This is a genomic window from Streptomyces sp. NPDC051219 (assembly GCF_040682335.1).
In the GTDB taxonomy this organism is placed as follows: domain Bacteria; phylum Actinomycetota; class Actinomycetes; order Streptomycetales; family Streptomycetaceae; genus Streptomyces.
The window spans coordinates 1-44,723 of record NZ_JBFBAS010000044.1 but is presented as its reverse complement, the minus strand read 5'-3'; the positions used below and the strand labels follow the sequence as shown (position 1 = coordinate 44,723).

Here is a 44,723-nt window from a genome sequence, read left to right as displayed (position 1 = left end):
CGCATACGCAAGGCCGTCCGGGCCCGCGGCCACTTCCCGAACGAGGCTGCCGCCATGAAGTGCGTCTACATGGCGCTGATGAGCTTGGACCCGACGGGCAAGGGCCGCAAGCGGTGGACCATGCGCTGGAAGGCGCCGCTGAACGCCTTCCAGATCGCCTTCGAGGGCCGCCTCACCCCGAGCAACAGCTGACCACTCAACAACCAAGATCAGCCGTTAAGTTGACACACCCGCAGGGCGCCACCAGATGCATCGCAGGCCGATTCACCCGCGGGCTCGGCGCGAACCCGGTCCGGCCCTGCAGGGTTCGCAGGTCCCGGAGCCGACTTGACCCCCGGCTTCGGGACCGACTACGGGTTTCATGTGCGCGTAGCCTGGCGCTGCGGGTGGCATATCCCCTCCGTGGGTGAACCGGTGAGCCGCGTCAGTGCTCCTCGGCCGCCGGCTCCAGAACGAACACCGGGATCTCACGGTCCGTCTTCTTCTGGTACTCGGCATAGTCCGGGAACGCCTCGACGGCTCGAGCCCACCACACGGCCTTCTCGTCCCCGGTCACCTCGCGTGCCAGCATGTCCTGGCGCACCGGGCCGTCCTGAAGCTCCACCCGAGGGTCGGCCACCACGTTGTGGTACCAGACCGGGTGCTTGGGTGCTCCTCCCAAGGAGGCGACCACGGCGTAGGAGCCGTCGTGCTCCACCCGCATGAGCGGGGACTTGCGAATCTTGCCGCTCTTCGCGCCCAGGGTGGTCAGGATGACGACAGGCAGGTCCCGCCGCTTCGCGTCCTCCGAACCGACCAGGCTGCTCAGCGTCGTTCCTTCCCTACCACCGGAGCTTTCGTACAGCTCCACCTGGTCACGTACCAACTGCATCGTGCTCGGCTCGTACTCGCCTTTGAGCGGCATGTTGCCCATCTCCATGCTGTCGAAGAGTCTTCGTTCCACGCAACGCACAAGGCGGACGCGATCATTCCCGGTGCGATCAACCGGGCGTGACCGGCGGGCTCCCCTCGCCCCGATCACACGTTCGCGCGCGTCCGGGGCGGCGTCACCGGCCGGCGCCCAGACGCGTTCGCGGACGTGGGAGCGCGCGCCGCAGATCGCGTTGAGCCAGTGATTCCCGCTGGAGGCGAACGTGGCGATCAGCCGGGAGACGGTCGGGTCGGAGGCCACCCGGCCCGACCAGGTCCGGCTCGGCCCGCAGCATCGCCACGTCGGCCAGCCAGTCCCCGCCCAGTGCCAGCACCACCGCGACATCCAGCAGGACCCTTGCCAGGATCGTGCACCGTCTGCGGCTTGCGTCGCCACGAGCCCAACGCGGGCGATACGCCGTGTCCAGGCCGGACTTGCGGACTGTCTCCACCAGCGGGACGGCCCCGGCCTGAGCGAGCACCCCACGGCCACCGCCCTCGGCACGCACAAACGGGTACGACCCGAGACGCTTCTTCACCTGGGAAATGCTTCCTTCCTTGCAGCCAGAAGGACCCTCGACATGTCCCATCGATGCAGGTCAGGAGCGCTTTCCACTTTTTGATCAAACTTCGGATACCGACGCCGGTGAAAAGCCCGAGGCCAGCCTGAACTGCCGCTCACCCACGACATCCATCGGCCCGCCACACCATGACGGGCCTTCCTCGTACCGGCGGGAATCCCGAGAAGGGCCGCACGCCCCAGAAGTCGGGGAAGACTGGTGAGCCGGCGAAACTCACCAGCCCTGTCAGGGAGTCGGCAATCCAGCCTCGACCAGGCTCAGCAATCGTGCATCCGGACCAGCTCTTCGAAGCGGACGGCCCCGCGGGCCGGCGAAGAGCCTTAGAGGTTGTCTCACGTGGCAAGTTTCGCGAGCTTCTTGTAGCAGGTCAGGGCGGCGGCCATGGCCAGGCCTCGGCTCTGCCTGTCGTTGCGGACCACGTACGGGATCTTGAGACCACGAGCAGCCCATGGCAGGCTCATGCCGCATGATCGATGAATTCGCGAAAAACAACCTGCACGAGAGACTGCGGCGGGACCGCAAGGCGCTGCTCTGGAAACTCGACGGCTTGTCCGAATACGACGCCCGCCGACCTTTGACAGCGACCGGGACCAACCTCCTCGGCCTGGTCAAACACGTGGCCACCGTCGAGGCCAGGTACTTCGGCGAGGTCTTCGACCGCCCTTCCCCGGAACCGCTGCCCCGGTGGCAGGACTCCAACGGCAGCGATCTGTGGGCGACCGAGGACGAGACCCGCGATCAGATCATCGGGTTCTACCGGCGCACGTGGGAACACTCGGACGCGACGATCAACGAGCTTCCCCTCGACGCCCCCGGCCACGTGCCGTGGTGGCCGGAGCCTTATGCCGACACCAACCTGTTCGCCATCATGGTCCATGTCCTCGGCGAGTCCATCCGGCATGCCGGGCACGCCGATATCCTGCGCGAGGGCCTCGACGGCCGGACCGGGTTGCGCGCCGAACTCGAGAAGCAGATCGACGAGGAAGCCCGTGCAGCCTACTGCGCGAAGATCGAGCAGGCCGCCAGGTCGGCCGCACCAATCAAGGCTTAGAAGTTGTCTCACGTGACTTGATGTTCGTGCGGCATGATGCCGGTCGTGGGTGCTGATCTGTCGAAGTGTCTGGTTCCTGATGAACTCTGGGAGCTGGCCGCCCCGTTGCTGCCGTCGTTCGCTGCTCGTCCGCAAGGTGGTGGGACCGCTCCGTGTGACGAGCGGGCCGTGTTCACGGCAGTGGTGTACGCGCTGACCAGCGGCTGTACCTGGCGGCATTTGCCGCCGACGTTCGGCACGTCGCCCGCCACCGCGGATCGCCGCTTCACGGTATGGACCGAGGCCGGCCTGTGGCGTCGGCTGCACCGGGCGGTGCTGGACGAACTCGGGGCCCGGGGCGAGGTGGACTGGACCCCGGCGATCGTCGACGCAGCCTCCGTTCGCGCCAAAAGGGGGGATCGCTGACCGGGCCGAACCCGGTCGATCGCGGCAAGAAGGGCAGCAAGCTGCACGTGCTGTCCGATGCCCAGGGCATCCCGCTCGCCGTCGCCGTGTCCGGCGCGAACATGCACGACAGCCTCGCCCTCAAGCCGCTCGAAAGGCCCGGCATCGCCGCCGATCATGAGTCGGTGCGATCCGGTGCCGTCGGGAGAGACGCCGACGTCCTTGGCAAGGGCACGGCGCCTGTACAGCGCCAGCTTGACGGGACTCGACCCAGCAGCGAACTCGACGTACATGCGGCCAAGGCTCTTCGCCACGGCAAGGCCTTGGTCGAGGTAGAACCGCTTGCTCGCGGCCACGTCCGCGACTCCGAGCAGGAGCACGATCTCGTCGACCCGCCGGGTTGCCGGGCCGGTGTCCTTCTTCGCCGAGGTCGCGACCTTCCAGATCGTCCCGTCCGGGGCTCGTACGACACCGCCGTAGCCCCAGAGCGACTTCGCGGCAGGCTTCAGCGGCGCGGCACCGGCCTCCAGGGCGGCGCCGATGAGGCTGTTGGCGGTGGCCGGCTGGGACACCGTGAGCGTCAGCGTGAACCCACGGAAGCCGGTCGTCGGTGCCTTGGAGGCCCGCAGGCGTATCTGCGTGTCCAAAACGAAGGCGGCGGTGTAGAAGCGGTTGGCGGCCGTGGGGTCGGCCACGTCGAGGGTGACGGATTCGATGAATGCCATGGCCAGCGCTTCTTGATTCCTGACCGGTCTTGTCACCTGTTTGCCATACACGGCGGGCATCCCCGCCGCAGCGCCCGTTGCGCGGCGCCGGTAGTCACTGGGCGGCATGCCGACCAGCTCGGTGAAGCGGGTGCTGAAGGCGCCCAGCGATGAGCAGTCGACCGCGAAGCAGACCTCGGTGATGCTGAGGTCGCCACTACGCAGCACGCCGTCGCGCGCTCGATGCGATGCGTCATCAGGTACGCGCGGCGACTCGCCGTAGGCCAGCCGGAACTGGCGGCTGAGGTGCCCGGCGGTCCCCGGTCCAGTCCAGACCGACCGCACATGGTGTCCAGCACCTTGACTGATGTCATGTACGTACCAGAGGATCTGGCGCAAAACCATTCACCGGCGGAAGGCACCAGGTCTGATATGTCCATGCGCCGCATCGTCAGCATTGCCGCCTCAACGGCCCTCGCAGCTCCGCTCGTCACGCTCGCCGCAACACCCGCGCAGGCACTGACCTGCGACGGCGCTCACGTCGGGGTATACGTCGCCGTCCGTAGTATCGGGCCGGTCTACACGCCCACCGACGGGGGCTCGACCAGCATCAAGCTGGAGCTGAAGAACGAGCGCATCAGCGACTGGTCTCACGCACTGATTTCGCAGGGGTACCTTTCGGGCGCGTCCATGCGTGTCTGGGTCGAGCGGTCCTCAAACAATTCGACGTGGAGCGCCTGTTCAAAGACGACGGGTTCCAAGTCTCTGGAGGCCAAAAACCTCAACTACTACATGCGCGCCTGCATGGACTACCTGTACAACAACACGCGGTACGGCTTCTGCACGAGCAGCTACTTCGACAAGGACTAGCAGCGCCGGGCGCCAGCTGCTGCGGCCCCGCCCACCGCGGGCGGGGCAGCTGTGCCGGCGCGTCCACAAGCGTGTGGAGCAGCCCGGCCGACTGCAGCAGCGACGCGAGTCGCAGTTCCAGCCGTGGTTCGAGATACAGGGTGGAACCTCTCATTCCGCTGCTTCTCCTTGCTAGGGACGCAGACTGTTTCGCGTCGGCGGTAAGACCTATCGATCAGGGGCCCGGTGACGCCCGTACCGGCCAGAAGGTGCGGATCTGAGCCTCCGGCAAGTGGTGCGACGGGCCCTAGGCGCCGGACGCCCGGGCGGTCACGGCGTCACCAGCGGCAACGTCGCGGTGGGGTGCCGGGCCCTCGGGACTCCGGGTGAGGCCGGTCCTCGACTCCCATGGTGCCGGGGACGCGTTCGTCAGCGGCTTCCTGCATGGGCCGGCAGCCGGCCGGCCGGACCTTGAGGAGCGCGCCCGTCTGGGCGCGCGGGCCGGCACCCACGCCTGCCGACCGAGCCCCACACGGACCTGATCGGCCCCGGCGACCGGCTATCACTGAGGTCTGATCGGCTCAGGTCTGGCGCAGCGGTTCGTAGGTCTCCTGGCCGAGCCCGAACGTCCAGGCCACGCCTTCCTTCGCGGTCCGTGTCGTGGGCGGCACGCGCAGCCAGTACGTACGGTGCGTGCCGTCCGGCTCGGGGGTGGAGTTGACCACCTCGACCATCACCACGTCCTCGTCGCCCTGGAGCGCGATCCGCCAGAGGATGCCCGTCTCGTCGCGGTGCACCGGCTGGGCGTCCGACTCGCTGAGATAGCGGTCGTAGCCGTAGAACTCCAGCATCACGCGGCGCAGCTCCGCGTTCTCCTCGGCCCGTATGCGCGCGGGGGTCAGTGATGCCAGCTCGTCGAGGAATGCGGCGGGTACCGGCATACCCCGCCAGGCGTACAGCGCGAAGCCGTCCGGAAAGGCCAGAGCCGGGCCGTCGCCACGGTCGAGGCGTCCGGCCTCGTCGCGGTGCAGCTCCACCGGCCGCTCGCTGATGACCACCGCGTTTTTGTACGGCCACCACCATCCGGCGGTCCTGGCCACCTGCGCCAGCCCTGCGAGCCGCTCGCCACGGCCGTCGAATGCCGCGAGCCAGGCCGCGTCGTGCTGGCCGAGCACCGCGTCGAGGAGGAGCAACCGCACGTCGGACTCGTCCTCCGGGTGCTCCACAAGCTCCGCGACGATTCCGGCACGTATCCGCTCGGCCAGTTCCCTGGTGGTGTCCCACAATTGCGCGCCGGTCGCCGACCATAGAGCGGACCAGCCCTGGGGTCCCAACTCGTCGTGCAGACGACGTCGTTCATCGGCCCACGGCCGGGTGCGGACCTCGTCGCGCACCGAAGGTCCCGCCCCGTTGAGCTTTTCGACGGCCTCGACCGCCGCCTTGGGCGACGCGGCCCAGACGATCGTCTTCGGCGCTTCGAGACCCGCCGTGCGGTAGGCGAGCCGCACTCCTTCTTCCGCGGCCGCCCGGTCCGCCGCTCCCGTCGCCGCCGCGACAGCCCGCCATGTCATTACGTTCTGCATCAGAAGTCCCTGTCCCCTGTTCCCTGTCCCGCCCTGCACTCCTGGCACTGCGCTGTCCATTCGTACTCTGCCGCGCCCCGCCACGAGCGAGGCTCAGTCGGCGACGATACGGACCGAGCCGGGCACGTACTCCCGCTGGCGCACCACGCGGTACCAGCCCTTCGGCAGCGGTATCGCCGCGTGCTCCTCGTGCACCACCCGCCCGCCGTCGGGCAGGTGAAGCAGCATCGGGTCGAGAGGGCCCGCCTCACGCACCAGCCTGCCGGGCCCCTGCACCGCGTGCGCATGCCCGGTGACTTCGCCCAGTGCGAGCACCAACCGTCCCCGCCCGTCGCGCGGTTCACCGTGTGCGTCCACGAGGTGCGCCGGCACCGCCGACTCCCCCAACGGCATGATCAGAACGTCCCCTTGCCGGTACATGGCTGACTCCCCTCGTTGGCGCACACGCTGTGCCGACCACGTGGAAAACGCTACGGCCCGGGTCTGACAATCGGCCCCGACCTGGGACGACGGGGGCCCGCTCGCAGCATTGTCAGTGCGGCTTGGTAAACCTTTCGCACGTCAGTCGACCGCTCAGCGTCAGGAGATCAGGGCCATGTCCCACGTGGACCATCTGCAGGATTTGCTCGGCCTCCCGGCCGTCGACTTCCACCCCACCCCCTCGCCATTGCCCGCCGCGGACGCCGCCGCGTGGCGCATCTCCGTGAACCCGTACGACGACGACCCGCCCTGGGACGAGGTGTTCGACGAGTTCCTGAAAACCGTCGACCCCGGGAAGGTACGCGCACTGATCATCGGCCAGTGGGGCGAGGCGTACGACAACGATTCGAGCTTCCCCATTAACCTCGTCATCGCCGCCGCCGACCGGCTGACTGCCCTGGAGGCCGTCTTCGTCGGCGACATGACCTCCGAGGAGAACGAGATCTCCTGGATCGAGCAGTCCAATGTCACGGGCCTGCTCAGCGCGTTCCCCCGCCTGCTGGAGCTCGGCGTGCGCGGCGGCAGCCAGCTCCGCTTCCCGCCGGTGCACCACCCGCGGCTGCGCTCGCTCGTCTTCGAGTCCGGCGGCCTCCCGGCGGAGGTGGTGCGCGGCGTCATCGAGAGCGAACTCCCTTCCCTGAACCACCTCGACCTGTGGCTCGGCGTCGCGGAGTACGGCGGCGACACTGAACTCACCGACCTCGCACCGCTGCTGTCCGGTTCCCGCTTCCCGGGGCTTCGCCATCTCGGCCTGCGCAACAGCGAGATACAGAACGAGATCGCGGCCGCGGTCGCGTCGGCCCCCGTCGTCGCCCGACTGCGCACCCTCGACCTGTCTAACGGAACCCTCGGCGACGAGGGTGCGGCCGCGCTGCTCGAAGGGCAGCCGCTCACCCATCTCGAATGCCTCGACCTGCACCACCACTTCCTCTCCGAGGAGATGGAACGCCGGGTCGCCGACGCGCTGGAGCCGCACGGGGTGCGTGTTGACGTATCGGAGCGCGAGGAGCCGTGGGACGGCCGTGGCGCCGAGGGCCGCTATACGGCAGTGGCGGAGTGAGTTGTCCATGACCGGGATCGACCACCCCGAGACGTTCCACGGACTTCCCGTCCACACGCTCCCCGATCCCGACGACGAGCACGCTCCGCCGCTCCCGTCGGCGGACTCCGTGGCCTGGCGCCTGGACTGTCTGTGGAACGAGAACAATCCGTTCCCCGAGCTGTGGGGCCGTTTCCTCTCCTCGGTCGACTCCACGCAGGTCCGTGCGCTGATACTCGGCCCGTGGTGGCACGACGAATACTCGCCTCTGCGTCCCGTCCTCGACCTGATCATCGCGGACGCGGACCGCTTCCCCGCGCTGCGTGCCCTGTTCCTCGCCGACGTCACGAGCGAGGAGTGCGAGGTGTCCTGGCTGGAGATGACCGACGTCACCCCCTGCCTCCAAGCGTTCCCCCGGCTCGAAGAGCTGACGGTGCGCGGCTGTGGCGACGCCATCTCGGGACAGGACGTCCTGTCCCTGCGACCGGTCCGCCACGATGCGCTGAAGGTGCTGCGCTTCGAATCGGGTGGCCTGCCGGGTTCCGTCGTCAGGGCCCTCGGCGCCTCCACACTGCCCGCCCTGGAGCGCCTCGAACTCTGGCTCGGCGTCACGCATTACGGAGGCGACGCGACGGTCGCCGACCTGGCGCCGCTGTTGTCCGGCGGCGCCTTCCCCCACCTGAGCCATCTGGGGGTGCAGAACAGCGAGATCCAGGACGAGATCGCTGTCGCAGTCGCCTCGGCCCCCGTCGTCGCGCAGCTGGACTCGCTGGCGCTGTCGATGGGAACCCTCAGCGACACCGGCGCCGAAGCCCTGCTAGGCGGCCAGCCGCTGACTCACCTCCGGGAGCTGGACCTCCACCATCACTACATGCAGGAGGCGATGCAGCAGCGCCTGCGGAAGGAGCTCGAGCCACAGGGCGTACGGCTGAACCTGGACCAAGCCGACTACTGGGACCCCGAGAACGACGAGCCCCGCTATGTCGCCGTCGACGAGTAGCGCGGCGGGGCCGCGATTCGCGGTCGTCGGCAACCCCGCCAACCGCCGCGTCGCGCTCTTCCAGAGGGCCGTGGCCGCCGCCGGCCTGCCCGCCGCGCGCGTCGTGCCCTGGCTGGAGGTGCTCCGCCAAGGGGTTTCCTTCCAGCCGGGCGAGATTGTACGGATCGACTCGCCCGGGGAAGACGCCGACGTCGAGCGGCTGTTGCGCGGCGTCGGCGACGCCACCCGGGTGGAGGGCTCGGCCCACTGGTACGAGCGGTTCACCGCGGCCGTACGGGAGGTGGGGCAGGCGGCCGAGGGCTGCACACTGCTCGACGACCCCGACGAGCTGGCGGTGCTGTTCGACAAGCGGCTGTGCCATGCCGCACTGCACCGCACAGGTGTTCCCGTGCCGCCCTCGCCCACATCGGGGGCCCCGGTCCTGCCCGTGCAAGGCTGGTCGGACGTACGCGAACTGCTGCGCGCGCACCGGATGCCGCGCGCTTTCGTCAAGCTCGCGCACGGTTCGTCCGCCTCCGGTGTGCTGGCCGTCGAGACGGCGGGATCCGGGCGGGTACGGGCCACCACGTCGGTGGAGCGCGACAGCCAAGGACGGCTCTTCAACTCCCTTCGGGTACGCCGCTGTACGACCGAAGGTGAGGTCGCCGCGATCGTCGACGCTCTGGCGCCCGACGGCCTGCACGTCGAGCGCTGGCTCCCCAAGGCCTCCCAGCGGGGCCGGGCCACCGACCTGCGGGTGGTGGTCGTCGCCGGCCGGGCGACCCATGCCGTCGTACGGACCAGCCGCTCCCCCATGACCAACCTCCACCTCGGCGGAGCCCGCGGGGACCTCGACGAGGCCCGAGCCGCCGTCGAGGCGGCGGGCGGCAGCTGGGCGGGCGCCCTTGACGTGTGTGAGCGGGCCGCGGCCTGCTTCCCGCGCACGCTCTGCGTGGGCGTCGATCTGCTGCCGGCGGTCGGCTGGCGCCGCTTCGCGGTCGGCGAGGTCAACGCGTTCGGCGACCTGCTGCCGAACCTCACCGGCCTGCCCGGTAGCGGCGCCGAGGGCCTGGACACCTACGCGGCGCAGGTCGCCGCCGTACAGCGCACGACAAGGAACCACGATGCAATCGCCTGACATGAACGAGCCGGACGCGAACGAGTTGGAGTCCAGCAAGAACGAGTTGGACCCCAACACGCCGGACATGACCCAGATCGTGGGCAGCCACGATCTGCTGCTCGTCACCCTCGACACCCTGCGCCACGACGTCGCCGCCGAGCTGGCCGCCGCCGGACGCATTCCGAACCTGGTCCGCCATCTTCCGGGCGGTGTCTGGGAGAAGCGGCACGCGCCCGGCAGCTTCACCTACGCCTCGCACCAGGCGATCTTCGCAGGCTTCCTGCCCACACCCGCTGCGCCAGGCCCCCACCCCCGCCTCTTCGCCGCACGCTTCGCGGGCAGCGAGACCACCGCCGAGCGCACTTTCGTCTTCGATACCCCCGACCTGGTCTCCGGCCTCGCGGACGCCGGTTACCGCACCGTGTGCATCGGCGGCGTCGGCTTCTTCAACCACCAGGGCCCTCTCGGCTCGGTACTGCCCGGGATGTTCCAGGAGAGCCACTGGGAGCCGGAGTTCGGTGTGGCGTCCCCCCTCTCCTTCGAGAAGCAGGTGGCCCGGGCCGAGGAGGTCGTCGCCGGACTCCCCGCCGGGCAGCGGCTGTTCCTGTTCGTCAATGTCTCCGCGCTGCACCAGCCCAACTGGTTCCATCTGCGCGGCGCCACCGGCGAGGCCGGCGACTCCCACGCGACCCATGCTGCCGCCCTGGAGTACGTCGACCGGCACATCGGCCGCCTCTTCGCCACCGCGAGCAGCCGCCGCCCCTGCTTCGCGATCATCTGCTCCGACCACGGCACGGCATACGGCGACGACGGGTACACCGGTCACCGTCTCGGCCACGAGGCCGTGTGGACCGTGCCGTACGCCCAGTTCACCCTCGATCAAGGGGCTCTCCGATGAACACCGCGGTCCGCCCCTACCAGAGTTACGTATACGCCTACCCGCACAAAACGGCGTACCGCGAGCTGAAAGACCGGCCCGCACTGCGCGAACTCTGGGCGGGTGAGCCCAAAAACGCCCTCTCCCTCTACCTCCACATACCGTTCTGCGAGGTCCGCTGCGGGTTCTGCAACCTCTTCACCCGTATCGGTGCCCCCGACGAGCTGACCGGCCGGTATCTCGCCGCGCTCGACCGCCAGGCCACCGCCGTACGCGACGCCCTCGACGAAGCCGCAGACGGAGGCGGGACCCGCTTCGTCGCCGCCGCTTTCGGCGGCGGCACCCCCACCTTCCTCACCGCCGACGAGCTGGACCGGCTCTGCGACATCGCCGAGAAGCGGATGGGCGCGGACCTGCGTGCGGTACCGCTCTCCGTCGAGGCGTCCCCCGCCACCGCGACGGCCGACCGGCTCGCTGTGCTGGCCGGCCGCGGTACGACCCGCCTGAGCCTCGGGATCCAGAGCTTCGTCGACGCCGAGGCCCGCGCGGCCGTACGCCCACAGCGCCGCGCCGACGTCGAGGCGGCCCTCGCCCGCATCCGTGACGCGCGTATCCCCGTCCTCAACATCGACCTGATCTACGGCATAGAGGGCCAGACCGCAGACACCTGGCGCGTATCCCTCGACGCCGCGCTCGCCTGGCGGCCCGAGGAGCTCTACCTCTACCCCTTGTACATACGCCCGCTGACCGGCCTCGGCAGGATCGGTGCCGAAGCCGACGCCGCCTGGGACAGCCGGCGACTGCAGCTGTACCGCCAGGGCCGGGACCACCTCGTCGAGCACGGCTACGAGCAGGTGTCGATGCGGATGTTCCGCCGCAAGGACGCGCCGAAGCAGGCATCCGACGACTACGCCTGCCAAACCGACGGCATGATCGGCCTCGGCTGCGGAGCCCGCTCGTACACCTCTGCGCTCCACTACTCCTTCGACTACGCCGTCGACATGCGAGAAATCCGGTCGATCATTGACGACTACACCGCCACCGACGACTTCTCTCGTGCCGAGGTCGGCCGGTACGTCGACGCCGACGAGGCACGACGCCGCCATCTGCTCCAGTCGCTCCTCCAGGCCGAAGGCATGCCACTGGCCGACTATGCCGACCGCTTCGGCACCCCACCGGCCGACGACTTCCCGGCGGAGCTCGACCGTTTCGCCGCCCGCGGCTGGCTCGACGACACGGCAGGCCCCGGCCTTCTGCGCCTTTCCCCAGAAGGCCTCGCGCACTCCGACGCGCTCGGCCCCGAGCTCTTCTCCGACTCCGTACGGGCCGCCATGGCCGCGTACGAAATGAAGTGAGCTGCCATGGACCTGACGATTCTCTACCGCGGGCCGCTCGCCTCCTGCGACTACGACTGTCCGTACTGCCCCTTCGCCAAGCGCCGCGACAGCACTGACCAGTTGCGCACCGACCGAGCCGCGCTCGAGCGCTTCACCGCATGGGCGGCCGCACAGACCGGCGACCGCCTTTCGGTGCTCTTCACCCCCTGGGGCGAAGGCCTGGTCCGCTCCTGGTACCGCCGGGCGCTCGCCGAGCTCTCCCATGTGCCGCACATCGCACGCGTCGCCATCCAGACGAACCTCAGTTGCCGCACCGACTGGCTGACGGAAACCGACCTCGCCACGCTCGCACTGTGGTGCACCTACCATCCGGGCCAGACGCCGTACGACCGCTTCCTCGGCAAGTGCCGCGAGCTGACCGCGATGGGCGCGCGCTTCAGCGTCGGTGTCGTCGGCTTCCCCGAACACCTCGGGGAGGCGCGACGGCTGCGCGCCGGCCTCCCCGACGAGGTGTATCTATGGGTCAACGCGGCCGAGGGCCGCACCTATACGGACGAGGAGGCCGGCCACTGGACGGCTCTGGACCCCCTCTTCCCGTACAGCCGCCACCCGCATCGCTCGGCCGGACTGCCCTGCCGTACGGGCCAATCGGTGATCTCGGTGGACGGCGAAGGCACGGTACGCCGCTGCCACTTCGTGCCCGCCGAACTCGGCAACCTCTACGACGGCTCCTACCGGCAGGCGCTGAGCCCGCGCGCCTGCCCCCTCGCCGCCTGCGACTGCCACATCGGCTATGTCCATCTGGAGACGCTGCCGTTGTACGACGTCTTCGCGGGCGGCGTCCTGGAACGCATACCCGCCGGGTTCTTGTTGGCCGGGTCGCGGTCCGGCCGCGTGACCTGATCGAGCAGAAAGCTGCTGAGAAGGGCCGGGAGATCATCGCCCTTGAGGTGATGCCCGATCACGTGCACCTGTTTGTCAAGCACGAACCGAAGGCGTCCGCCTCGTATGTGGCGCACCAGTTCAAGGGCTTCACCTCCCGCGTGATGCGCGAGGAGGAAGCAGAAGGAAAAGGCCGAGCGTGCACCGCGCGTATAAGTTCCTCCTCCGCCCCACCGTCCGCCAGGCCCAGGCCCTGGGCGAGATGCTTCGGGATCACTGCTCGCTCTGCAACGGGGCGTTGCACGAACGCCGGGATGCCTACCGGCACGCCTCGAAAACCTCGATCAAGTGGGCAGCAGTCCGCCCAGCTGGGGGAGATCCGGGCGTACGATCCGCAGTGTCAGGGCCGGTGGTCGTTCTCCCCCCAGCAGGCGACGCTGCGCCGTTTGGACAAGGCGTTCGCGGCGTTCTTCCGCCGGGTGAAGGCTGGTGAGAAGCCGGCTGTCCCCGCTTCCGTGGGGTGAACTGGTTCGACACGGTGAAGTTTTAAAAGGACGGGGACGGATGCCGCTGGGACTCCACCCCGCACGACCTGGTCACCCGCGCCCGTCTCCAAGGTGTCGGCCACGTCCGCGTACACCAACACCGCGCACCACCCAAGAGAAGTTCGCGTGCACCCAGTGCGGACACCATGCCAACGCCGACCAGGTCGGTGCACTCAACGTCGCAATCAGGGCCGGGCTGGTCCTCCCGACGTGGCCTGGCCACCGACAGGAGAAGCCCTCCGGATTCAGCGGAGGGAGGAGTCACAGGAGCCGATCTTGTGAGTGCTCAGCTCTTTTCCGGCTCCAGACGCAGCGAGATCGAGTTGATGCAGTACCGCTGGTCGGTCGGGGTCGGGTAGCCCTCGCCCTCGAAGACGTGGCCCAGGTGCGATCCGCATCGCGCGCACCGAACCTCGGTGCTGGTGGGGGTTTCCGGGATGAGTTCGACCGCGTCGGTGTCCTTCGGGTCGTAGAAGGACGGCCAGCCGCAGTGTGACTCGAACTTGGTGTCGGAACGGAAGAGCTCGGCACCGCAGGCCCGGCACGAGTACGTGCCGACCGTCTTGGTGTTCGTGTACTCACCGACGAAGGGGGCCTCGGTCGCTGCCTGGCGCAGCACCGCGTATTCGCCCGGGGTCAGCTCCGCACGCCACTGCTCGTCCGGCTTTTCGACGTCGTAAGCCATGAAACGCGCCTCCTCAGATCGACAGGCGGGCCAGGATGTCCGGACCTAGGTCTGACCTAGGTCCATGACATCGCCCGCGGAATGGAAAGAACGAGTTCGCTGGGCTTCGCCCATTCCCGCGATCACCTGACGGCCGCCTTGTCGCTCACAGCCATGACCGGCTGCCAGAAGCTCAACAGCTGTCAGGCGTACCAGTTGATGCCGGGCCGATCCGGTTCGTGGACGACGGTGGGCCACATCGCCGGATCTTGAGGCCATCGCATCAGGTGGGCCGTAGACGGCAAGCTGGGAATGGACACGGTGCTCCGGGTCACCCGCGCCGAGCACCTGGTCGTGCCCGATGACGGCATGCCCGGGGCGTATCCCCCGGCGCCGTCCCCTGGGCAGCGCGACGGCCCCAGTGGCACGGAGGCTGACAGGGAACACCCCGAGGGGCGGCCGGTTCGTCCGGCCGCCTCCTCGGAAGGTCGAACCGTCGCCTGGCGCTTCCGGAGCGGAGCTCAGGACTCCTCGCGCATGGGCAGCCGCCAGTTCTGACGGGGGAAGTGGCAGGTGTAGCCGTCCGGGTAGCGGCGTAGGTAGTCCTGGTGCTCCGGCTCCGCCTCCCAGAACTCGTCGGCGGGAACCACCTCGGTTACCACCTTCCCCGGCCACAGGCCCGACGCATCCACGTCGGCGATGGTGTCCTCCGCGACCCGCCGCTGCTCCTCGTCGAAGTAGAAGACGGCGGACCGGTAGCTGGCGCCCATGTCGTTGCCCTGCCGGTTCTTCGTGCTCGGGTCGTGAATCTGGAAGAAGTACTCCAGGATCGTTCGGTAGTCGGTCACGTCACCGTCGAAGACGATCTCGATCGCCTCGGCGTGGTTGCCGTGGTTGCGGTACGTGGGGTGGGGGATCTCGCCGCCGCTGTACCCGACTCGGGTGCTCAGCACACCAGGGAGGGACCGGAGCAGCTCCTGCATGCCCCAGAAGCACCCGCCCGCCAGCCACGCCTTCTGCTCGTTCATGTTCACAGTCCGTTTCGTCGAGGTTGTTCCATTGAAGACAGGTCTCGCATCTGGTGGCTCATGCCGGGAGCGGGGCCTGTAGCGGGTGAGGCTGGCCCGACCAGCCCGCCCGCGGGATCAGACGGCGATCGCGTTGATCGCCCCGGGAATGTTGCTGCAGGCCGCCTTGGAGTACGGGGCGAGCTGGGTGGACTCGGCCTGGTCGACACCGCCGCTCTCGATTCCAGATGCGCATTCGGCGGCGACGAGCAGACGACACTCGGTGAACAGAATGCTCAGCCGGCGGCGGGGCTGCTCGGGGTTGGTGGCCATAACCGGACCCACCGAGCTTTTTCGTCAGTGCCAGGGCGTCGCGGTTGGACCAGGCCGCCATTTACGGCCGTCACCGAAGTCCCCTGGGGAAATGGATGCGATACCAGCCCCAGGGACGACGCAATAGTGGCAGCTTATGGAGTCACCTGTCAAGGGGGTGACAACTTCGCGGTAGATCGGCCGACGGACACTGTACGGCGCCGTTCGCCGCCCGGGAGGTGCCTACGCCTGCGGCCTCGCCATCGGTACCGCCCTCTTGGGAACGGAGGTCCCGGAGGCCGGCGGATTCGTACGTCGACGGGCGAGGAGCTGCGTGGACAGCGGTGGGTAACCGTTGGAGATGCGCGGGGCTACGGGCGCTGATTCCCTGAGGGCGCGAGCGCACTTCCCCACCCAGGGGCTGGATGGCTTCGGAGCGGGTGGGGAGGGTTTCCGGCAGTGGGGAGCCGCCCGGTGTTCTATTACGTGCTCAAGTACGTTCTTCTGGGGCCGCTGCTGCGGCTGCTGTTCCGGCCGCGGACGGACGGGCTCGAGCACGTTCCGGCGGAGGGCGCGGCGATCGTCGCCGGGAATCACCTGTCGTTCGCGGACCCCCTCCTCATGCCCGCGGTCCTGAAACGGCGCATCACGTTCCTGGCCAAGGCGGAGTACTTCACGGCACCGGGCCTCACAGGCCGGCTGACCGCGTCGTTCCTGCGCAGTGCCGGGCAGATTCCGGTGGACAGGTCCGGCAGGGCCGCGGGGCAGGCGGCGCTCCGAGAGGGGCTGGGGGTGCTGACGAAGGGAGAGCTGCTCGCGATCTACCCGGAGGGCACGCGCTCCCCCGACGGCCGGCTGTACAAGGGCAAAGTCGGGGTCGCGATGATGGCACTGGCCGCACAGGTGCCGGTGATTCCGTGCGCGATGGTGGGAACGTTCGAGATCCGGCCTCCGGGCCGGGTCCTGCCCAGGACCCGGCCGGTCGTAATCCGTTTCGGGGAACCGCTGGACTTCTCGCGCTTCACAGGGATGGAGCACCACAGGACGGTCCTGCGGGCCGTCACCGACGAGATCATGTACGCGATCCTGGGGCTGTCGGGCCAGGAGTACGTGGACCGGTACGCGGCTGACGTGAAGGCCGGACCTCCCGCAACACCATCTACAGCTACGTGCCCGAACTGAAGGGCGGCTCGCATTCGCCGAGACGGCCCGCGCGAGCGACGGACGCGGGTAAGGAAGCACCCACCCCGTCGTTCTCTCCGCGCGAGCGGAGGTGCAGGGTGACCAGCGTGCCCTTCGGTCACGGCTTCGGAGCGGTGGGGGTGGGTTTCGAAGTCGCGGGCGAGGCGGCGGTGGCGCATGAGCCGGCCGGCGCCGCGGGATGACCTTGAAGCCCTTCCGGGTGGGGTCGCGTCGTCCTACCTCGACGTCGATGCTGAGGCCGGCGCCGTGGTGCGGTAGCCAGTGTCGGCCGGTGCAGCAGGTGGTCCGCCTCATGCAGGCCGTCGCTCCTCCTGCCTGCTGTCGCGGGCCCCCTCGCCTCGCGGCGACACATACGCGCCAGAGACGGCCCCACCGGCTTGTCAGAACGCGTTGCGCAGTCGCAGCCGCAGCGGGTTGCCGTCCGGATGGGATCGGGCATGTGAGGGGGCAGTGGGTCCGAGTGGGTGTCCTCGCGGTGCAGCCTTTCGCGCAGCCGGGACAGCGGGCTGCGGCTGAGGGGCGCCGGGGTCCGTCCAGCGTTCCCGGAAGACGGCCTAGATATCGCCGACCGCCGGGCCCCGGATCGCGAGCTGGATGTCGTGCCAGGGCGGATGCGGTCCGTATGCGTCGGCGATGGGCTGGGCGCGTTCGTCGCCGCAGTGGTCGATGTCGTCGTTGCGGCTGCGGGACAGGTCGATGCCACCGATGTACGCGGCGTCGAGCGCGGGCGCCCGGGATGGCGCAGGACGACGCGCTTTGGTGGTGCGAGCCGCCGGGACAAACTCGCATGTCCAGCAGGTACTCGCCGCCCCCGCCCGGACCTCCTTACCAAGGTGGCGGTTCTCCTCCTCGCTGTCGCGTAGCACGGGGCCGATCTCGGTCCCGGGGCCCACGAGCCGCTCGTCGGGATCGCCGCGCCAGTCGGTGAACAGCAGCAGGTCTCCGGCCCGCAGAGCGCGGACGGCGGCCAGCAGCTCGGCGAAGTACGTCGCGCCGTGGACCAATGGGCGCGCTTCGTTGCCGACCGACCATGCCGTCCCGTCGGGGCGTCGACGGTCCAGGCGGGTGACGGGATTGCCCCGCTCACTGGCCGTCAGCAGCCAGTCGGTGGGTTCCACGGAACGGCACCTCCGACCTGCGCCCCCAGGGCCCCACGTGTGCTTCCAGCGGTCTGTTTCGTACCATTCTCGGGCCGACGACCCCGTGGATCGACATCTGCGCCAACCCGCGGGAGGCCGTCGTGACCACCGTAATGCCCCCGCTGGCTCCGACCGGCAGACTACGCCTGGCGCGGTGCGTCCCGGACGACGACCGGCCGTTGAGGCGGGTCGCGGGACGCTTCCGGGCCAGCCACACCACCGCCGCCCGCTGGGGAGGGCCACTACCGGCTCTGGGGGCCGAGTACATGCACGACCGGTCCAGCCGCCTGCACCGCTCACCACGGCGTTTCACCGGACCACAACGAGCAACGGTCGTGCAGCTACGGGCGAGAGCACCGCATCGGCCCCCTGCGGCCGGCCGCACCGGCGTCGCCGCTTCCACCGCCCACCCGGTCCTGACCCGTCAACGCCTGCCGCCCTGGCCGGCACCGACCGGGCCACCGGCGAGCCGGTCCGCCGCTACGAACGCAGCCCTGGCCCGGCGAACTCGTCCACACCGAGTTCAAGAAACTCGGCCGCATGTCCTAAGGAGGCCGACAAAGGGTCCTGGGCCGCGCCGCCGGCAGCCCGAATGGACCAGGGCCCCGGACCGACGCCGTACCCCGGATGTCCCGCATCAGTTTGAGCCGTGGACGGACACGGTATGGACAGCTCCACCGCTCACACGCAGAGGACAGTTCCCATGGACCTGAAGATCGAAGTGATCGTGCTGCCCGTATCCGACACCGACCAGGCCAAGGCCTTCTACGAGAAGCTGGGATTCCGCCTGGACCTCGACACAGGGGCCGGTGGCAACTTCCGGGCCGTGCACTTCACTCCGCCCGGCTCCGGGTGCTCAATCATGTTCGGCGAGGGGATGACCGCCGCCGACCCCGGCTCGGTGCAGGGCCTGTACCTCATCGTCTCCGACATCGAGGCGGCTCGCGCGGAGCTGGCCGACCGGGGCATCGACGTGAGCGACGTCTTCCACGACGCCGGAGGAGTGCTGTTCCACGGTCACGAGGGCGGAGACGTCACCCACCGGCTGGAGGGCCAGGAGCGCCTGGCCGGCCGGCACCCCGAGGGCGCCACCTACTCCTCCTACGCCACCTTCAGCGACCCGGACGGCAACGGCTGGGTCCTGCAGGAGATCACAGAGCGGTTCCCCGGCCGCTGAGGGCACGTCACCCGGCAACCACGGCCCCGCTGCACGCGAATGGCCGGAGCCCCTTTGCTCGGGGTGCCGCAGCGCCATCTCGCCCCAGGCATGAAGGGGTACCCCACGATCTGGGCACCGGCGGCGGTCATGGCCCTGTGGTCCCAGCTCGGACAACAGGGAGCAAGTAACCCGTCGGTAGGTTCTCGGGTTCATCGACGGCGGCGGGCTGCTGGGGCACGCTCGGCGACATGCTGGGCTACCGCGTCGACGCCGGGCCGCGCGTAGCGCTCCAGGGAACGCACCGAGGCGTGGCGGGAGTGCGCGTCCACCCCCTCCAGGTCGTCGAAGTCCTCTGGGCCGGCGAGGGGGGTTGGCCAGCAACCGGGTTCGCCGGAGCACGGTGTGCAGCATGTCGTCGGTGATGACCGGGGCCGGCCGCCGTGCTTGCCCTTGCGGGCCGCGGTGTCGTGCCCTTCGAGCGTCGACTCGCGGATGTTATCCCGTTCGGTCTCCGCCATGGCCGCGAAGAACGCGAACAGCAGGCGGCCGGGACCGCTGGGGTCGTACATCCCCGGCAGGGTCCCGGCGAGCATCTCCAGGACCAGGCCGTGCGCGGTGAGGTGGTCGGCGAGCGCAGTGAGTTCGGCGGCGTCGCGGCCGAGCCGCTTCATCTCGTAGACAGTGAAGATGACGCGGCGAGAAGACCGAGGCGCCTTCCCCGAAGCCAAGACGATGGCGGATGCCATCATCACCTCGCAGACCGCCGAGATCACCAAGATGAAGGACCTGCTCGGCAAGAGCTGACCTGCTCCGGCAGCGGGGTGCGGCGGGCCTATCCGGCCCGCCGCAACCCGCTGCTTTTTCATGTCCCCTCACCCAACGAGGAATACCCCTGGGGGGTAATACGGTTGTGGTGTGGGTCACGGGAACGGGGCCACACTGGGACGGGATTGGGGATGACGGTCATGGACCACAGCGCACACCACACCAGCACCGCTTACGACCACGCCGCACATCAGGCGCACGCGGGCCGCGGCGGCCACGCGCACGCGGGTGCGTCCTGGGGGACGGCGGCGAAGGCGACGCTGCACTGCCTGACCGGATGCGCGATCGGCGAGATCCTCGGCATGGTCATCGGCACCGCCCTGCTGTGGGGCAACGTCGAGACGATGATCCTGGCGATCACCCTCGCATTCGTCTTCGGCTACTCCTTCACCCTGTTCGCCGTCCGGCGGGCCGGCCTGGACTTCAAATCCGCGGTCAAGGTGGCGGTGGCCGCGGACACCGTGTCCATCGCGGTGATGGAGCTCGTCGACAACGGCATCATCGCCCTGACCCCGGGGGCGATGAACGCCCACCTGTCCGACGCCCTGTTCTGGACCGCGCTGCTGGGCGGGTTCGCCGTCGCCTTCGTGATCACCACGCCGGTCAACAAGTGGATGATCGGCCGCGGCAAGGGCCACGCCGTCGTCCACGCCTACCACTGACCACCACCGCTCAACACCGCGCCCGGCCGCACCCTGGAAGGTGCAGCCGGGCGCCTTCGTGTCCAGGGGCGTTAGCTGGAGGTGTACCGGGGGCTCGCGAGGCCGCTCCTGCGAGCAGGCGTGCAACGAACTCTTCGGCGCGCTCGGCTGACCGCACCCAGCGCGACGGGCTCGGGGAACGGGTTCATCGAGGCAGCACGCGCTCTGCTCGCGCTGGCGGCGGCGCCCGTAGCGGGTCACCCCGCGAGGCTAGAACACCGACAGGGCGGCTGACGTCAGCAGAACCAGGAGCGCGGCGGCCGCGTCCGCGAGTTCACCTTCCTCTACACCCACGCCTACACCCACGCCGCCGGAGCCGACAGCGCCTTCGCGCACGTCACCGGCGGCGCCGCCGCCGTGCCGCACTGGTGGCCGCTGAGGCAGACCGCGCTCAACACCACGACGACGAGCCGATGGGCCCGGCGACGACAGCCGACACTCGCACCCGGCCGAAGCATGCGCCTCCGGACACCCGCAGCAGGGCATCGGCCTGCCGGGCCCGCACCTGGTTTGCCTCGGCGAGCGGACTCCCGCCTTCGTCGGCTGACCCGGGAGGACGGCCATCGTCGGCCACAGGCTGGGCGACTCGCCCCGCTGGTGATCGTGGCAGCAGATGCGCAGGTGTGCGCCGGGATCATGCCGACACGGCGGCACGATGGTCGCCGCGGTCCAGGTGGGTCCGCAGCCGGGACCTGCCCTGCATCTCCCGCGCCGGGTTGCCGCCCCACGGCGCCTGCGCGGGAACTTCCTCGCCCTTCATAAGGAACGAGTCAGCGGCAAGCTGTGCGTGGTCGCCGATCGTGGTGCCGTAGTGGACGAACGCACCGACGCCGAGGGTCACGCCCGCGCCGACGGTGGCGCGGTCGCACTTGAAGGCCCCGTCCTCCTGCGAGTGACACTGGATGATGGTCCCGGCGTTGAAGGTGCAGCCGTCGCCGATGGCGACGAGGGTCCGCTCGACCAGTGAGAGGCCGTCGTCGAAGACCCTGCGGCCGATCCTGACGCCCAGCAGCCGCCAGACCACGCTTTTGAATGGGGTGCCGTTGAAGAGCTGCATGTATCGGTGGGTCGTCAGTTTCCAGAAGCGTTCGTGACGCCAGAAGGACGACTCGTAGATCGAGCAGTACAGCGGTTTCACCGGCTGCAAACTTGTGACGACCCGTTCCACCAGCGCGTAGAAGACGACGGTGAACACCAGGGTGGGCAGGCTGGCCAGCGCGATCGCCGGCACTCCGGTGGTGGGGTAGAGGTGGACGGCGGCCATGGCGATGAGGGCGACGACGAAGAAGTGGAACCATCGCATCAGCAGGTACAGGGTCGCGGTGAGCGCGTTGTGCTTGTTCTTGGCGGCCAGGCGGCGGCGCAGTTCGTCGCCTTCGGCAAGGTGGGCGAACTTGTTGTCACGCATCACCGTGCGCGGGATCTCGAAGCTGGGCGAGCCCAGCAGGCCGACGCCCTCGCGGACGGGTCCGTCTATGGGGACCATGACCTTCGTCGCGAGCAGGCAGTTGTCGCCGGTGCGGCCGCGTGAGGGGTAGGCGATGTTGTTGCCGAGGAAGTTGCTCGGCCCGATCGAGGCTGGGGAGAGGCGGAAGGACGTGCTGGAGTAGTCGGCGTTGATGATCGACAGCCCGTCGGCGACCATCGTTCCGCTGCCGACCTGGCTCAGGTAGGGGGTGTCGTGCTTGATCTGCGAGCCGAAGTTGGACCCGGTCTGCTCGATACGGCACAGGTCATATCCGAGGCAGCGCAGGTAGTGGACAATCGCGGAGCTGTCCCCGAAGAGCAGGACGAAGAACCTGACATTACTCATCCGCACCAGTGCCCGCTGAAGGCCGTGGTGGAAGCCGTACAGCGGGTAGACCAACCCCGGCCTGATCGCCCGGCTCAGTATCCGGGGCACCGCATTCACCGCCACCAGACCCATCAGCAGGCCGCCGAAGAAGCCCACCGATGAGGCGATCAGCGCATCGGCGTAGAACCCAGGACTCGTGAAGGCCAGCTCCGGCTCCGGATTCAGCAGCCCCTCCAGCTGCGGCACCGCGGTGAACAGAATGCTCACACCGGCCAGTGTCAGCGGCAGGTACACACCAAGCACGACCAGAAGCTGCGCAACGGTGTAGAGGCACTTGCGCAGGGTGCCGCACGCGGTGGGCTCAACAGCCCGGAAGTCGGTCTCCGTCGGCTGCGCCGGTGAACCGTGCCACGACTCACCGGCCGGGACGGCTTGCCCCGATTGCAGGGACGAGGCGTGCCCGAGCTGGGCCCCGTCGCCCATCGACGTGTCGATGTCGAGGACCGTCTGCTCGCAGACGGTCACGTTCCGCCCAAGGGTGACCGGCCCCGTCTCGATCACCCCGGCATGCGCCCGGTAGCAGGAAAAGAACACGTCCTTGCGGACGACCGTGCCTTCCTCGATGGTGAGCAGGTCGGTGCACACCGGCACGTTCCGGGAGAGGACCGCGACGTCGCGGCCGATGCTCGCACCCAGTGCCCTCAGATACAGCACATACAGCGGCGTACCGGTGAACAGGCGCATTGGACTGGTTCGGATCAGGGTTTTCACGCACCAGAAACGTACGTAGCCAAGACTCCACACCGGGATTCGGCGGGGAGCGAAGCGGCCGATGAGCGTCCACTTGACCACGACAGGAAGGGCGCACAGGCCCACGAAGCTCATGCCGGCGAACAGCGCCGACCGCAGGTATTGGTCAGCTACACCTGAACCGCCCTGGAGCCATTCGTAACCGTGTGTTATCACCAGGGCACCAAGGAAGGACATGCCGAGGAAGATCAGCAGCTGGAGCCCCCCGCACAGAACGTACTGCCGCGTGCGGGCCGCCGCCGGAGCCTCCGCCCCGGTCGCCTCGTCGGCCTCCTCCTCGACCGAGCTACCGGCTATCTCTACGGACGACGGCTCGGCAAGCATCCCGGGCTCCGTCGGGACATGCGAGCGGGACGGATCGGTCTGTGAAATGTCGAGTGCGGCCACCAGGCCCCGGATCGTGGAGTTGCGGTAGATGTCCTTGATCGACACCGACGGCAGATCCTCCCGCTTGCGCACCCGGGCACAGAACTGCGCCATCACGAGGGAGTCGGCGCCCAGGTCGGAGAAGAAGTTGCTGTCGACCGAAACCTGCTCGGTACGCATGACACCCGCCAGCACCTCGGCCAACAGCATCTCGATGTCGGCTGACGCGCCGGTCGGCGACTCAACCACCAGACCGGACGGCGCGTCGGCCTGCGCCCGGGAGGGGCCGGTGTCCGGGAGCGCGGCGGCCAGGCTCCGGATCGTGGAATGCTGGTAGATGTCCTTCATCGACACCGTCGGCAGGCCGTCCCGCTTGCGCACCCGGGCACAGAACTGCGCCATCACGAGGGAGTCGGCGCCCAGGTCGGAGAAGAAGTTGCTGTCGACCGAAACCTGCTCGGTACGCATGACACCCGCCAGCACCTCGGCCAACAGCATCTCGGTACTGGCCGCTGCCGCACCCGTGGCCGTCGTGGTGTCCTCGACGGACGGCGTGCCGGCCGGAGCGGCCGTTGAGCCCTCAACCCTATTGCCGATCACAACAGTTGCCCCTGGACGTTCCGGTCGGCACCGACCCGTGCGGCCCGAGCTCCGGGGACCCGTACCCGAGCAGCCGCGACACTCCGCGCGAAAGTCACAAGGTCACGAGCTCTGGTCTGGTCAGAAATCCACGAAAACATGTGTCGTCACCTGCAGTTAGTGCAGTCCACTGTCGGTTTTCCATCGGAATGGTCCGGGCCCGGCCGCGCATGCAGGGCAGTAACCCCGCCGCGTTTATTCGGCGCCCAACGCTCTTCCCTGCAGGCGGCCCGATCGGACGAGCTCGTCCCGCTACTTGAATTCGGGAAGAACGTCAGGCCGGCTGACCGGTCGAGAGCACGCGCGGCCAACCTGCCAAAATGGCCAGGTCGCGTGCGAGATCGGTCCGCGGCTGCCAGCGCGGACGGAATGGCCGGAACTGAGCCGTGTCCCATTGGCACCACACTTCAGGAAAGATGCTGGTTTCAACCATCCGGCAGGTGTCCAAACCATCCCCGCCGACTGGCGGGGGGCCTCCCGCAGGCCGGGGAACGTGGACCAAGTCCCCAGCATGCCGAGGGCGACATCCTTGCTCTGGATATAGAAGGTGAGGCGAATGATGCCCCGGTTCGGGCCCTTCTCAACCTTGAATTTCACGCGCTGGGATCCAGCCGGCTTGTCTCCCCGATGACCTCGTCGATGAGGTCCTCAATCGGGTCGGTTTACGCGCTTCCCGTGGACCGCCTCTTTTCGCAGCAACATCGACCCCACCGCCTCCTTCCAGCCCGGCACCGCCGCGCTCCGGGAACCGGCAGGGCGGACGACCATGACTACCCGGTAGCGTCGCCGACTTCCAGACCGCAGGAAGAGATGAGGTCGGTGGAGTCTTGATGGGTGAGTCGAGCGGTGGGGCATCGCCCACTGGCCGCGCGTGACCATCAGAGGCCAGAGGCCGCAGCCCCCTCACCGGCGAATCGTGCCGCGGCCACGCCAAGCACCTTCGGGAGCCCCTGCAGCGCCGGGTGACTCGCGCCCCCTCGAGGTCGCTGGGGCGACGACCGCGAAATGTCGCCCCATCCGCACCAGCCGTATGGGATGTCCCTCATCTGGAACACCGAGTCCGGTGAGTGCAGCTTCACAGTCACCGCCTCGCACACAGCACCCGCGAACGATGATCCCGCCGACCCGATCAGCGTGGGTGCGTATCCTTGGGACACCAACGGCGCCAATGACGTCGTGAACCCGGAAGGCTTCGGCCATGACAGCTCTGCCGGGCAATTGGACATCGGCGTGCACGCCGTGAACAGCCTCATGAGGTACTTCCCGGTCGACGACACGATCAAGGTCAAAGCGACGAAGACCTCGATCACAGTGAGCCGGTCGGGAGACCAGCACCCTGACATGAAAGTGGTCCAGTACCGTCCGTCCCCAACCAGATTTGGGAGAACTTTCACGAGTGGCGTGAAAGACCGGGAGTCATCACTATGCGAATCGCGGTTGCAGGTGCGACTGGGAACATCGGGTCCTTTACCGTTGCCGCCCTGGCGCGAGCCGGACACGATGTCGTGCGAATTAGCCGCTCGCTCGGTGTGGACCGGCTCGATGCCGCATTGACCGGTGTCGAAGCGGTTGTCGACGCCACGAATTACACGACAACCGACCGCGATGAGGCGGTGGTGTACTTCGGCACCAGCACGCAGAACATGCTTTCCGCCGAACAGCAAGCCGGTGTCCGTCACCATGTGGTGCTTTCGATCGTCGGGGTAGATCGCATCGAAGGCAACGCACACTATGCCGGCAAGCGAGAGCAGGAGCGCCTGGTTGCCGAGGGCCCGGTGCCATGGACCATCGTTCGAGCCACCCAGTTCCACGACTTCGCCTTGACAGTGACGCGGTGGAGCGAGCAGGACGGCGTCGCCAAGATCCCGCCGCTACTCGTACAGCCGATCGCGCCCGAGGACGTAGGTGATGTCCTCGCCGAGATCGCCACCGGCGCACCGCAGGGGCGGTACCGCGATGTCGCCGGCCCGGAACCACAGGATCTGGTGGACATGGCCCGGCGCACCAATGATGCGTGCGGCCATAGAGTCAAGCTCGTGCCGACGTGGTCGTCGCTGCTTGGCCCCGACATGGCCGGCGACGTCCTCCTGCCCGGCGACGGCGCCCGTATCGCGCCGACCACCTTCGATGAGTGGCTCGCAAAGCAGCGATAAAACCGCCGAAGAGTCCTACCCGCTGCTCCAGGTCAGTCAGGGCCTCGGCGTAGTCGCGTGACGTCTGTTTCGTGATCATGTGAGTCCGAGGAGGGCGAGCGGTCGGTCGCGGGCATTGTGCCGGAGGCCGGCGGCGATGCTGCTCTTCCCGGCGAGGCGAAGGGCGCCGATGGCGAGGTTGCGCCAGGTCGCCATGGCGCGGGGCGCGGATCCGGTTCGCAGCTGGGAGGCGTCCTCGGCGAACGTCACGTCTCGGACGTGGTGCAGGGCTTCGATCTTCCAGTGGCTGCGGATCAGCCGGGCGAGCTCGGCGGGTGTGGCCTGTTCCGCAGTGAGGCTGGTGACCGCGTAGACGGTCTTGATGCTGACCTTGCCGGTCTTGCGGTCCGCTCGGCGGCGCTTGAGCTGGACGGCCTGGCGGGCGCCGGGAAAGAGCAAGCTGTTCACCGTGCACACCTTGATGCGGCGGATCTCGCCGCGGCCGTGGCCGGTGTCGTGGGTGCGGCCCTGCAGCGGGATCTGCTTCCAGGGAAGGGACTTGAGCTGCTTGTGGAGCTTCTTCTGGTTCCTTTTCACGATCACGATGTAGTGCGCGCCTCGGCCGAGCAGGTAGCTGGCGTGCTCGCGCTGGGTGTGCATGGCGTCGCTGGTCACGACCATGCCCGCCAGGTCAGCGAGGGTCTCCAGCAGAGGCTGGAAGCAGGTGACTTCGTTGGTCTTCTCGCCTACGTCGAGTTGGGCCAGGACCAGGCCGGAGAGGTGGTCGCAGGCGGCGAGCAGATGGATCTTGCGGCCCGTGGCCCTGGCCGCTCCGCGCAGGGTCTTGCCGTCGACCGCTACTGCGTGCAGCTGACCGTCGGCCCCAGCGCGCCGGTCGGCCAGCCAGCGGCCCACCGCCCGGTCCAGCGCGTCGCCGTCGATGCGGCCCAGCAGCTGCCGCACCCTCGCCTCCGCTGGCAGGCACCGCTTCGGGGACAGCGGATCGGGCCGTACGCCAAGGCGCTCCAGGACGGACGGCGGGGCGTCGGTGATCCACTCACCCACCGCCAGCAGGGAGGTCGCTCCGGCCAGAACCGCGCACGCGGTCAGCGCGAGCACGACGACCAGAGCGTGCCGTACGCCGCGCGGATCGCGAGGGTCGGGCACCTCGGCCAGTCGCTCCAGCAGGCCCGGGATCTCCTCGGGCACGGCCCCGGGATGATCGCGGAGTTGGTCAAAGGCAGGCGGGATCGGCGATGATGCGTCGGCAGGCACGGTCTTCCACTCGGATCACGGGGCGTCGAGAACTCCATGATCTTGGAAGGGCACGTCATCCGCCTGCGGCGTCCTCGGCCTCCCAGCGCAGCAGGTCGCCCGGCTGGCACTTGAGCACCTCGCAGAGCGCGGCGAGCGTCGCGAAGCGCACCGCCTTGGCGCGGCCGTTCTTGAGTACCGCCAGGTTGGCGGGCGTGATCCCTACGCGGTCCGCGAGCTCGCCCACGGACATCTTCCGCCTGGCCAGCATTACGTCGATGTCGACGGCGATCGGCATCAGATTACCTCGTCCAACTCGGCCTGGATCTGCGCCGCTTCGACGTCGCGCGCGACGGCCTGGGCGAGCAGCATCCGCAGCACAAGCACGATGAGCGCGACCCCCAGAATGGCCACGCCAACCCCGCCCATGATGACGGTGACGCCCGGGTCGTCCCGCTGGCCCGGCGCATTGATGGCCGTGACCGCGAACCACACGAGGGCAGCCGCCACGATCGCGCCGATCACGCCGTCCACGTACCGGAAGGCGGCGTGGGAGAACACGGTTCCGCGTCGCACCATCGCCACCAGCCGCCATACGCAGACCAGGGCGACCTGGACCGACGCCATGCCCAGGATCGTGATCACGCGCAGCGGGGTCAGCGGGAGCGACCCGTCCTCCGGGTCGGTGGCCAACGCCCACACCATCAATGCCTGTACGAACACGGTGCCGGCGAGCACCACCACGAGCACGACCCGCAGCGCACGCACTGTCAGCTTTCCCATGACCCATCCTTCCATCGAGTTGCGATGGTAATCTATCGAATTTCGATAGATGAAACAAGGACTGGGACGGAGGGTGGGCGGCAGTTTCGCACCGTGACGGGACGCCGCCGCCTCCCATGGCATGGTGGTTGCGCGAACCGTCTTGATCTTGTCGAAGTCGGCCTCACTTGAACACAAATCGGACGCCACCCGACTACGCCGAAGCCCTGCCAAGTCAGTGTGTCTCGAATGTGAGCGCGGCGAAGCGCGCCCGCAGCCATTCCTCGTCCAGTGGCGCGAGTGCAGTGGCGATGGCGTGGACCTGGGCCGGATCCTTGAGGGAGACGATGCAGTCGTCGCCTTCGTGGAGGAGCAGCCCTCCCCGGATCGCGTGGGACAGCGGGAAGGCGCCGCCGGTGAAGGTGAGCGTCCCGTCGGTGCACCGAACCACACGTCCGACGCTCAGGCGACGCCGGACACCCTCCCCCACCAGGCCATGCGGTCTGGCCCGCAAGCGTCCGGAGGGACACGCTCACACGGACCGGACCCGGCTGCCCAGCGCATCCCACCGGCACCAGGGCATGACGACGATCAGCACGCCCACCACCAGCCGACACAGGTCGCGAGGGCAGCACTGGGCGCGGGCTTCCCGCGGCAGGCGGTGGACAGCCGGCCCGGTGATGGCAGTGGCCCCGGATGTCCCCGGCGTGGGGGCACCCGGTGCCACATCTGCGCGAGGCCACGGTCAGCGCGGGCACGGCGTCTTTCGCCAGGAGGCGGGTACATGCTCCAGTCGCCTGGAGAATCCGCGAGGAACATAACCCGGTCGTTCTCAGTCAACTTGCCCAGCGAGACCGACCGGTAGAGACGCGGCCACGGGGCGGTGCTCCCGTCGGCCGAACGGTGGCCGCCGAGATCACGGAGGTTATGCAGCCGTTCGAACGAACGTGTCCATGCCCAACGCCCGCCTGTATGGCGCGCCGGGGTTACGGCGTAACTCGGTTCAGGTCGCGCGGGAAGTTGCTGGCGAGCCGGACGTTGGGCAGGTCCAGCAGCCGGCCGAGGAAGCGTTCCAGGCCGAAGGCGAAGCCGCCGTGTGGCGGCATCCCGTGCGCCATCGCGTCGAGGTAGCCCGCGTAGGGGGCAAGGTCGGTCTGCCCCCGGGCCGCCAGCGCCGCGACATAGTCACTGTGCCGGTGCATTCGTTGCGAGCCGCTGAGCAGCTCCAGACCGCGGAAGATGAGGTCGAAGCCCCGCGAGAACCCCGGACGCGCCAGATCTGGGTGGGTGTAGAAGGCCCGGTGCGCTGTGGGGAAGCCGGTGACGAAGACGAAGTCGCTGCCGTGCTCGCGCAGCGCCCACCCACCCAACCAGCGCTCGTGCGCCGGGGCGAGATCCGGCTCGGAGGTGATGTCCTCGCCCGTGGCCTTGGTGTACATCTCGCGCACGTCGGTGAAGTGCACGATGGGAATCTCAGCCGGCAACGCGGGCATCTTGGCCTCGAGCATCTGCATCGACTGCGCGGCAAGGGACTCCACGCCTTCGAGCATGCCGGCCACCGCGCCCTGGCAGGCGGCCATGACCTCGTACTCGTCGCTGATGAATCCCATCTCGGCGTCGAGTGAGGTGTACTCGGCCAAATGGCGCACTGTGTCGTGCGGTTCGGCCCGGAACACCGGTCCGACCTCGAAGACCCGCTCCAGGACACCGACCATGATCTGCTTGTAGAACTGGGGCGACTGGGCCAGGAACGCCCGGCGGCCGAAGTAGTCCAGCCCGAAGACGGTGGCGCCGCTCTCAGTCGCCGTACCCACGATCTTCGGAGTGTGGATCTCGACGAAGGACTGCTCGGTCAGCGCGGTCCGGAATCCCGCCACGGCTGCCGCCCCGATCTTGATCACCGCGGAACGGCGCGGATGGCGCAGCGCGAAGGGGGCATGGTCCAGCAGCGTGGGCAAAGTCGCGCTCAGCTGCGGCCGGAACAGGTCGAACGGTGCCGCCACCGCGGGCTCGGTCAGCGCTTCGATCTGCGGCTCGGTGAGCTCGATGCCGCCGGGGGCGCTCGGGTTGGCGGTCACCGTCGCCACCACCGAGACGGTGGTCTCCTCCGGCAGGGATTCTAGGAGCTCCCGCTGCTGGGGTTCGGTGATCACGATCTGGGCCAGCCCGTCCCGGTCGCGCAGGATCAGAAAGGCCACCGACTTGAGCAGTCTGCGCCGGTGAATCCAGCCAGCCGCCCGCACCGTCTGCCCGAGGTGGCCGTGGAGTTGGGAGGAAAGGATGCGTTGCATGGTGGGTACCTCCTACGGGGATCACAACGCGTGTCCCAGAGAGGTGCGGGCGAGCGGGATCCTCGCGGTACCACCACACCTTCACCCAGCCGCAGCAGGGCCTCATCGCCCTTGACGTGGGCACGGACCGAAGTCCGTTGTGACGGCGGGGTTCTACTGAGCGGTCGGCACCACAGCCGCAGTGCCTTGGCCTGCCGTTCTTCCCCGCAGCTCGTGGAGGGTCTTCATGCCCCGGCCGGAGTCCGCCTTCGCAGCTGCTGGCGGCTCTCTCCAACTCCGGTGGTCGTGGCACTACTTGGCTCCGTCACCGCTGTTGTACCCGACGTTACCACCCTGCCGACCGCCACGGTCTCCACGCCACGCGAGAGGGGCGTTCGGACTTCCCGTCTCCGTGCAACATCGGCCGTATCGATGAAGGTGGTCCAGCCGCCAGCGCCTCGTGGTTGATCTGCGCGCACCGGCGTCGCCACTGACTGCGGGCTCCGAGTTGAGCGTCATCGTGCCGATGCAGAGCCTGCTCACCGTCACGCCGGTGCGGCCGAGGGTCCGATATGGCACAGGCAGGCTCCAACCTCACCTATGCAGGTGCTGGTCGGTGCGTTCAGGCGCAGCCGCCAGCCGGGAAAGCAGATCTCGGGTGGCCTGGACAGTGTCGGCGAGTTCCTGCGCGCGACGTGCCTCGATCTCCAGGACAGGCACGAGCGCCGGTCGCCGACGCAGGCAGAGCCTGAGTGCGTCGATGACGTCGGCGTCGACGATCTCGCCGTTAACGCCGAGACCGTAGCGACCCTCGCTGCGGAAACTGAGCTGGAGATGGGACACTGCCGCCAGCTGCCGCGGTTGCAGGAAGTCCGCGGGGCGAAAGCCGGCCTTCCACGCCGACTTGACGTCGACCACGAGTCCCAGCGCGCAGCCGAATTCGACGAGATGGTGATCGACGTCGTCGGGCGTGCTCACCAGGCCGTAGCTGACGTTCTCCAGGCAGTACCGCACTCCGTACGTCTCGGCCAGGCCGATCAGCTGCCTGGTGGTGCGCACGTAGTTGGAATCGAACGCCGAGCCCTCGGTCACCAGGTGACGCGGCGGCCCGTGGGACACGTATGCCGGTGCGCCCAGCAGCCTGGCTGCGTGCAGATACCGCTCGAACTGCTGGGTCGCCCAACGGCGTTGCCGAAGGTAGGGCGTGAAGAGCAGATTCTCGAAGCCGAACACGTACGGGTGCAGAGAGGTGACGGTGAGCCCGAGGCCGGCGCACCGGGCACCCAGATCCTGGAGGAATCGCTCGTCGAGCTCCGCCTCGCACTGCAGATAGATCTCGACGTCCCGCACGCCCATCGCGTGCAGCAGGTCGACGGACTCCTCGGTCACGACGTCGAAGTGGTACGTGCAGCCGGTCGAGGCCCCCAGGCGCAAGCCGTCGTCGTGCTGATCAGGCACGGGGACCCGCTCCCTGCATCCGGTCGATCCCGGCCTGGATCGTCGCCGCGGACTTGGCGAACGTGAACCGCACGAGCGTGTCACCGTCCCGCTGGTGGAAGTAGACGTCAGCGGGAATGCCCACGACGCCCAGCCGGACGGGGCTCGTCCGGCAGAACTCACGCGCATCGCGATACCCCAGCGGCGCGCAGTCGGCGAGTACGAAGTACCCCCCTTCCGGTGCCGATGCGGTGAAGCCGCACCTGCGCAGACCGCCCAGCAGGAGATCCCGTCGCCGCTGGTAGTCGGCAGCCAATGCGGCGAAGTAGTCCGGCCCCAGTCTCAACCCCTCGGCCACCGCGGTCTGGAACGGGGCGCCGAAGGCGAACGAGAGGTACTGCTTCACCTCGTGCACCCGATCGACCATCCGGGCAGGGCCGCTCACCCACCCGACTTTCCACCCGGTCACGGAAAACGACTTGCCGGCCGAGGAGACCGTGAGCGTCCGCGGCGCCATCCCGGGCCGGGAGGCGACACACCGGTGGCGGTGCCCGTCGAACACGATGTGCTCGTACACTTCGTCAGAGATCACGGTCAGGTCATGCTCGACCGCAAACCCGGCGAACTGGTCGAGGAGTGATTCGTCCCAGACCCGGCCCGACGGGTTCCCCGGAGTGTTGACGATCACGGCCTTCGTACGGCGGGACACGGCTGCCGCGGCGGCGACAAGATCGGGGCCGCCGCTGACCGGTTCCCACGGCACGAACACCGCAACGCCGCGGGCGAGCCGTACCGCGGCGGGGTAAAGATCGTAGAACGGCTCAAAGATCAGGACCTCGTCGCCGGGCTCGAGCAGGCCGAGCAGGGCGGCCGTGATGCCCTCGGACGCTCCGGCGGTCACCACGATCTCGCGAGCGGGGTCGAGTTCGATGCCGTAGTAGGCCGCCTGGTGACCGGCGACGGCCTCGCGGAGCGCGGGCAGCCCGAGGGTGGGGGGATACTGGTTGGCACCGGACCGGATGGCCGCGCACGCGGCCTCCATCAGCTGCACCGGCCCTGGCTCCTCCGGAAAGCCCTGTCCGAGGTTGACAGCCCCGCAATCGACCGCCAACTGCGACATCTCGCTGTAGATGCTGGCGCTCATACCAGGAATCCGGACGTCGACTGCCGGGGATTTTGCAGGCGGGCGAACGGCCCGGTGGGCAAGCCGCGGAACGTCTCCTCATCACCGCAGGGCAGGGCGTTACGGCGCAGGTAGTCCCGCAGGTCGTGGGCGACGTCGGTCAGCCGGCCGGTCAAACGTCCCTCACGCAGGCCGAGCACGACGGTGTCCTCCCGCGGCGCGTCGAGCTGCGGCTCCTGGTCCACTGTCAGCAGTACGAGTGTGCGACCGGGTTCGGGGGGCGGTACCGGCTCCCCCGGCTCCCACCGCTTCACAGTGGTGTCACCCACGGCCACTGCACCACCGTCGCGCAGGGACCAGTGCACGCCCTTCCAGGCCAGTTCCTCGCACCAGCGTTCGAGCAGGTGATCGACGAGTCGCGCGGCCTGCGCCGCGTCGACCGGCTTGGCCGTCAGCGGCTTGATCGGCTTGGCGGGAACACCACCGGCGAGCACGTCCGCCGGCAGGCTCCGGGCGACGACGGCCCCCGCCGCCACGATGGTGTTGGCCTCGATGTGTACGCCCGGCAGGAGCGTGACATGGAATCCCAGCCACACGTTCGAGTCGACCCGGATCGGCGCGAAGTCCGCCGAGTAGCCGTCGAGGAGGCGATGGCCGAAGTGGAAACCATGCGTCCACATGGTGAGGTTGCAGCCCGACCCGACCTGATCGGCGAGCTCGATCGGGAAGTTGGCATTGAGGATGCTGTGGGGGCCGAGCGCGACCCGGTCACCGATGCGCACGTGCGCCGTGGAGGCATTGGTCCCGCCGTAGCCAACCGCGGAGTCGTGGCCGAAGTAGAACAGTTTCCCGGCGCGGAAGGATCGGCAGGTGATGTTCACACGCTGCTCGATCCGACCGGCGGTACCGATCTCGAACGCATCGGCGACCAGGACCGCGGCACCGGCGAGCAGCTCGGTGCCCGCACCGATGACGATCGAGCCGGACCGCAGGTCGCATCCAGCGCCGATCCGCACCCCGTCGCCGAGCCGCAGCCGGTCGGCGACCACGGTGGCGCCGTCTGCCACTTCGACATCGGTACCGACCTCGATCAGTTCGCCGAGCCAGGCCCGTACGCCCTCCCCGACCGTCGCGCCCGCGTCACGCAGTTGCTGCGCACCGGCCAAGCATGCCTCGTCCATCAGTTCCCTCCCGCGTACGACCGGAGCCAACCAGAGCTTCCCGCGCGGAAGTAGCTGACGTGATCCCGCCACGGCACCGCCTGGAGCGCGCCATAGTTGTCGAGGATCACCAGGCGCTCATCGCGGGGCGCGTTGAGGGCGTCGACGCAGTCGGCGCCGAGGAATTCGCGGTGATCGGCGACGATCAACACCGTCCGGGCCCGCGCGACCTGCGACTGCACGTCGGTCGCCGCCACGGCGGCGCCCAGCTTCGCGTCGATCTCCGCGGCGGTGTACATCGGGTCCCAGACCGTGGTCTCGATGCCGGCCTCCAGGAGCCGGGTCACGATGGCGCGTGCGGGGCTGAGGATGTCGACCTTGATGTTGCCCTTGTACGCGATGCCCATGACGAACACCGGTCCGCCGCCGCTCGCCGCCTCCGCAACGAGCCGGCGGATACGTTCGTCGGTCTCCACAGCCGCCTCGAGCAGCGACAGCTCCTTCGGCTGCGGCGCGCCGAGCAGAAGGTACCGGCTGGCCAGGGGGATGCAGTAACCACCGGTACCGAAACTCGGGTGGTAGGTGCCGACGTTCCACTTGGTGCCCGCGAGCCTGAGCACTTCCACCATATTGATGTCGGGGAAGGCGAGGGTCAGCTGGTTGGCCAGGCTGATGTCCATGTGCCGGTACGCGTTCTCCACGCACTTGACCAGCTCGCCCTCGAGGTGTCCCGGTGCCTGGTGCAGAGTGTCGTTGACGAGTTCGAGGATGCTCGCCGCCGAGCGGCTGGAGAACTGGTCGTAGCCGGCGTAGATGCGATCCAGCTCCCGCATGCCGTGCCCCTCGGCGAGGAACCAGTCCCGGCGCGGGGCGAGAGCCAGGCCGAGATCACGGCCGACCTCCAGTCCGTGTAACCGCAGGATCGGCACGATCAGCTGGCCGGTGGTACCCGGCGTCAAGGTGGACTCGACGATGACGATCGGGCAGCGGCCCCTGAGCTCGCCGTGGGCGATGGCGGCTGCCAGCTCCTCGAAGACCTCCCGCAGCGACTCCTGATACGGCGCCCCGTCCCGCTCGGTCGGCACCGCGATCATGTGCACCCTGCAGCTCGAACTGAGTACCGTTTGACTGTCGCTCGATATCGCCACGTCCAGCGCGGGCTCCGTCGCCCTGCGCTGGGCTATTCGCTCCGGGTCGGGATCGTAGCCCGCGATCTGCACCCCCTTGGCGGCGAAGGCTTCCACGGTCGACCAGCCGATGTATCCCAGGCCCCACACGGCCAGCCGGATCCGGCGATCGCCCAGCAGTTGCCCGTAGTCGGTCTCCTCAGATGTTGTGCTCACGTTCGCCTCCGGACGGCTCGGTGCCGAGTAGTTGCGCGAGTGCGTTCGCGGTATGCGAGCCTCCGACGCACCGCGCGAGGTACAGACCCTCGGCCGCGGCCAGGCCGCACAGGGATCCCAGGGCCGCATTGCGTACGTGTGCACCGTCGAGGTCGAGATCACGAAAGCCCTGTCCGTCGTAGCTGTACGCGCGCAGCGCCGCCTTCTTGCGCTGCTCGTGGCCCGCAATGGGCAGGAAGATGTTCGGGACGAAGGTCAGGTAGTTGAGCACCCGGTGCTCGTTCGGGCCGAACTGCAGCAGGGCTGTTGTCGGCCAACGCCTGCTGGAGGCCGACGTTGCCCGGGCCATCCGGACGTGGTCGCCGTGCGAGTCCCCGGGCCAGTGCCCGATGACGACATCCGGATTCAGCGCGGCGACGGTCTTGTCGATGAGTTCGACCACCTCAAACTCGGCGACCTGCTCCACCTGTCGGATCGCCGGATCGGCCAGCCATTGCAGCCGGTGCCCGAGGATGGTTGCGGCCTCCTCAGCGGCGGCGACGCGGCGCCCCACCAGCGCGGGACGTGACTCCGACGCCGAGAAGAACGCCACCGTGACGTCGATTCCGCTGTCCGACCACCGGGCTATGGAGCCGCCCACAGCCAGTTCCGCATCGTCGGGATGGGCAGCGAGGACCAGCACACGGGTCATGTCGATCCCTTGCGAGCGTTCGCCAGGACAGCTCCGAAGCTCGCCAGGTAGGCCGCGAACTCGTCGCTGGCGCTGTCCCCGGTGCCGGCCACGGCTTCGGCGAGGCCGGCGCACCGGTCGACGAAGACGGGGGCTCGCACCCCTCGCACTGAAGCGCCCTGCATGGCGACCTTGACCCAGGTCGACTGGTACATGTTGGCGCCATCGAGGTGGGCCTTGGTCAGGTCGGACTGGGAGAACCTGCTGTAGGCGCAGTTGGCCCCGGTCAGGTCGGCATCACGCAGGTCGGCCGCCACGTACGCCTGGACCAGGACCGCGTTGACGAGGTTCGCCCCGCGCAGGTTCATCGCCCTCGGCGGATCTCCCGTGATCATCGCGCGGTACAGGTTGGCCTGCCGCAGATCGCAGTCCTGCATGTTGACGTCTCGCGCGACGAGACACCGGCCGGTCAGGCCCGCCATCGCCGATCCCGAGAGATCCGACTCGACGATGTGCAGGTTCTCCGCGTGCGCTCCCTCTGCGTCCAGCCCTCGCAGAGAGCACGACACAATCTTGGCGTTCGACAGCGTGGCCGAGCGCAGGCGAGCATCGGAGAGCACGCATGTCCGCCACGTCGTGTTCGAAAGATCCGCGTTGTCGAGGTTGATGCCCAGCACCGTCACGTCGGTGAAGTCCGCGCCGATGACGTGCATCGAGTCGGCCGTCCAGCTGTCGCCGCGGACCTGGTCGAGCCGCAGCCGGGGCAGCACCGCCGCGTCGAGCCGCAGCGCCCGGGCTCCGGTGAGGCGCTGCAGGCATAGTCCCTGCCCGGAGGCGCCTTCGAGGGAGGCTCCGCTCAGATCCGACTTCACGATCGACAACTGGTCCAGCAGCGCCTGCTCCAGACTCGCGTCGATGAGCAGGCACTCGTTGATGAGGCAGCCTTGCAGGTTCGCGCCACTGAACCGTCCCCCGCTCAGGTCGCACTGGTAGAAGGAGGAGCCGGCGAGCTGCGCGCTGGACAGCAGTACGCCGCGCATGCTGCAGCCGTGGAACAGCGTTCCGGTCGCATCGCGCAGCCGGGAGAGGTTGGCGTCGTCGAAGTTGCATGTCTGTGCGGCGAGGGCGTGGACGTAGGCCGATTCGAGGTTGGCCCCGCGCAGGTCCGTACGCTCCATGCCCGGGCACACCATCGTGATCTCGCTGAGATCGGCGTCGCGCAGGTTGGTGCTGTGCAGGCTCGCCCGGCTGAGCGTGGCCCGCCGCAGGTTGGCACCGGCGAGATTGAGACCGCTGAGGTCGGCCTCGCTCAGATCCAGCCCTCGGCCGGTGGACGCGACGAGTCGTTGGGTGCACTCGGAGAGTTCCTCGAGCACCAGGGCACGTTCATTCGGCTGAGATCCCGACAGCCGTTTCAACAGATTCGTATGCTCTGTCAACATTGCGCTCCTTGGCGTCGTAACACCAGTCAACGTCAGTTGCCTGCCAAGCGGGTCGAGGTGAGCCGGTCGAGCAGTTCGGGCCGGCTCGGCCCTGACGTGAGGACTGCCGTCGGCGCCAGCTGGGCGGCGTACGTCAGCAGGTCCCGGTCACGGGCGAGGACGGTCGGATCGTCGAAGAGGTGAATGCGACGCTGGACCGCCCGGTAGAGCTTCGTGTCCTTGGCGGCCTGTGCGTAGGCCACCTTGCGGATGAAGAGAGGGTTGTCGAGGTTCGTGACGTCACGGTCCTCCCCCGCCGCGAGCCGGGCACGCTCGGTGTCCTCGGCCGCGGCTGCCTGGTAATACGGCAGCGAAAACCGCGACAGCGTCGCGACAATGTCGGCGGTGCCGGCCGGGGTTGGTGCCTGGCCACGGTTCAGTGCCTCGGCTATGAGGCGGGCGTGGTGCAACGCCATCGACACGCCCCAGCCATGTGTCGGATTGGTGTGGCACAGTGCGTCACCGATCGGGATCACGCCGCCGACGGCGGTAGTCGGCCCGTGGCGGACGAAGGTGTTGCTCAGACCGCCGATCACGTACACGTCGGAGATCGGTTCGGCCAGGGCCAGCCACTCGCCCAGCACCGGCATGCAAGACGCGGCCCGGGTCCAGGCCTCGGCGTCACGCAGGACGCGCAGCTCTTGGTCTGTGGGCGCGATATTGAGGGTGACGACGAAGGAGTCGCGGTCCTCCTCCAGTACGGAGAACCGCAGGTAGCCCAGATCACCCGCGGGCCCGAAGTGCCACTCGCTCGCCGGTGGTCGCGCAGCCCCCGTGAACCGGAAGTGGCGGGCGTAGTATCGGGTTCCGGAGTACAGCCACGACACCTCCGCAGCGGCGGCGCCAAGTTCCACCGACCAGGCCGTGACCCTCGACTTCCGGCCCGTGGCGTCCACCACCCAGGGGGCCCGGAAGGTCCCGCCGTCGCCCGTCCCCACGCCCGCCACGCCGGGAACACGCCGGCCGTCACAAGCCACGAGGCCGACGCCGCGCCTACCGGCGGCGATGTCGATGTGGTCCTCGACCTCCACCGCACGGCGCAGCGCCCACTCGAAGACCGAGCGCCGGACGAGGATCGCCACCAGTTCGTCGTCTTCCGGCTCGCGCTCCGCCGGGGGGATGTGCGTGCCGAAGTCGCGCTCGCCCGCACCGGCGGCCGCCAGCGTCCGCAGCACATCGGGCGCGCATTGTCGGAGCGTACGACGTGCTAGTGCGTGGATCGCGTGGCCGTGCCCGAACTGGGCGACTCCCTGCCGCGGCCAGCCGCGCAACGTGTAATCCGGGTTCACCGGCGCCGACGCCGCGTCCGCCTCGATCAGCTGCACGTAGTGTCCGCTGCGGGCCAGGAAGAGCGCCGCTGACAGACCGGCGATCCCACCCCCGAGGACCAGCACGTCGGCCATGTCAGGCCAGCCCAGAACTCAGGTCGGCCAGACCCGCCGCGTGCCGGTGGTCACGCTCTGGGCAGCTGCCGAGCGGATCGATGTGGATCGGCGTCAGGTCCGCGCCGTACGCTCCGCGAACGTCGCACCGCAGGCTGTCCCCGACATGACCGAGGATGCGCCGCGACTCACCCACCGCCCGCCTCGCGGCGTCGAAGATCAGGCGGCTCGGCTTCGTCGCCCCCACTAGCGTCGAGTCGCACACTGCCAGCACCGCGGGCAGTGGCCCCGTCCCCACCTGGCACACCTTTGTGTCGACGAGTTGACGCGCGACCGTGCCGTCGGAATCGGACACGATGGCGACGTCGACTCCGCCGTCCTGGACCAGCCAGCGCAGCTTCTCCACCGCCGACGGTATCGCGATCGACCACGGACGCCGCCAGACTTCATGCGCCGAGACGGCACTCTGGAGCGCGGCCCCGCGCAGGCCGAGACCCCGCCCGTACGCGCGCCGGTAGTCGAGGATGTCGCCCGAGCAGTCGAAGGCAGAGACCGCCTCGTAGTGCAGTGTCGCGTCATCGACCTCCGGCAGGGAGGCGCCCCAGGCCTCCAGCGCCTCGACGACCTCGGACGCGGCCGGCAGCAGCAGGACACCGCCGACGTCGAGCAACAGCACCGGGCGCGGTGCGACGCCGTGCGGAGGTGTCATGACTGCTGCCTCGTTCGCTTCAGGCCGCGCTCGCGCGCCATTCGCTGGACGCCGACCCGATCCACCTTCCCGGTCGGGCCCAACGGCAGCTCATCGATGACGTGCACCTCGTCGGGGAGCTTGAACCGGTCCATCTGCTGTCGCCCCCACTCACGCAAGGCGGCCCCGTCCACGCGCGCGTCGTGACGGAGCGTTACCAGCAGTACCGTCCGCTCGCCGAGCAGATCGTCGGGCACGCCGGTGGCCACGACCGCGGCGCAGGCCGGATGCCCGGCATAGACGCCCTCGACCTCCAGCGGGGAAATCTTGTTCCCGCCGCGGCTGATGATGTTCTTCGCCCGCCCCGCGAGCACGAACCGCCCGTCATCGCCACGTCGTGCGAGATCGCCGGTTCGAAACCACTCACCTGCCGTCGCCGCCGCTGTCGCGGCCGGATCGCCCAGGTAGCCCGTCATCCGAAACGGCGTACGGATCCACAGCTCGGCGACCTCCCCCGCAGGTGCGTCGCGCCCGTCGTCGCCCACCACCTTCGCTGCAACGCCGGCAGACGGGAACCCAATGCTGCCGGCCAGCTCACGGTACGCCTCGGGTGCGACGATGAAGTCGGAGGTACACGTCTCGCTCAGCCCGAAGACGTCCGTGATCCGGGCATGCGGCAGAAGGTCCGTCAGCCCCAGCCCGAGACCGGCAGCCAGGGGTTCGCCGCCCGCGATCCACAGCCGGGGTGCTCCCACAGCGCGCAGGCGCATCAAGGCGGACTCGTCCGATTCCGCTAGGAGCTTGCGCAGCATCGTGGGCACCACCGCCGTGCGATGGATGCCAAACCGTGCGAGTGCCTCGGTCATGCCCGCGACGGTGAAACGGGGCACCAGGTGGACGGTGCCGCCGGTCGCCAGCGTCAGCAGCGTCGTCCACTGACCGAAGCTGAAGTGCAGGTGGAGAACCTGGAGCAGGGAGGTACCCGGCGCGAACGCCAAGACACTGTCGATCGCCTCGAGCTTGCGGCAGAAAGCCCGATGCGACAGCACGACCCCCTTGGGTCGCCCCGTCGAGCCGGACGTGAAGATCACCAGAGCCTGATCCTCATCCAGCTCCGCGGGGTGCGCGGATCCGGCCTGCTGTAACCGGCGCACGCCGTGCTCAGGCGTGTCCACTTCGCCGTCGGGGAACCACTCGGACCGCAGGTTGTCCACCAGGGCGCAGGCCGCGGTGCGAGTGGCGACATCCTCGACCACGAGTGGGGGCGATGATCTGTGTACCGGCACCGCGACCGCGCCGCACAGCCATACGCCCACCTGCGCCGCAACGTCGGCCGGGGCGTTGCCCACCGCGACGAGCACGGCCGATCCGCGCTCCACCCCGCACCTGAGCAGATCATCCGCCACCGCATGCGCCCGGGCGCTGAGGTCGCGATACGTCAGCGACTCCCCGTCCTGACCGACGAGGGCCGTGGCGTCGGGCCAGTTCTCGGCCGCGGTGACGACGAGCTGGTCGAGTCGATCAGGAAACCGCAACATTGCCGCTCCTGCTCCAGTACCCAAACCTGAACGGGAATCCAGTGACCTCGGCGACCGAGTCCGCACCGAGCAACTGCATGCAGAGCCGGTCCAGGCCCAGGCCGAGCCCGCCGTGCGGCGGGCAGTCCTCGAGCACGTGCAGCAGGTCCTCGAACGAGGCGAGATCGATGCCGGCCACCGTCAGCACGTGCCGCTGCAACGCGGCGTCGTTGATGCGAAGCCCGCCACTGGCCAGTTCCATCCCGTTCATCACCAGGTCGAACGTCCACGTGTCGATGTTGAGCATGTCTCGCGGGCTGTCGGGCGTCCGCCGGGGCAGCGCCATAGGATGCCGGGTGAGCTTGATCGCCCCCTCATCGTCGCGCTCGGCCAGCGGGAAGTCGACGAGTAGGAGCATCGAGATCTCGTCGGGCCGAGTCCGAAGATCAGGGCGGTCGGTGCCGTACCGGCTGACGGCTTCCCTCGCCTGCATCCGCGGAAACGGCGCATCTGGACACGGCAGGTCCATTGCGGTGCAGACCCGGGTGATGAGCCGTTCCGTGACCGCAATCACGGCCTCCAAATCGCCCGTCTCCATCTCGATGTCCAACTGGACGAACTCGCGCAGAGAATCCTTCGTTCCCGGCTCGCGCACCTCCTGCCGGAAGCAGTGGGCGAACTGGTAGTACCGCTGGTACCCCCCGGCGATCAACATCTGCTTATACACCTGCGGCGACTGCGCCAACCACAGATGCTCGCCGGTGGAGGTCGTCGCGCTGATGTTGCCGACCCTGTACTCGTTCACCCACCGACCGAGCACTGGCGTGTCGAACTCACCAAAGCCCTCGGTCTGCAGTTGCTGATGTGCGGCAGCGCGGATCGCGTGCCGCTTGCGGAGATTTTCCCTAGTGCGTTCGCTCAGCAGGTGCGCGAACTGCGCCCCCACCGACTCGTGGTCGACCGGCGTGTCCTCGCGGTCGCTCCCGTTCACCGACGGCATTTCAGAGCCTCCCTGACGGCACAGACGACGCCCCGCGGCATGTTGTTGCGCAGCATGGGCCGGCAGGCCGTTCCGGATGCCGACTCATTCTGCGAAGTGCATCTGGAGTCCTTTGCCAGCGGCCGCGAACTACCGGCCAGCCACAGAAACGGCGCCCAAGCCGACGCCAGATCCGCTCCCTGTTCTCAGACAAGACACAGAACCCTAGGACCACAGCAAGATCGAACAGTCACAACACTGCTCCGCCACACCCTCATGGAAGCGGTGCCGCGCTGGCACCTGAGTCCAGAGGCAGTCACCGAGTTCGTCGGGAGCGAGCGTGGCCGGGATCCCGGCCACGCCTTCGGCCTACCGCGAGGGGGACGGAACACCAGCCACCCGCGGGTGACCACCTGCGGCGACAGCTAATTGCGGGGGAGGGGCGGGGGCGCTTCGCGGTGGCTCCGCCCTCCCTGGCAGCCGAATCCACCACGCTGTGCCCTACTACCGTCACTGCGAACGCGCCGACGCTCCCCCGTCGAGCCGCACCGTGACGTCCGCCCCGGCGGCCAAGTGCACAGCCCGACCGCATACCGAAAAGTAAACGCCCTCGACTGAGACAGGCGCTTATATGACTACCCGATACGCAGGTAATCACCGGGACGACTCCAGAAAAGACCATCGCTCCCCGGAATTACGGAGGACGCTCAGTCAAACAAGTCACGCAATTCTTCGCCAAGCTCACGCAGAACCGCCTGATTTGTTGCACCGATGTACGCCCCGCCGAAACGACCGAGCGTGAATGCAGCCTTGGCGGTGTTCTTGAGACCGCGACTCGCCGCCTGCTTGCCGACCCAGAAGCCAGCCCGATAAGCCCTCTCCGAAGCGGCGGCGACAGCAGGTGTTGCCACAGCCATGGCTGCAGCGTGACTCGTGGCCGCAGCACTGGCGGAGGCTGCGACCGCCGAACCGGCATAAAGGGCCCCGCAGGCCACGGCTGCCACTCCTGCCGTCGCACCAACGGTTTCACCGATCTTCGCCCCGAGCTTATTCTCCTTGAGGAACTCGCTCTCTTGCAGTTTTCGCTCGAGCCGCTGGGACCACTCCCATTCCGACACTGCACCCACCCCCTGACATCTGATACCTAATCAGTTTCTCGACATTTCATCACCGCGCAGACAGCCCCCTCGGCGCAGCAGATACAAGCTAACCCGCTACGCCCTTGCTGTCTATAAAAGTTGACGGTCAATAGGCCGGCTTGCCGCAGGGCATGAAACCGAAGTTTCTTTGCGGGGCAGAAGAGTTTGATGTGATCAGACCTAAGCCGTGTCCTATACAGTGGAACGCTAAGGCGTTTGTAGCAGCACAGGGCTGCAGCGATTCCCCGAAAACGCCAGGTAGTTGCGGCAATGGCGTTCGCAACGGGGGTTGAGCGGTGCTCGCCGGACAGCCGGGAGATGGTCCGCCCGATCCTTCCCCCTGGATGGCGCCGGTGCGCGGGCTGCCGATGCCCGCCCCGCGGAACCCGGGAGTGTCCGGGATCCGGGCGTTGTTCGAGTAGATCGGTCCCGCGCAGTCCAGACCCGACGCCGAAGCCCCAAGGTCCTCGTCGACGGCCACGGACTGGGAGTCGATCCCGGCTTGTCCGCTGGGCACCCGGACGGTCGTGTCCTTCAGGGACATCCAGTTCCCAACGCTGGGCGAGCGCAGGTCCAGTGTGCCGTCACGGTACAGGCGCAGATCTCGCACTCCCGCGCGGTACTGGCTCCGAGCAGGCTCATTCCCGTCAGCTCGCACTCCGTGAGTTCCAGTGCTTCGAGGCGCGTGCCGTCCGGGCAAGGAACCTCGAAAGCGGCACCGTTGAAAGCGGACCGAACTGTTCACATCCAGTTCTGCGAGATGGCACTCGCCCGTCATGTGCGCGGCACGCAGGCGCAGCCGGGCCAGGCAGCCCGGGAGCGGCGGCGGGGCGGACAGCAGCAGAGCGCGGAGGGCATCGCCGCGGGCCTCCTGCACGTCCTCGCACCACAGACCGCTGCGGTACGCCTGCCACTTGTGCTGCTCGCCAATTCCGCCTCCTGATCACCCGGATGTCTGCCCAGGCCCGCACGGAGAAGGTCGTAGCGAGATCGCGTGCTCGTCACACCGACCGGCGGCCCACAGTGGCACCACCGGCCAGTCCCGACCCGCAGCGGCGCCGACGGTCAGTCGCTGACTACTTCGAAGATGATGAACACGATCGCGCAGGCGAGGAACGTGACGCCTTGGACCTGACCCGCCGTCTGGTACAGCGCTTCGGCACCGTACAGGTCCCTTTGAAGGGCGAAAGCGAACCGTCCCTAAAAACTGAGCGGGAGTGAGTCCTGTTGCCAGGACCCATGCTCAGCCGCGTGCCCCGAACGGTGTTGGACACGCTGGTTCCCCGCTGTGACCACACGGCCGGTCGCCGCCCTCTGGGGGCTGGTTCCGTTACGTGTCCGGCGGAGTCCCTCACGCCCCCGGGTGCCCGATTCGGCCTGGACGTTCCGATGCCCGCCACCATCGCTCTGGTGGGTGCGGGGCGGTTTCGTCCGTCGCCGGATCGG

44 protein-coding genes and 9 pseudogenes are annotated in these 44,723 nt (G+C 68.4%); 21 read left to right on the top strand and 32 right to left on the bottom strand.

The window, feature by feature from the left end; translation table 11 throughout:
• A pseudogene (locus tag AB0M62_RS30930) lies at window positions 1-192 on the top strand (IS256 family transposase); the annotation flags it as partial.
• 232 nt (window positions 193-424) lie between these two features.
• On the opposite strand, the gene AB0M62_RS30925 reads toward AB0M62_RS30930, so the two are convergent.
• The 3 genes and pseudogenes from AB0M62_RS30925 to AB0M62_RS30915 form a co-directional block, all read right to left on the bottom strand.
• Window positions 425-904, bottom strand: coding sequence for a nitroreductase family deazaflavin-dependent oxidoreductase (locus AB0M62_RS30925; protein ID WP_366077639.1), 480 nt, complete (start codon window positions 902-904; stop codon window positions 425-427).
• A 111-nt stretch (window positions 905-1,015) separates the two neighbouring features.
• Window positions 1,016-1,448: pseudogene (locus AB0M62_RS30920) on the bottom strand (transposase); the annotation flags it as partial.
• 374 nt (window positions 1,449-1,822) lie between these two features.
• Window positions 1,823-1,951: a hypothetical protein gene (locus AB0M62_RS30915; protein ID WP_281066960.1), complete on the bottom strand. Its 129-nt coding sequence runs from the start codon at window positions 1,949-1,951 to the stop codon at window positions 1,823-1,825.
• Window positions 1,952-1,956: 5 nt separating this feature from the next.
• Here AB0M62_RS30915 and AB0M62_RS30910 point away from each other — a divergent pair, with 5 nt between their 5' ends.
• On the top strand, window positions 1,957-2,541 hold the full coding sequence (locus AB0M62_RS30910) for a DinB family protein (protein WP_366077633.1): 585 nt from the start codon (window positions 1,957-1,959) through the stop codon (window positions 2,539-2,541).
• Window positions 2,542-2,574: 33 nt separating this feature from the next.
• Window positions 2,575-2,946, top strand: a complete 372-nt coding sequence (locus tag AB0M62_RS30905; RefSeq protein ID WP_366077638.1) for a transposase — start codon at window positions 2,575-2,577, stop codon at window positions 2,944-2,946.
• Window positions 2,947-3,086: 140 nt separating this feature from the next.
• Here the strand turns inward: AB0M62_RS30905 and AB0M62_RS30900 are convergent.
• Together AB0M62_RS30900 and AB0M62_RS30895 are read right to left on the bottom strand one after the other, a co-directional pair.
• Window positions 3,087-3,650, bottom strand: a pseudogene (locus tag AB0M62_RS30900) (glyoxalase); the annotation flags it as partial.
• Window positions 3,651-3,656: 6 nt separating this feature from the next.
• A pseudogene (locus AB0M62_RS30895) lies at window positions 3,657-3,947 on the bottom strand (helix-turn-helix transcriptional regulator); the annotation flags it as partial.
• 27 nt (window positions 3,948-3,974) lie between these two features.
• Between AB0M62_RS30895 and AB0M62_RS30890 the strand changes: the two are divergent.
• The gene (locus AB0M62_RS30890; protein ID WP_366077632.1) at window positions 3,975-4,499 is read left to right on the top strand and encodes a hypothetical protein; all 525 of its coding nucleotides are present in this window, start codon (window positions 3,975-3,977) and stop codon (window positions 4,497-4,499) included.
• A 371-nt stretch (window positions 4,500-4,870) separates the two neighbouring features.
• Window positions 4,871-5,020 (top strand): annotated as a pseudogene (locus AB0M62_RS30885) (PfkB family carbohydrate kinase); the annotation flags it as partial.
• Between the two features lie 39 nt (window positions 5,021-5,059).
• Here the strand turns inward: AB0M62_RS30885 and AB0M62_RS30880 are convergent.
• Both AB0M62_RS30880 and AB0M62_RS30875 read right to left on the bottom strand, forming a co-directional pair.
• The gene (locus AB0M62_RS30880) at window positions 5,060-6,061 is read right to left on the bottom strand and encodes a DUF6745 domain-containing protein (protein ID WP_366077631.1); all 1,002 of its coding nucleotides are present in this window, start codon (window positions 6,059-6,061) and stop codon (window positions 5,060-5,062) included.
• Between the two features lie 93 nt (window positions 6,062-6,154).
• On the bottom strand, window positions 6,155-6,481 hold the full coding sequence (locus tag AB0M62_RS30875) for a hypothetical protein (RefSeq protein WP_366077630.1): 327 nt from the start codon (window positions 6,479-6,481) through the stop codon (window positions 6,155-6,157).
• A gap of 175 nt (window positions 6,482-6,656) precedes the next feature.
• On the opposite strand from AB0M62_RS30875, the gene AB0M62_RS30870 reads away from it, so the two are divergent.
• The 8 genes and pseudogenes from AB0M62_RS30870 to AB0M62_RS30835 all read left to right on the top strand — a co-directional run.
• Window positions 6,657-7,601, top strand: coding sequence for an STM4015 family protein (locus AB0M62_RS30870; protein ID WP_366077629.1), 945 nt, complete (start codon window positions 6,657-6,659; stop codon window positions 7,599-7,601).
• A 7-nt stretch (window positions 7,602-7,608) separates the two neighbouring features.
• Complete coding sequence (locus AB0M62_RS30865) at window positions 7,609-8,580, top strand: STM4015 family protein (protein WP_366077628.1); 972 nt, start codon at window positions 7,609-7,611, stop codon at window positions 8,578-8,580.
• Entirely contained in the window at window positions 8,561-9,697 is a 1,137-nt protein-coding gene (locus AB0M62_RS30860) for an STM4014 family protein (RefSeq protein WP_366077627.1), read from the top strand. Before AB0M62_RS30865 ends, AB0M62_RS30860 begins: the two co-directional genes overlap by 20 nt.
• 67 nt (window positions 9,698-9,764) lie before the next feature.
• Window positions 9,765-10,577 (top strand): STM4013/SEN3800 family hydrolase, encoded by an 813-nt coding sequence (locus tag AB0M62_RS30855; protein ID WP_366077637.1) that lies wholly within the window; start codon window positions 9,765-9,767, stop codon window positions 10,575-10,577.
• Window positions 10,574-11,911, top strand: a complete 1,338-nt coding sequence (locus AB0M62_RS30850; RefSeq protein WP_366077626.1) for an STM4012 family radical SAM protein — start codon at window positions 10,574-10,576, stop codon at window positions 11,909-11,911. Before AB0M62_RS30855 ends, AB0M62_RS30850 begins: the two co-directional genes overlap by 4 nt.
• Before the next feature lie 6 nt (window positions 11,912-11,917).
• Window positions 11,918-12,796, top strand: a complete 879-nt coding sequence (locus AB0M62_RS30845) for an STM4011 family radical SAM protein (RefSeq protein WP_366077625.1) — start codon at window positions 11,918-11,920, stop codon at window positions 12,794-12,796.
• Window positions 12,793-12,906: pseudogene (locus tag AB0M62_RS30840) on the top strand (transposase); the annotation flags it as partial. The gene AB0M62_RS30845 and the pseudogene AB0M62_RS30840, both read left to right, overlap by 4 nt.
• Window positions 12,907-12,974: 68 nt before the next feature.
• Window positions 12,975-13,424, top strand: a pseudogene (locus tag AB0M62_RS30835) (RNA-guided endonuclease TnpB family protein); the annotation flags it as partial.
• Window positions 13,425-13,606: 182 nt separating this feature from the next.
• On the opposite strand, the gene msrB reads toward AB0M62_RS30835, so the two are convergent.
• From msrB to AB0M62_RS30820, 3 genes are all read right to left on the bottom strand, one after another.
• Window positions 13,607-14,005 carry a peptide-methionine (R)-S-oxide reductase MsrB gene (msrB, locus tag AB0M62_RS30830; RefSeq protein WP_366077624.1) on the bottom strand — a complete coding sequence of 133 codons (399 nt, stop codon included), beginning with the start codon at window positions 14,003-14,005 and terminating at the stop codon, window positions 13,607-13,609.
• Window positions 14,006-14,505: 500 nt separating this feature from the next.
• Entirely contained in the window at window positions 14,506-15,012 is a 507-nt protein-coding gene (gene msrA / locus AB0M62_RS30825) for a peptide-methionine (S)-S-oxide reductase MsrA (RefSeq protein WP_366077623.1), read from the bottom strand.
• Between the two features lie 117 nt (window positions 15,013-15,129).
• On the bottom strand, window positions 15,130-15,324 hold the full coding sequence (locus tag AB0M62_RS30820; RefSeq protein WP_366077622.1) for a hypothetical protein: 195 nt from the start codon (window positions 15,322-15,324) through the stop codon (window positions 15,130-15,132).
• 453 nt (window positions 15,325-15,777) lie between these two features.
• Here AB0M62_RS30820 and AB0M62_RS30815 point away from each other — a divergent pair, with 453 nt between their 5' ends.
• Window positions 15,778-16,485: a lysophospholipid acyltransferase family protein gene (locus tag AB0M62_RS30815; protein ID WP_366077620.1), complete on the top strand. Its 708-nt coding sequence runs from the start codon at window positions 15,778-15,780 to the stop codon at window positions 16,483-16,485.
• Window positions 16,486-16,604: 119 nt separating this feature from the next.
• Here the strand turns inward: AB0M62_RS30815 and AB0M62_RS30810 are convergent.
• A pseudogene (locus tag AB0M62_RS30810) lies at window positions 16,605-16,755 on the bottom strand (IS5/IS1182 family transposase); the annotation flags it as partial.
• A gap of 305 nt (window positions 16,756-17,060) precedes the next feature.
• Entirely contained in the window at window positions 17,061-17,624 is a 564-nt protein-coding gene (locus tag AB0M62_RS30805) for a hypothetical protein (RefSeq protein ID WP_366077619.1), read from the bottom strand.
• A gap of 134 nt (window positions 17,625-17,758) precedes the next feature.
• Here AB0M62_RS30805 and AB0M62_RS30800 point away from each other — a divergent pair.
• Window positions 17,759-18,191, top strand: a pseudogene (locus tag AB0M62_RS30800) (leucine zipper domain-containing protein); the annotation flags it as partial.
• Between the two features lie 157 nt (window positions 18,192-18,348).
• Window positions 18,349-18,822 carry a VOC family protein gene (locus tag AB0M62_RS30795; RefSeq protein ID WP_366077618.1) on the top strand — a complete coding sequence of 158 codons (474 nt, stop codon included), beginning with the start codon at window positions 18,349-18,351 and terminating at the stop codon, window positions 18,820-18,822.
• A 191-nt stretch (window positions 18,823-19,013) separates the two neighbouring features.
• Here the strand turns inward: AB0M62_RS30795 and AB0M62_RS30790 are convergent, their stop codons facing one another.
• The gene (locus AB0M62_RS30790; RefSeq protein ID WP_366077617.1) at window positions 19,014-19,475 is read right to left on the bottom strand and encodes a recombinase family protein; all 462 of its coding nucleotides are present in this window, start codon (window positions 19,473-19,475) and stop codon (window positions 19,014-19,016) included.
• Window positions 19,476-19,491: 16 nt separating this feature from the next.
• Between AB0M62_RS30790 and AB0M62_RS30785 the strand changes: the two genes are divergently transcribed.
• On the top strand, window positions 19,492-19,608 hold the full coding sequence (locus tag AB0M62_RS30785; RefSeq protein ID WP_366077615.1) for a hypothetical protein: 117 nt from the start codon (window positions 19,492-19,494) through the stop codon (window positions 19,606-19,608).
• A gap of 161 nt (window positions 19,609-19,769) precedes the next feature.
• Entirely contained in the window at window positions 19,770-20,291 is a 522-nt protein-coding gene (locus AB0M62_RS30780) for a DUF4396 domain-containing protein (RefSeq protein WP_366077614.1), read from the top strand.
• A 249-nt stretch (window positions 20,292-20,540) separates the two neighbouring features.
• Here the strand turns inward: AB0M62_RS30780 and AB0M62_RS30775 are convergent, their stop codons facing one another.
• On the bottom strand, window positions 20,541-20,666 hold the full coding sequence (locus tag AB0M62_RS30775) for a hypothetical protein (protein WP_366077613.1): 126 nt from the start codon (window positions 20,664-20,666) through the stop codon (window positions 20,541-20,543).
• Window positions 20,667-20,964: 298 nt separating this feature from the next.
• Window positions 20,965-23,799, bottom strand: a complete 2,835-nt coding sequence (locus AB0M62_RS30770) for a Pls/PosA family non-ribosomal peptide synthetase (protein WP_366077636.1) — start codon at window positions 23,797-23,799, stop codon at window positions 20,965-20,967.
• A gap of 1,176 nt (window positions 23,800-24,975) precedes the next feature.
• Between AB0M62_RS30770 and AB0M62_RS30765 the strand changes: the two genes are divergently transcribed.
• Together AB0M62_RS30765 and AB0M62_RS30760 are read left to right on the top strand one after the other, a co-directional pair.
• Window positions 24,976-25,494, top strand: coding sequence for a hypothetical protein (locus AB0M62_RS30765; protein ID WP_366077612.1), 519 nt, complete (start codon window positions 24,976-24,978; stop codon window positions 25,492-25,494).
• Window positions 25,470-26,093, top strand: coding sequence for an NAD(P)H-binding protein (locus AB0M62_RS30760; protein WP_366077611.1), 624 nt, complete (start codon window positions 25,470-25,472; stop codon window positions 26,091-26,093). The genes AB0M62_RS30765 and AB0M62_RS30760 overlap by 25 nt, the downstream gene beginning before the upstream one ends.
• A gap of 75 nt (window positions 26,094-26,168) precedes the next feature.
• Here the strand turns inward: AB0M62_RS30760 and AB0M62_RS30755 are convergent, their stop codons facing one another.
• The 17 genes from AB0M62_RS30755 to AB0M62_RS30675 form a co-directional block, all read right to left on the bottom strand.
• Window positions 26,169-27,281 carry an ISAs1 family transposase gene (locus tag AB0M62_RS30755; RefSeq protein ID WP_366077610.1) on the bottom strand — a complete coding sequence of 371 codons (1,113 nt, stop codon included), beginning with the start codon at window positions 27,279-27,281 and terminating at the stop codon, window positions 26,169-26,171.
• Window positions 27,282-27,402: 121 nt separating this feature from the next.
• Entirely contained in the window at window positions 27,403-27,624 is a 222-nt protein-coding gene (locus AB0M62_RS30750; protein WP_010981499.1) for a helix-turn-helix transcriptional regulator, read from the bottom strand.
• Window positions 27,624-28,109 carry a DUF2975 domain-containing protein gene (locus AB0M62_RS30745; protein WP_366077609.1) on the bottom strand — a complete coding sequence of 162 codons (486 nt, stop codon included), beginning with the start codon at window positions 28,107-28,109 and terminating at the stop codon, window positions 27,624-27,626. The genes AB0M62_RS30750 and AB0M62_RS30745 overlap by 1 nt, the downstream gene beginning before the upstream one ends.
• A 214-nt stretch (window positions 28,110-28,323) precedes the next feature.
• The gene (locus tag AB0M62_RS30740; protein ID WP_366077608.1) at window positions 28,324-28,539 is read right to left on the bottom strand and encodes a DUF1877 family protein; all 216 of its coding nucleotides are present in this window, start codon (window positions 28,537-28,539) and stop codon (window positions 28,324-28,326) included.
• Window positions 28,540-28,679: 140 nt separating this feature from the next.
• Window positions 28,680-29,021 carry a tyrosine-protein phosphatase gene (locus AB0M62_RS30735; RefSeq protein ID WP_366077635.1) on the bottom strand — a complete coding sequence of 114 codons (342 nt, stop codon included), beginning with the start codon at window positions 29,019-29,021 and terminating at the stop codon, window positions 28,680-28,682.
• A 53-nt stretch (window positions 29,022-29,074) separates the two neighbouring features.
• Complete coding sequence (gene aspS / locus AB0M62_RS30730) at window positions 29,075-30,379, bottom strand: aspartate--tRNA(Asn) ligase (protein WP_366077607.1); 1,305 nt, start codon at window positions 30,377-30,379, stop codon at window positions 29,075-29,077.
• 573 nt (window positions 30,380-30,952) lie between these two features.
• The gene (locus AB0M62_RS30725; RefSeq protein WP_366077606.1) at window positions 30,953-31,816 is read right to left on the bottom strand and encodes a sugar phosphate isomerase/epimerase; all 864 of its coding nucleotides are present in this window, start codon (window positions 31,814-31,816) and stop codon (window positions 30,953-30,955) included.
• Window positions 31,809-32,939, bottom strand: a complete 1,131-nt coding sequence (locus AB0M62_RS30720) for an aminotransferase class I/II-fold pyridoxal phosphate-dependent enzyme (protein WP_366077605.1) — start codon at window positions 32,937-32,939, stop codon at window positions 31,809-31,811. The genes AB0M62_RS30725 and AB0M62_RS30720 overlap by 8 nt, the downstream gene beginning before the upstream one ends.
• The gene (locus tag AB0M62_RS30715) at window positions 32,936-34,099 is read right to left on the bottom strand and encodes a hypothetical protein (RefSeq protein ID WP_366077604.1); all 1,164 of its coding nucleotides are present in this window, start codon (window positions 34,097-34,099) and stop codon (window positions 32,936-32,938) included. Before AB0M62_RS30715 ends, AB0M62_RS30720 begins: the two co-directional genes overlap by 4 nt.
• Complete coding sequence (locus AB0M62_RS30710) at window positions 34,099-35,421, bottom strand: UDP binding domain-containing protein (protein ID WP_366077603.1); 1,323 nt, start codon at window positions 35,419-35,421, stop codon at window positions 34,099-34,101. The genes AB0M62_RS30715 and AB0M62_RS30710 overlap by 1 nt, the downstream gene beginning before the upstream one ends.
• The gene (locus tag AB0M62_RS30705; protein ID WP_366077602.1) at window positions 35,405-36,112 is read right to left on the bottom strand and encodes a PIG-L family deacetylase; all 708 of its coding nucleotides are present in this window, start codon (window positions 36,110-36,112) and stop codon (window positions 35,405-35,407) included. Before AB0M62_RS30705 ends, AB0M62_RS30710 begins: the two co-directional genes overlap by 17 nt.
• Entirely contained in the window at window positions 36,109-37,467 is a 1,359-nt protein-coding gene (locus AB0M62_RS30700; RefSeq protein WP_366077601.1) for a pentapeptide repeat-containing protein, read from the bottom strand. Before AB0M62_RS30700 ends, AB0M62_RS30705 begins: the two co-directional genes overlap by 4 nt.
• A gap of 98 nt (window positions 37,468-37,565) precedes the next feature.
• Window positions 37,566-38,975: an FAD-dependent oxidoreductase gene (locus AB0M62_RS30695; RefSeq protein ID WP_366077600.1), complete on the bottom strand. Its 1,410-nt coding sequence runs from the start codon at window positions 38,973-38,975 to the stop codon at window positions 37,566-37,568.
• 1 nt (window position 38,976) lies between these two features.
• Window positions 38,977-39,663, bottom strand: a complete 687-nt coding sequence (locus tag AB0M62_RS30690; protein WP_366077599.1) for a hypothetical protein — start codon at window positions 39,661-39,663, stop codon at window positions 38,977-38,979.
• Window positions 39,660-41,180: a class I adenylate-forming enzyme family protein gene (locus tag AB0M62_RS30685; RefSeq protein WP_366077634.1), complete on the bottom strand. Its 1,521-nt coding sequence runs from the start codon at window positions 41,178-41,180 to the stop codon at window positions 39,660-39,662. Before AB0M62_RS30685 ends, AB0M62_RS30690 begins: the two co-directional genes overlap by 4 nt.
• Window positions 41,164-42,159: an amino acid--tRNA ligase-related protein gene (locus tag AB0M62_RS30680; RefSeq protein ID WP_366077598.1), complete on the bottom strand. Its 996-nt coding sequence runs from the start codon at window positions 42,157-42,159 to the stop codon at window positions 41,164-41,166. The genes AB0M62_RS30685 and AB0M62_RS30680 overlap by 17 nt, the downstream gene beginning before the upstream one ends.
• A 686-nt stretch (window positions 42,160-42,845) precedes the next feature.
• Window positions 42,846-43,256: a hypothetical protein gene (locus AB0M62_RS30675; RefSeq protein ID WP_366077597.1), complete on the bottom strand. Its 411-nt coding sequence runs from the start codon at window positions 43,254-43,256 to the stop codon at window positions 42,846-42,848.
• 781 nt (window positions 43,257-44,037) lie between these two features.
• Here AB0M62_RS30675 and AB0M62_RS30670 point away from each other — a divergent pair.
• Entirely contained in the window at window positions 44,038-44,220 is a 183-nt protein-coding gene (locus AB0M62_RS30670; RefSeq protein ID WP_366077596.1) for a hypothetical protein, read from the top strand.
• Window positions 44,221-44,723: the final 503 nt, after the last annotated feature.

What these genes read in the sequence shown, in the direction of transcription:
- AB0M62_RS30745 (WP_366077609.1), bottom strand. Translation starts at nt 28,109, where the DNA reads ATGGGAAAGCTGACAGTGCGTGCGCTGCGGGTCGTGCTCGTGGTGGTG.
- AB0M62_RS30670 (WP_366077596.1), top strand. Translation starts at nt 44,038, where the DNA reads ATGGCACTCGCCCGTCATGTGCGCGGCACGCAGGCGCAGCCGGGCCAG.
- msrA (WP_366077623.1), bottom strand. Translation starts at nt 15,012, where the DNA reads ATGAACGAGCAGAAGGCGTGGCTGGCGGGCGGGTGCTTCTGGGGCATG.
- AB0M62_RS30795 (WP_366077618.1), top strand. Translation starts at nt 18,349, where the DNA reads ATGGACCTGAAGATCGAAGTGATCGTGCTGCCCGTATCCGACACCGAC.
- AB0M62_RS30680 (WP_366077598.1), bottom strand. Translation starts at nt 42,159, where the DNA reads ATGCCGTCGGTGAACGGGAGCGACCGCGAGGACACGCCGGTCGACCAC.
- AB0M62_RS30850 (WP_366077626.1), top strand. Translation starts at nt 10,574, where the DNA reads ATGAACACCGCGGTCCGCCCCTACCAGAGTTACGTATACGCCTACCCG.
- AB0M62_RS30785 (WP_366077615.1), top strand. Translation starts at nt 19,492, where the DNA reads ATGACGCGGCGAGAAGACCGAGGCGCCTTCCCCGAAGCCAAGACGATG.
- AB0M62_RS30820 (WP_366077622.1), bottom strand. Translation starts at nt 15,324, where the DNA reads ATGGCCACCAACCCCGAGCAGCCCCGCCGCCGGCTGAGCATTCTGTTC.
- AB0M62_RS30765 (WP_366077612.1), top strand. Translation starts at nt 24,976, where the DNA reads ATGTCCCTCATCTGGAACACCGAGTCCGGTGAGTGCAGCTTCACAGTC.
- AB0M62_RS30720 (WP_366077605.1), bottom strand. Translation starts at nt 32,939, where the DNA reads ATGAGCGCCAGCATCTACAGCGAGATGTCGCAGTTGGCGGTCGATTGC.
- AB0M62_RS30915 (WP_281066960.1), bottom strand. Translation starts at nt 1,951, where the DNA reads ATGAGCCTGCCATGGGCTGCTCGTGGTCTCAAGATCCCGTACGTGGTC.
- AB0M62_RS30875 (WP_366077630.1), bottom strand. Translation starts at nt 6,481, where the DNA reads ATGTACCGGCAAGGGGACGTTCTGATCATGCCGTTGGGGGAGTCGGCG.
- AB0M62_RS30690 (WP_366077599.1), bottom strand. Translation starts at nt 39,663, where the DNA reads ATGACACCTCCGCACGGCGTCGCACCGCGCCCGGTGCTGTTGCTCGAC.
- AB0M62_RS30865 (WP_366077628.1), top strand. Translation starts at nt 7,609, where the DNA reads ATGACCGGGATCGACCACCCCGAGACGTTCCACGGACTTCCCGTCCAC.
- AB0M62_RS30770 (WP_366077636.1), bottom strand. Translation starts at nt 23,799, where the DNA reads ATGCTGTTGGCCGAGGTGCTGGCGGGTGTCATGCGTACCGAGCAGGTT.
- AB0M62_RS30790 (WP_366077617.1), bottom strand. Translation starts at nt 19,475, where the DNA reads ATGAAGCGGCTCGGCCGCGACGCCGCCGAACTCACTGCGCTCGCCGAC.
- AB0M62_RS30925 (WP_366077639.1), bottom strand. Translation starts at nt 904, where the DNA reads ATGCCGCTCAAAGGCGAGTACGAGCCGAGCACGATGCAGTTGGTACGT.
- AB0M62_RS30855 (WP_366077637.1), top strand. Translation starts at nt 9,765, where the DNA reads ATGACCCAGATCGTGGGCAGCCACGATCTGCTGCTCGTCACCCTCGAC.
- AB0M62_RS30845 (WP_366077625.1), top strand. Translation starts at nt 11,918, where the DNA reads ATGGACCTGACGATTCTCTACCGCGGGCCGCTCGCCTCCTGCGACTAC.
- AB0M62_RS30905 (WP_366077638.1), top strand. Translation starts at nt 2,575, where the DNA reads ATGATGCCGGTCGTGGGTGCTGATCTGTCGAAGTGTCTGGTTCCTGAT.
- AB0M62_RS30780 (WP_366077614.1), top strand. Translation starts at nt 19,770, where the DNA reads ATGGACCACAGCGCACACCACACCAGCACCGCTTACGACCACGCCGCA.
- AB0M62_RS30750 (WP_010981499.1), bottom strand. Translation starts at nt 27,624, where the DNA reads ATGCCGATCGCCGTCGACATCGACGTAATGCTGGCCAGGCGGAAGATG.
- AB0M62_RS30705 (WP_366077602.1), bottom strand. Translation starts at nt 36,112, where the DNA reads ATGACCCGTGTGCTGGTCCTCGCTGCCCATCCCGACGATGCGGAACTG.
- AB0M62_RS30860 (WP_366077627.1), top strand. Translation starts at nt 8,561, where the DNA reads ATGTCGCCGTCGACGAGTAGCGCGGCGGGGCCGCGATTCGCGGTCGTC.
- AB0M62_RS30870 (WP_366077629.1), top strand. Translation starts at nt 6,657, where the DNA reads ATGTCCCACGTGGACCATCTGCAGGATTTGCTCGGCCTCCCGGCCGTC.
- AB0M62_RS30685 (WP_366077634.1), bottom strand. Translation starts at nt 41,180, where the DNA reads ATGTTGCGGTTTCCTGATCGACTCGACCAGCTCGTCGTCACCGCGGCC.
- AB0M62_RS30715 (WP_366077604.1), bottom strand. Translation starts at nt 34,099, where the DNA reads ATGGACGAGGCATGCTTGGCCGGTGCGCAGCAACTGCGTGACGCGGGC.
- AB0M62_RS30890 (WP_366077632.1), top strand. Translation starts at nt 3,975, where the DNA reads ATGGTGTCCAGCACCTTGACTGATGTCATGTACGTACCAGAGGATCTG.
- msrB (WP_366077624.1), bottom strand. Translation starts at nt 14,005, where the DNA reads ATGGCTTACGACGTCGAAAAGCCGGACGAGCAGTGGCGTGCGGAGCTG.
- aspS (WP_366077607.1), bottom strand. Translation starts at nt 30,379, where the DNA reads ATGCAACGCATCCTTTCCTCCCAACTCCACGGCCACCTCGGGCAGACG.
- AB0M62_RS30880 (WP_366077631.1), bottom strand. Translation starts at nt 6,061, where the DNA reads ATGCAGAACGTAATGACATGGCGGGCTGTCGCGGCGGCGACGGGAGCG.
- AB0M62_RS30695 (WP_366077600.1), bottom strand. Translation starts at nt 38,975, where the DNA reads ATGGCCGACGTGCTGGTCCTCGGGGGTGGGATCGCCGGTCTGTCAGCG.
- AB0M62_RS30910 (WP_366077633.1), top strand. Translation starts at nt 1,957, where the DNA reads ATGATCGATGAATTCGCGAAAAACAACCTGCACGAGAGACTGCGGCGG.